Origin of the sequence: Novosphingobium sp. (genome assembly GCF_040079535.1) — a bacterium.
GTDB lineage: Bacteria > Pseudomonadota > Alphaproteobacteria > Sphingomonadales > Sphingomonadaceae > Novosphingobium.
On record NZ_JBEBKB010000003.1, the window covers coordinates 1 to 57525 of the forward strand.

The 57525-nt window shown below is 61.7% G+C and carries 50 protein-coding genes (1 of these 50 only partly in view); 20 read left to right on the plus strand and 30 right to left on the minus strand.

Annotated features, from left to right (window positions below; all coding sequences use genetic code 11):
* On the minus strand, positions 1-2327 hold a 2327-nt coding region (locus ABL914_RS01665; protein ID WP_391561410.1), incomplete at its 3' end, for an FAD-dependent oxidoreductase.
* Between the two features lie 5 nt (positions 2328-2332).
* Positions 2333-4750: an FAD-dependent oxidoreductase gene (locus ABL914_RS01670; protein ID WP_391561411.1), complete on the minus strand. Its 2418-nt coding sequence runs from the start codon at positions 4748-4750 to the stop codon at positions 2333-2335.
* Positions 4751-4972: 222 nt separating this feature from the next.
* On the opposite strand from ABL914_RS01670, the gene ABL914_RS01675 reads away from it, so the two are divergent.
* A complete protein-coding gene (locus tag ABL914_RS01675) occupies positions 4973-5926 on the plus strand; it encodes an NAD(P)-dependent oxidoreductase (RefSeq protein WP_391561412.1) in 954 nt (317 codons plus the stop codon).
* Between the two features lie 9 nt (positions 5927-5935).
* On the opposite strand, the gene ABL914_RS01680 is transcribed toward ABL914_RS01675, so the two are convergent.
* The 7 genes from ABL914_RS01680 to ABL914_RS01710 all read right to left on the minus strand — a co-directional run bounded on the left by ABL914_RS01680 (position 5936) and on the right by ABL914_RS01710 (position 17386).
* A complete protein-coding gene (locus tag ABL914_RS01680) occupies positions 5936-6841 on the minus strand; it encodes a LysR substrate-binding domain-containing protein (RefSeq protein ID WP_391561413.1) in 906 nt (301 codons plus the stop codon).
* Between the two features lie 75 nt (positions 6842-6916).
* Complete coding sequence (locus ABL914_RS01685; protein WP_391561414.1) at positions 6917-8533, minus strand: GMC family oxidoreductase; 1617 nt, start codon at positions 8531-8533, stop codon at positions 6917-6919.
* The gene (locus ABL914_RS01690) at positions 8533-9720 is read right to left on the minus strand and encodes a mandelate racemase/muconate lactonizing enzyme family protein (RefSeq protein ID WP_391561415.1); all 1188 of its coding nucleotides are present in this window, start codon (positions 9718-9720) and stop codon (positions 8533-8535) included. Before ABL914_RS01690 ends, ABL914_RS01685 begins: the two co-directional genes overlap by 1 nt.
* Entirely contained in the window at positions 9717-11153 is a 1437-nt protein-coding gene (locus ABL914_RS01695; RefSeq protein ID WP_391561416.1) for an aldehyde dehydrogenase family protein, read from the minus strand. Before ABL914_RS01695 ends, ABL914_RS01690 begins: the two co-directional genes overlap by 4 nt.
* A complete protein-coding gene (locus ABL914_RS01700; RefSeq protein WP_391561417.1) occupies positions 11146-12447 on the minus strand; it encodes a spinster family MFS transporter in 1302 nt (433 codons plus the stop codon). Before ABL914_RS01700 ends, ABL914_RS01695 begins: the two co-directional genes overlap by 8 nt.
* 11 nt (positions 12448-12458) lie before the next feature.
* Positions 12459-14507, minus strand: a complete 2049-nt coding sequence (locus ABL914_RS01705) for a sulfotransferase (RefSeq protein ID WP_391561418.1) — start codon at positions 14505-14507, stop codon at positions 12459-12461.
* A gap of 116 nt (positions 14508-14623) precedes the next feature.
* Complete coding sequence (locus ABL914_RS01710; RefSeq protein WP_391561419.1) at positions 14624-17386, minus strand: TonB-dependent receptor; 2763 nt, start codon at positions 17384-17386, stop codon at positions 14624-14626.
* Between the two features lie 416 nt (positions 17387-17802).
* Here ABL914_RS01710 and ABL914_RS01715 point away from each other — a divergent pair, with 416 nt between their 5' ends.
* The gene (locus tag ABL914_RS01715; RefSeq protein WP_391561420.1) at positions 17803-19182 is read left to right on the plus strand and encodes an L-serine ammonia-lyase; all 1380 of its coding nucleotides are present in this window, start codon (positions 17803-17805) and stop codon (positions 19180-19182) included.
* A gap of 176 nt (positions 19183-19358) precedes the next feature.
* Here the strand turns inward: ABL914_RS01715 and ABL914_RS01720 are convergent, their stop codons facing one another.
* From ABL914_RS01720 to ABL914_RS01735, 4 genes are all read right to left on the minus strand, one after another.
* Positions 19359-20171 (minus strand): crotonase/enoyl-CoA hydratase family protein, encoded by an 813-nt coding sequence (locus tag ABL914_RS01720; RefSeq protein WP_391561421.1) that lies wholly within the window; start codon positions 20169-20171, stop codon positions 19359-19361.
* A 23-nt stretch (positions 20172-20194) separates the two neighbouring features.
* Positions 20195-20905: a winged helix-turn-helix domain-containing protein gene (locus tag ABL914_RS01725; protein ID WP_391561422.1), complete on the minus strand. Its 711-nt coding sequence runs from the start codon at positions 20903-20905 to the stop codon at positions 20195-20197.
* Between the two features lie 114 nt (positions 20906-21019).
* On the minus strand, positions 21020-22219 hold the full coding sequence (locus tag ABL914_RS01730; protein ID WP_391561423.1) for an LL-diaminopimelate aminotransferase: 1200 nt from the start codon (positions 22217-22219) through the stop codon (positions 21020-21022).
* A gap of 45 nt (positions 22220-22264) precedes the next feature.
* The gene (locus ABL914_RS01735) at positions 22265-22921 is read right to left on the minus strand and encodes a DUF2306 domain-containing protein (protein WP_391561424.1); all 657 of its coding nucleotides are present in this window, start codon (positions 22919-22921) and stop codon (positions 22265-22267) included.
* Between ABL914_RS01735 and ABL914_RS01740 the strand changes: the two genes are divergently transcribed.
* From ABL914_RS01740 to clpS, 4 genes are all read left to right on the plus strand, one after another.
* The gene (locus ABL914_RS01740; protein WP_391561425.1) at positions 22920-23399 is read left to right on the plus strand and encodes a hypothetical protein; all 480 of its coding nucleotides are present in this window, start codon (positions 22920-22922) and stop codon (positions 23397-23399) included. The two genes, ABL914_RS01735 and ABL914_RS01740, sit on opposite strands and share 2 nt — an antisense overlap.
* Positions 23400-23411: 12 nt before the next feature.
* Complete coding sequence (locus tag ABL914_RS01745) at positions 23412-25337, plus strand: PHA/PHB synthase family protein (RefSeq protein ID WP_391561426.1); 1926 nt, start codon at positions 23412-23414, stop codon at positions 25335-25337.
* Positions 25338-25474: 137 nt separating this feature from the next.
* Positions 25475-26176 (plus strand): phasin family protein, encoded by a 702-nt coding sequence (locus tag ABL914_RS01750; protein ID WP_391561427.1) that lies wholly within the window; start codon positions 25475-25477, stop codon positions 26174-26176.
* Positions 26177-26307: 131 nt separating this feature from the next.
* Positions 26308-26694: an ATP-dependent Clp protease adapter ClpS gene (clpS, locus tag ABL914_RS01755; protein ID WP_391561428.1), complete on the plus strand. Its 387-nt coding sequence runs from the start codon at positions 26308-26310 to the stop codon at positions 26692-26694.
* Positions 26695-26729: 35 nt separating this feature from the next.
* On the opposite strand, the gene ABL914_RS01760 is transcribed toward clpS, so the two are convergent.
* On the minus strand, positions 26730-27437 hold the full coding sequence (locus ABL914_RS01760) for a VIT family protein (protein ID WP_391561429.1): 708 nt from the start codon (positions 27435-27437) through the stop codon (positions 26730-26732).
* Positions 27438-27584: 147 nt separating this feature from the next.
* On the opposite strand from ABL914_RS01760, the gene lptF reads away from it, so the two are divergent.
* Positions 27585-28796, plus strand: a complete 1212-nt coding sequence (gene lptF, locus ABL914_RS01765; protein WP_391561430.1) for an LPS export ABC transporter permease LptF — start codon at positions 27585-27587, stop codon at positions 28794-28796.
* A complete protein-coding gene (gene lptG / locus ABL914_RS01770; protein ID WP_391561431.1) occupies positions 28796-29893 on the plus strand; it encodes an LPS export ABC transporter permease LptG in 1098 nt (365 codons plus the stop codon). The genes lptF and lptG overlap by 1 nt, the downstream gene beginning before the upstream one ends.
* Before the next feature lie 71 nt (positions 29894-29964).
* On the opposite strand, the gene ABL914_RS01775 is transcribed toward lptG, so the two are convergent.
* Positions 29965-31023: a fatty acid desaturase family protein gene (locus tag ABL914_RS01775; protein WP_391561432.1), complete on the minus strand. Its 1059-nt coding sequence runs from the start codon at positions 31021-31023 to the stop codon at positions 29965-29967.
* Between the two features lie 81 nt (positions 31024-31104).
* Between ABL914_RS01775 and ABL914_RS01780 the strand changes: the two genes are divergently transcribed.
* Entirely contained in the window at positions 31105-32262 is a 1158-nt protein-coding gene (locus tag ABL914_RS01780; protein ID WP_391561433.1) for an N-acetyltransferase, read from the plus strand.
* Between the two features lie 117 nt (positions 32263-32379).
* Here the strand turns inward: ABL914_RS01780 and ABL914_RS01785 are convergent, their stop codons facing one another.
* On the minus strand, positions 32380-33627 hold the full coding sequence (locus ABL914_RS01785) for a dicarboxylate/amino acid:cation symporter (protein WP_391561434.1): 1248 nt from the start codon (positions 33625-33627) through the stop codon (positions 32380-32382).
* A 98-nt stretch (positions 33628-33725) separates the two neighbouring features.
* Here ABL914_RS01785 and glmM point away from each other — a divergent pair, with 98 nt between their 5' ends.
* Genes glmM through ruvA form a run of 4 tightly spaced genes read left to right on the plus strand, consistent with a single transcriptional unit; the run spans position 33726 to position 36680 of the window.
* Positions 33726-35069, plus strand: a complete 1344-nt coding sequence (gene glmM, locus ABL914_RS01790; protein WP_391561435.1) for a phosphoglucosamine mutase — start codon at positions 33726-33728, stop codon at positions 35067-35069.
* Positions 35062-35298 carry a DUF1272 domain-containing protein gene (locus ABL914_RS01795; protein WP_391561436.1) on the plus strand — a complete coding sequence of 79 codons (237 nt, stop codon included), beginning with the start codon at positions 35062-35064 and terminating at the stop codon, positions 35296-35298. Before glmM ends, ABL914_RS01795 begins: the two co-directional genes overlap by 8 nt.
* Positions 35298-36047 carry a bifunctional hydroxymethylpyrimidine kinase/phosphomethylpyrimidine kinase gene (thiD, locus tag ABL914_RS01800; protein WP_391561437.1) on the plus strand — a complete coding sequence of 250 codons (750 nt, stop codon included), beginning with the start codon at positions 35298-35300 and terminating at the stop codon, positions 36045-36047. Before ABL914_RS01795 ends, thiD begins: the two co-directional genes overlap by 1 nt.
* A gap of 33 nt (positions 36048-36080) precedes the next feature.
* Positions 36081-36680, plus strand: a complete 600-nt coding sequence (gene ruvA / locus ABL914_RS01805) for a Holliday junction branch migration protein RuvA (RefSeq protein WP_391561438.1) — start codon at positions 36081-36083, stop codon at positions 36678-36680.
* 44 nt (positions 36681-36724) lie between these two features.
* Here ruvA and ABL914_RS01810 read toward each other — a convergent pair whose 3' ends face one another.
* The gene (locus ABL914_RS01810; RefSeq protein ID WP_391561439.1) at positions 36725-37060 is read right to left on the minus strand and encodes a GIY-YIG nuclease family protein; all 336 of its coding nucleotides are present in this window, start codon (positions 37058-37060) and stop codon (positions 36725-36727) included.
* Between the two features lie 73 nt (positions 37061-37133).
* On the opposite strand from ABL914_RS01810, the gene ruvB reads away from it, so the two are divergent.
* Positions 37134-38174: a Holliday junction branch migration DNA helicase RuvB gene (gene ruvB / locus ABL914_RS01815; RefSeq protein ID WP_391561440.1), complete on the plus strand. Its 1041-nt coding sequence runs from the start codon at positions 37134-37136 to the stop codon at positions 38172-38174.
* Positions 38175-38401: 227 nt separating this feature from the next.
* Entirely contained in the window at positions 38402-39349 is a 948-nt protein-coding gene (locus ABL914_RS01820; RefSeq protein ID WP_391561441.1) for a PEP-CTERM sorting domain-containing protein, read from the plus strand.
* A 177-nt stretch (positions 39350-39526) separates the two neighbouring features.
* Here ABL914_RS01820 and acnA read toward each other — a convergent pair whose 3' ends face one another.
* From acnA to ABL914_RS01870, 10 genes are all read right to left on the minus strand, one after another.
* Positions 39527-42202, minus strand: coding sequence for an aconitate hydratase AcnA (gene acnA, locus ABL914_RS01825; protein ID WP_391561442.1), 2676 nt, complete (start codon positions 42200-42202; stop codon positions 39527-39529).
* Positions 42203-42351: 149 nt separating this feature from the next.
* Complete coding sequence (locus ABL914_RS01830) at positions 42352-43254, minus strand: DMT family transporter (protein WP_391561443.1); 903 nt, start codon at positions 43252-43254, stop codon at positions 42352-42354.
* A gap of 73 nt (positions 43255-43327) precedes the next feature.
* Complete coding sequence (gene mmsB / locus ABL914_RS01835) at positions 43328-44197, minus strand: 3-hydroxyisobutyrate dehydrogenase (RefSeq protein ID WP_391561444.1); 870 nt, start codon at positions 44195-44197, stop codon at positions 43328-43330.
* Between the two features lies 1 nt (position 44198).
* On the minus strand, positions 44199-44984 hold the full coding sequence (locus ABL914_RS01840) for an enoyl-CoA hydratase-related protein (RefSeq protein ID WP_391561445.1): 786 nt from the start codon (positions 44982-44984) through the stop codon (positions 44199-44201).
* A gap of 158 nt (positions 44985-45142) precedes the next feature.
* Positions 45143-46189, minus strand: a complete 1047-nt coding sequence (locus tag ABL914_RS01845) for an enoyl-CoA hydratase/isomerase family protein (protein ID WP_391561446.1) — start codon at positions 46187-46189, stop codon at positions 45143-45145.
* A complete protein-coding gene (locus ABL914_RS01850) occupies positions 46186-47346 on the minus strand; it encodes an acyl-CoA dehydrogenase family protein (protein WP_391561447.1) in 1161 nt (386 codons plus the stop codon). Before ABL914_RS01850 ends, ABL914_RS01845 begins: the two co-directional genes overlap by 4 nt.
* Positions 47343-48278, minus strand: a complete 936-nt coding sequence (locus ABL914_RS01855; RefSeq protein ID WP_391561448.1) for a polysaccharide deacetylase family protein — start codon at positions 48276-48278, stop codon at positions 47343-47345. The genes ABL914_RS01850 and ABL914_RS01855 overlap by 4 nt, the downstream gene beginning before the upstream one ends.
* Complete coding sequence (locus ABL914_RS01860; RefSeq protein ID WP_391561449.1) at positions 48275-48658, minus strand: RidA family protein; 384 nt, start codon at positions 48656-48658, stop codon at positions 48275-48277. The genes ABL914_RS01855 and ABL914_RS01860 overlap by 4 nt, the downstream gene beginning before the upstream one ends.
* Entirely contained in the window at positions 48655-49131 is a 477-nt protein-coding gene (locus ABL914_RS01865) for a hypothetical protein (RefSeq protein ID WP_391561450.1), read from the minus strand. The genes ABL914_RS01860 and ABL914_RS01865 overlap by 4 nt, the downstream gene beginning before the upstream one ends.
* Before the next feature lie 5 nt (positions 49132-49136).
* Entirely contained in the window at positions 49137-50636 is a 1500-nt protein-coding gene (locus tag ABL914_RS01870; RefSeq protein WP_391561451.1) for a CoA-acylating methylmalonate-semialdehyde dehydrogenase, read from the minus strand.
* 147 nt (positions 50637-50783) lie between these two features.
* Here ABL914_RS01870 and ABL914_RS01875 point away from each other — a divergent pair, with 147 nt between their 5' ends.
* Both ABL914_RS01875 and ABL914_RS01880 read left to right on the plus strand, forming a co-directional pair.
* Positions 50784-51542, plus strand: a complete 759-nt coding sequence (locus tag ABL914_RS01875) for a cytochrome b/b6 domain-containing protein (RefSeq protein WP_391561452.1) — start codon at positions 50784-50786, stop codon at positions 51540-51542.
* Positions 51539-52294 (plus strand): molybdopterin-dependent oxidoreductase, encoded by a 756-nt coding sequence (locus ABL914_RS01880; RefSeq protein WP_391561453.1) that lies wholly within the window; start codon positions 51539-51541, stop codon positions 52292-52294. Before ABL914_RS01875 ends, ABL914_RS01880 begins: the two co-directional genes overlap by 4 nt.
* Before the next feature lie 10 nt (positions 52295-52304).
* Here ABL914_RS01880 and ABL914_RS01885 read toward each other — a convergent pair whose 3' ends face one another.
* Genes ABL914_RS01885 through ABL914_RS01895 form a run of 3 tightly spaced genes read right to left on the minus strand, consistent with a single transcriptional unit; the run spans position 52305 to position 53606 of the window.
* The gene (locus ABL914_RS01885) at positions 52305-52607 is read right to left on the minus strand and encodes a putative quinol monooxygenase (RefSeq protein ID WP_391561454.1); all 303 of its coding nucleotides are present in this window, start codon (positions 52605-52607) and stop codon (positions 52305-52307) included.
* Positions 52608-52633: 26 nt separating this feature from the next.
* Positions 52634-53194, minus strand: a complete 561-nt coding sequence (locus tag ABL914_RS01890; protein WP_391561455.1) for a thermonuclease family protein — start codon at positions 53192-53194, stop codon at positions 52634-52636.
* Between the two features lie 10 nt (positions 53195-53204).
* Entirely contained in the window at positions 53205-53606 is a 402-nt protein-coding gene (locus ABL914_RS01895) for a thermonuclease family protein (RefSeq protein ID WP_391561456.1), read from the minus strand.
* A 200-nt stretch (positions 53607-53806) separates the two neighbouring features.
* Between ABL914_RS01895 and ABL914_RS01900 the strand changes: the two genes are divergently transcribed.
* The 3 genes from ABL914_RS01900 to ABL914_RS01910 all read left to right on the plus strand — a co-directional run.
* Positions 53807-54952, plus strand: coding sequence for an aminotransferase class I/II-fold pyridoxal phosphate-dependent enzyme (locus ABL914_RS01900; RefSeq protein WP_391561457.1), 1146 nt, complete (start codon positions 53807-53809; stop codon positions 54950-54952).
* Between the two features lie 45 nt (positions 54953-54997).
* On the plus strand, positions 54998-55957 hold the full coding sequence (locus ABL914_RS01905) for a carotenoid biosynthesis protein (protein WP_391561458.1): 960 nt from the start codon (positions 54998-55000) through the stop codon (positions 55955-55957).
* Positions 55958-56034: 77 nt separating this feature from the next.
* Positions 56035-57525, plus strand: partial view of an NAD(P)-binding protein gene (locus ABL914_RS01910; RefSeq protein WP_391561459.1) — the 5' end (the start) only. Its footprint extends 1548 nt past the window's final position; the window shows 1491 of its 3039 coding nt (coding positions 1-1491); the start codon lies at positions 56035-56037; the stop codon falls past the right edge of the window.

The following is a 57525-nucleotide window of genomic DNA, read 5'->3' on the forward strand; positions in this document are numbered from 1 at the left end:
CCGCCATCGGCGGCGGTAACATAGCCAAGCCCCCCGCAGGCCCCCAGCGTGTGGCAATACATGCCAGAGCGGATGTATCCGGCGATCCGGTCTCCCTGCCAGATCGGCTCGTTATGATAGAGCATCGGCGCGGGGTCCTTCAGCAGAAACTGCACCAGTTTCTGCTTCACCCCTTCGGCCTTTTGGCGGCGAAGCGCCTCTTGCCCGATGAATCCACCCGGCTTTTCGAGCTTTACCGCGAAGCCAAGGCCCGCCTCATAGGGCGTATCCTCATCGGTCACATCATGGCCCCAGTGGCGATAGGCCTTTTCCGTCCGCATTGAATTGAGCGCATGATAGCCGCAGTGCTTCAACCCGAATTGTGCCCCGGCAGCCGCGATCGTGTCATAGATCCCGGCCATGAATTCGCTTGGGATATAAAGCTCCCAGCCCAGTTCGCCGACAAAGGTGATCCGGTTGGCGCGGACCAGGCCGTATCCCAGCTCGATCTCGCGGCTGGTGGCGAAGGGGAAGCTTTCGTTCGATAGATCGGCAGGCGTCAGGCTTTGCAGCAGCGCGCGCGAATTTGGCCCCATGATCGAAAGCACGCCCATGCCCGATGTGACATCGGTCAGCACAGCATGGGCGTCTTGCGGGATGTGGCTCTTAAGCCAGGCAAAATCCTTGGTCTGGGTTTCAGCCCCGCCGACAATCAGATAGCAATCCAGATCAAGCCGGGTAACGGTCAGATCGGCCTCAATCCCGCCGTGATCGTTGAGCCATTGGGTATAGACCATCCGCCCGGCTGCAACATCAACATCGTTGGCGCAAACCCGGTTCAGCACGGCACAGGCATCGCGGCCTTCAAGCCGGAATTTGGCAAAGCTTGATTGGTCAAACAGACCGACAGCTTCGCGCACCGCCCTGCATTCGGCGGCGCTGTTTTCGAACCAGTTCTGCCGGCCATAGGAATATTCGTATTTCGGCGCAGAGCCTGGCTCCCCATACCAGTTGGCGCGTTCCCAGCCGAACGCTTCGCCGAAGCAGGCGCCTTGGGCAGCCAGCCGATCGTGGATCACGCTTTTGCGCACGCCGCGCGCAGTTTCATATTGCTTGAAGGGATAGTGCGTGGCGTAAAGCAGCCCCAGGCTTTCGCTGACCCGTTCGGCCAGATACTTGCGATTGATCTGGAACGGCATGTTGCGGCGAACATCTACAGTCCACAGGTCAGCTGGCGGTTTTCCATCCCGGATCCACTCAGCCATCACTTTGCCAACACCGCCAGCCGATTGCAGCCCGATCGAATTGAGCCCGGCGGCAACGAAGCAGCCCTTCAGTTCGGGCGCTTCGCCAATGTGATAGCGCACATCGGGGGTGAAGCTTTCTGGGCCGCAGAAGAATTTCTGGATCCCGGCCTGTTCCAGCGCCGGAACCCGCTTCATCGCATCCAGCAGCAGCGGTTCGAAGTGTTCGAAGCTGCCCGCGATCTCGTCAAAGCAGAAGTCTTCGGAAATTCCCTCCATCCCCCATGGCCGGGCATTGGGTTCAAATGCGCCGACCAGCAGCTTGCCGGCATCGTATTTGTAATAGCCGCAGTGATCGTAATCGCGCAGCACCGGCAGGCTGGGATCGATTCCGGCCACGCCTTCAAACATCACATAGTAATGCTCGCAAGCATGGAGCGGCACCGCAACCCCGATGCCGGCCCCAAGATCGCGGGTCCACATGCCGCCGGCCAGCACCACGTAATCGGCATCGATGCTGCCGTGTTCGGTATCAACCCCGGTGATCCGCGTCCCATCGTGGCGGATCCGCGTAACCTTGCAGTTTTCAACGATCCTGGCCCCGCCGGCCCGCGCGCCCTTGGCCAAGGCCTGGGTAATATCAACCGCATTGGCATAGCCATCGGAGGGAATATGAATTCCACCAACCAGATCGCCCACTTCGAGGATCGGGGCCATCGCCTTGATCTCGTCTGGGGTAACCACATGGACCGGCAGATCGAACACCTTGGCCATCGAGGCGCTGCGTTTCAGCTCCTCAAACCGTTCGTGATTGGTGGCCATCGAGATCGAGCCGCACTGGCGGTATCCGGTGGCCTGCCCGGTTTCAGCCTCAAGCGTTCGGTAAAGCTCGCCGGTGTATTTGGCCAGCTGGGTCATGTTGATTGACGGGCGCAGCTGGCCGACCAGCCCAGCGGCGTGCCAGGTGGTGCCGCAGGTCAGCTGCTTGCGCTCGCACAGCACCACGTCCTGCCAACCGATCTTGGTCAGGTGATAGGCAATCGACGTGCCAATGACGCCGCCGCCCACGATTACGACGCGCGCGCGGCTGGGAAGATCCACCATTGGATTCAGGCCTTCTGCTTGGCGTTGGAAGGATCATAGGCGGGCTCGGCCAGCACCGTTGCGGCGCGGCGTTCACCTTGAAGCACGATATCGAACCGGCTGCCAGGCTCTGCCTGGGCTTCGGGCACGCAAGCAAAGAACAGGCTTTTGCCGGTGCGGTGGCCAAAACCGCCGGATGTGACCAGGCCGATGCAGCTCTCGCCCAGCATGCAGGCCTCGGTCCCGCGCGGATCGACATCGGCAGCGTCCACCTCGCCGTAAACGATCCTGAAGCGCACCGCCGCATCCAGCGTGGCCTGCTTGCCGGTGAAATCGTCCTTCTTGAAATTGATGAAGCGCGGCAGATCGGCCTCGATCATGGTCAGCTCATTGGTCAATTCGCTGCCCCAGGCCTTATAGCCCTTTTCCATCCGCATCGCGTTTGCGGCGTAAAGCCCGTAATCGACAATCCCGTGCGCTTCGCCTGCGGACCAGATCGCATCATAGATCGCCGCAAGATCGCCCATCAGCGGATGCAGTTCCCAGCCCAGTTCCCCGGCATAGGATACCCGCAGCGCCCGCACCGGCCGCCCGGCGATGACAATTTCCTGCCCGCTCAGCCAGCGGAACGCTTCGTTCGAAAGATCGGCATCGGTTACGGCGCCCAGCACATCGCGGCTGCGCGGCCCGTTCATCACCAGGACCCCGCGGTCCATGGTGACGTTGCTCAGCGAAACTTGCTCGCCGGGCAGCTGGTGCTGGATCAGCCAGTCCCAATCGCGCTGTTCCGCAGCGGCAGCGGAAAGGCAATAGAACTGATCGTCGGCCAGCCGGGTCACGGTCATTTCGCCCTGGATCCGGCCGCTGTGCGAAAGGATATGGACCAGGCCGATCCCGCCCTGTTTGATCGGCATCCGATTGGCACACAGCCGGTTGAGATAGCTCTCGGCGTCGGGCCCGGTCACTTCATATTTGGCAAAGCCCGACAGATCGAGCACGCCCACGCCGCCCGCCACGGCCTGACATTCGGCTGCGACAACTTCGAACACATTGGTACGGTGATAGCCGCCCTGTTCATCGCGGCCATCCAGGCTGAACCACTTGGGCCGTTCCCAGCCATAAGTCGGGGCATAGACCGCGCCCTTGGCCTGCAATTTGTCATAGAGGCCGCTGGTCTTTTTGGGCCGGCCATCGGGTTCTTCCTCGCCCGGCAGGCGTGTGGTGAAGGTCATCCGGTAATCGAGGAATACCATCTCGCGGCTGTACTGTTCGTCCGCATAAGAGCCGTAACGGCGCGGATCGAATTCAACCATGTTGATCTCTGCATCGCCGTGGATCATCCACTGCGCCAGGTACTTGCCAGCACCGCCGCCCTGGGCAATGCCAAAGCTGGTGCCGCAGCAATGCCAGAAATTGGTAAGACCGGCCGCCGGGCCCAGCAACGGGCCGCCATCGGGCGTGTGCGGAATTGCGCCGTTGACCACGCGGCGAATGCCAACTTCGCCAAACACCGGAATGCGCTCTATCGCGCGCTCAAGCCATTTCGATATCCGATCAAGATCATCAGGGAACAGTTCGCTGGTCGAATGCCATTCGGGATGCCCGCCGCGCGGAGCCCAGGCCTCAGCCAGGGCGGTGTTCTCATAAACCCCGATCAGTCCGCTCTTCTGCTCCTGCCGCATATAGCCAGACATCCAGGAATCGCGCATCACCGGCATTTCGTCCGAACGGTCCTGGAAGGCGGGGATCGGATCGGTGACCAGGTAGTGGTGCTCCATATTGGTCACCGGGATATCGATCCCGGCCATCTGTGCAACCTGGCGGGCATAGCAGCCCGCCGCATTGACCACGATCCCGGCGCGGATCGAGCCTTGCTCTGTCTCAACGTCCCATTCGCCGCTGGGCAACTGGGTTAGCCCTGTGACGCGGTTCTGGCGGACGATCCTGGCGCCCATCTGCTTGGCCCCGATTGCCAGCGCATTGCAGATCCCCGAAGGATCGGCATGGCCATCATCGGTGGTCCAGGCCCCGGCCAGCACCCCTTCGGTCGTGGCAAACGGATTGATCTCGCGGATCTTGGCCGGATCGATCAGCTCCATATTGAAGCCGACCACCTTGGAAAATCCCTGAACGTATTTCAGCCAGGCTAGCTCGCGTTCATTGTTGGCCAACCGGATTCCGCCGGATTTGTGCCAGCTGACATATTGCCCGGTAAGCCCTTCAAGCTGCGGATAGAGCCAGTTTGAATAGGCATGCATCTTTGCCAGATTGAAGCTGCCGGTGATGTTCGGGCATTGCCCGGCGGCGTGCCAGGTGGAACCGCTGGTCAGCTCGTCCTTTTCAAGCAGCAGGCAGTCAGTCCAGCCTTCCTGGGCGAGGTGGTAGAGCAGGCTTGCCCCCATGATCCCGCCGCCAATGATCACCACCCGCGCCTGACTTTGCATTGAAATGCCTCTTCCCGATATTTCGGCCAGTCTAGGAGGGGCAGCCCCGCTAAGACAAATGTGCAATTCCGAACAATTGGTGCAAAAAACTTACGGGTCGGCAGGCAGCCGCTGGCGGCGCGGAGCCGGGCAATAATTTTGACCCTTCGTGGCAAATAATTCAGTTGTTCTGTGCCGGTTCAAGCGGCCTAGAATATGGGTCAAAGCGGGGAGTTTTGCAGCATGAAGATCGGTTTCATCGGCCTGGGTAACGTGGGTGGAAAGCTGGCTGGCAGCCTGCTGCGCAATGGCCATCACGTGGTTGTGCGCGATCTTGAGCCGGCGCTGGTGGCTGAATTCACCGGGCGCGGCGCGATCGCTGCGGCCAGCCCGCGTGAAATTGGTGAAACTTGCGATGTGATCATCACCTGCCTGCCATCACCCGCGGCCAGTGCCGCGGTGGCCGAAGGCGCGGACGGATTTCTGGCGGCAATGCACCCCGGACAAGTCTGGATGGAGATGAGCACCACCGATTACGAGGAGGTGATCCGGTTGGGCGCGCTGGTTTCGGCCCAGGGCGCGCTGTTCATGGAATGCCCGGTTTCGGGCGGGTGCCACCGGGCCGATACCGGCAACATTTCGATCTTCGCCGGCGGCCCGCGCGAAGGGTTTGATAAAGTGCTGCCGCTGCTTAAATCGATGGGCCGGCGGATCCTCCACACCGGCGATCTGGGTACCGCATCCAAGCTCAAGGTGATGACCAATTACCTGTGCACCGTGCATCTGGTCGCGCTGGCTGAGGCGCTGACCACCTGCAAGGCCGCCGGGCTTGATATGAACACCACGTATGAGGCGATCCGGATCTCATCAGGCAATTCTTTCGTCCACGAAACCGAAAGCCAGGTGATCCTGAACGGTAGCCGCGATATCAACTTCACCATGGATCTGGTATCCAAGGACATCGGCCTGTTCGATGAAATCGCCCAGGAAAACGGCGTTCCGGTTGAGCTTTCCCCGCTGATCGTGCGCCTGTTCGCCGAAGCGCGCAGCCAGTATGGTGACCGCGAATTTTCGCCCAACATCATCCGTCGCTTCGAAGAACCACTGGGCATAAAGGTGCTGGGCAGCGGGTTTCCAGCCGATATGGTCGATGATGAACCCGAAGAGCCGGGCTATGAAGTGGTGCCCCGGCGTTAGGTTCCTTCCCTAGGCAACGTGGGCGGCGATCCAGTCAATCAGGGTTCGGGCGCGCAGGTTGTCGCGCATGTCCTTGCGGCAAACCAGGCCCCACGATCCTGGGCAGATTTCGCGGTGCGGCACCGGAACTACCAGCTTGCCCTCGGCCAATTCGGGATCGGCGAACGGCCCGTTGATCAACGCCACGCCGCGTCCGGCAATCGCCATCTCCAGCGCCATCGCGCAGGTATCGACCATGATGCTGGGCATCTGCGGGGCAAATTCAAGCCCGGCAGAGGCGAACCAGCCCTGCCAGTTCTGCTCTTCCGTGGTGATCGTGATCAGCGGCTGGGCCATCAGTTCTGCGATGCTGAGCTGGCCGCCGCACTGCTTCAGAAATTCGGGGCTGCAAACCGTAAACAGCGCATAGTCAAACAGCGGCTGCCAATGATAACGGCCCGGATCGGGCAGCACCGGGCAATAGACCAGCCCAACATCGGCATGCTTGTCATCAAATTCCCATTCCACCGCGCAGGTCGAAAGGGTCAGCTTGACCTCTGGGTGATCCTCCATGAATTGCGGCACGCGTTTGGCCAGCCAGCGGATCGAGGCGGTGATATAGGTATGGACCCGCAGCGGCTTGTCCAGCGCGTGGCGCTGCGCTGCCTCAACCCCTTCGAGCAGCGATTCAAAGGCGCTGCGAACATAAGGATACAGCACCCGGCCTTCCTCGGTCGAAACGATGTGGCGGCCTTCCTGGACGAACAGCTGGATCCCCAGCGCTTCCTCGATCAACTGAACCTGATGGCTGACCGCCGGGTGGGTCAGGCACAATTCTTCGGCAGCATCGCGGATCGATTGGTGGCGCGTCGCCGCCTCAAACCCGCGCAGCGCTTTAAGCGGCGGAAGCTTCCGAAGTTCGATTTTGCCGGCCATTTTCGCCTCGCCCTGATTCGTCTATTTTTTTATCCAATAGCACAATTTGGGCGGATCGGTAAATTTTACTATGGGCTAGCGTGCATCCTCGATGATCATGGCTGCACCTTTTTCCGCTACCATCACGGTTGGCGCGTTGGTGTTTCCCGATGTGATCGCCGGAAAGATCGAGGCGTCGATAACCCGCAAGCCTTCGGTCCCATAAACCCGCAGCCGGGCATCGACCACGGCCTGCGCGCGATCAGGCCCCATCATGCAGGTGCTGGTCGGGTGATAGACCGTATCAGCGCGGGCGCGAAAATCTTCGAGTTGCGCGTCATCGCCGGCAATAGCGGGCCCGGGCACGATCTCTTCGGTGATGATATCTGCCAGCGGCGCGGTTTGCGCGATCTGGCGCAGCAGGCGGTTGCCGGCCAGCACATCGTCAATATCCTGCTGGGTCGAAAGATAGTTGGGGTGGATCAGCGGATGCACATCGGGATCGGCTGAGGCCAGTTCGATATGGCCGCGGCTGCTTGGCCGGCAGGGATTGTGCGATAGCAGGAAAGCCGAAAAAGGATCGGGGTTCAAAAGTTTGCGTTCGGACAGCGGCGATTTGGTATAGCTGACCGGGCTGAAATAGAGCTGCAGATTGGGATGCGACCGGGCCGGATCGCTGCGCACAAAGCCGCCGCCCTGATTGACGCTCATCGAAAGCGGGCCGCGGCGATCGAACATGTAGCGCAAGCCCGCAATCGCTTTGCCAATCGCAGGGTGCAGCACATCGTTGAGCGTGGGCGTGCGGGTCTTGTAGAAATACGAGACTGCCAGGTGATCCTGCAGATTGCGGCCAACGCCGGGCAATGCGATCAGCGGCGCGATCCCGCGATCCTTCAGGTGCTGCGGATCGCCGATGCCCGATAGCATCAGAAGCTGCGGAGAATTGATCGCGCCGCCGCTGAGGATCACTTCGCGCCGGGCGCGGACCTGCTGCACCGCGCCGCGCCGGGCATATTCCACCCCATCGGCGCGTTTGCCATCGAACAGGATCCGCCGCGCCAGCGCCTTGGTCCGCAGTGTCAGGTTTGGGCGCTTCAACGCCGGGTGGAGAAAGGCATTGGCCGTAGAAGCCCGCCACCCGCCGCGGGTGTTGATCTGATAAATCCCAACCCCTTCGGGATGCCCGCCGTTGAAATCGCTGGTCGGCGGATAGCCCAGCGCCTCAGCCGCTTCGATAAAGCTGTGGCAGATCGGGTGCACATTGGGGGTAATATCGGTCACATGCTGGGGGCCGCCCCGGCCATGGTGGACACTGTGCCAGTCAAAATCCTCGCTCTTCTTGAACCACGGCAGCACATCGTCCCAGCCCCAGCCGGGATTGCCCGCCGCCTGCCAATCATCGAAATCGCGGGGTTGCCCCCGAACATAGACCATCGCGTTGATAGAGCCCGATCCGCCCACCACCTTGCCGCGCGGCCAATAGCTGCGCCGCCCGCCCAATCCGGGGACGGGCTGGGTATCGTACATCCAGTTGATCCGCGAATTGAAGAAAGTCCGGCCATAGCCGATCGGCATCTGGATCCAGATCGAAAGATCGCTGCCGCCGGCTTCCAGCAACAGCACCGTGGTTTTGCCGTCCGCGCTAAGCCGGTTGGCCAGAACGCAGCCAGCCGTGCCCGCACCCACGATCACATAGTCAAATTCCTCGGTCATCAGCGCGCCGGATGCTGCGCCATGTCGAGGTGGAGCATGGTGCCGGTATAGGGATTGGCGCGGGCCACGTCCTCGTTCAGTTCAATTCCCAGCCCCGGTGCGGTGGGCGGGATCACCTGGCCTTGTTCAAATTTCATCGGAACTTTCAGAATCTCGCTGTGGAAACCACCCCAGTCCTCGATGCTTTCCAGGATCAGGAAATTGGGCGAACAGGTGGCCAGCTGAACATTGGCCGCGCCCACCACCGGCCCGCAATAAAGGTGCGGGGCGATCTGGACATGGCGCACTTCGGCCATTCCGGCGATCTTCTTGGCTTCCAGCAATCCGCCCACCCGACCCAGGTTCATCTGCAGGATCGCCGCCGCGCCGTGATCGAGCAGACGGGCGAAATCATACTTGGTCGCCAGCCGCTCGCCGGTCGCAATCGGGATCGAGGTAGCACGGGCCACCTTGGCCATTTCCTCTGGCGCATCGGGCGGGACCGGCTCTTCCAGCCATAGCGGATCGTACTTCTCAAGCCGCCTGGCCAGCCGGATCGCGCCGGCTGCGGTCATTTGCCCGTGTGTGCCAAACAACAGATCGGCCTTGGTCCCCACGGCTTCGCGCAGGGCCTTGCAGAACCGTTCGGACAGATCGAGCGCTTCAAGGCTCAACTGCCGTCCATCGAAAGCTGAATAAGGCCCCGCCGGATCAAACTTCAGCGCGGTGAAGCCCATATCGAGGTAAAGCTGCGCGCGCTCGGCCGCCAGATCGGGATCGTGATAGACGTCGCTCTTGTCGCCGGGGCGTGGGTAGATGTAGGTGTAGGAGCGCAGGCTCTCGTGCACTTGCCCGCCAAGCAGCTTGTAAACCGGCTGGTTCGCTTCCTTGCCGATAATATCCCAGCAGGCCATTTCCAGCGCGGAAAGCACGCCCATCACCGTCAGATCGGGATGCTGGGTAAACCCGGCCGAATAGACCCGCCGCCACATGTTTTCGATATCGTGCGGATCGCAGCCTTCCAGATACCGCGCGAACATATCTTCGCACAGCTTGGCCACCAGATGCGGCGAAAACGGCACGCAATAGGCCTCACCAAGCCCGGTCGAGCCGTTATCCGTGGTGAGCTTTACGAACACGAAATAGCGCCCGCCAAAATGCGGCGGGGGATTGCCGACCACGAAGGTCTCGATCCCGGTCAGCTTCATGGCGTGCGGAACCCGCTGATCGATTTGATTTCAAGGAAATCGTGGAGCCCGAACTTGCCGTATTCGCGGCCGTTGCCCGATTGCTTGTAACCGCCAAACGGAGCCATATAATCCTGACTGGTGCCATTGATGCTGACCCCGCCGGCCCGCATCAGCCGCGAAACGCGCCGGGCCCGGTCCAGATCGCCGGTCTGGACGTAAGCATAGAGGCCATAGGGGCTGTCGTTGGCAATCGCGATCGCCTCAGCCTCGTCGGCGAAGGGGATCAGGACCAGCACCGGGCCAAACACTTCTTCCTGCGCGATGGTCATCTTGTTGTGGACGCCGGCGAACACTGTCGGCTTGACGTAGTAGCCCACATCAAACCCGTCTGCGCGGCCGGTTCCGCCCGCGATCACTTGCGCACCCTCGTCGATCCCGGCCTGGATCAGGCGCTGGATCTTGTCAAAATGGGCCTTGCTGATCACCGGGCCCAGATGATTGCCCCTGGCCTCCGGATCACCCAGCTTGGTTTCCTGGGCGACGCGGGCCGCAATAGCCACCGCTTCATCATAGACCGATTGTTCGATCAGCATCCGGGTTGGTGCGTTGCAGCTTTGCCCGGTATTGCCGAAACATTGCTGAACCCCGCGGGTGACCGCCGCTTCCAGCCCGGCATCGGCGAACACGATATTGGCCGATTTCCCGCCCAGTTCCTGCGCCACGCGCTTCACCGTATCGGCCGCCGATTTGGCGATCTGGATCCCGGCGCGGGTCGATCCGGTAAAGGAAATCATGTCCACTTGCGGGTGGCCAGTCAGCGTTTCACCAATTGCGGCGCCGGTGCCGTGGATCATGTTGAACACGCCATCGGGAAAGCCCGCCTCGTCCACCATTTCCGCAAAAAGCTGGGCGGAAAGCGGCGCGATCTCACTGGGTTTGAGCACCATGGTGCAGCCCGCGACCAAGGCCGGACCAACCTTGCAGGCGATCTGGTTGATCGGCCAGTTCCACGGGGTGATCAGCACACAAACCCCGATCGGCTCGTGCGTGACGATCCCGTCTTCGCCAACATCATAGTCCCACGCCATCTCACGCGCCGCGCGCACCGTAGCCCGGATATGGCCCGGCCCGCTTTCCGCCTGGGCATCGTGCGAAAGGTCATAAGGCGCGCCCATTTCGGTGCTGATCGCCACGACCATCTCGTCATAGCGCGCCTCGAACACCGCGATCAGCTTTTCGGTCAAGGCCAGCCGCTGCTCCAGCGGGGTAGCGGCCCAGCCATCGAACGCGGCCCGCGCGGCCGCAATGGCTGCATTGGCTTCGGCTGGTGTGCACAGGGCAACGTGCGCGCAGACGTCCTCGGTTGCGGGATTGATCGCGAGGTGAACGCCGCCGGCCGGATCGGGCGTGATCCATTGGCCGGCGATATAGGATTTAAGCAATTCAGGCACCTCCGCTTACCCGGGCTTGGTCGGCCTGCGCATAGCGCTCGGCCCGCCAATAATGAAACGCTGCCCAGAACCCGGTCGGGGCAAGCACCAGCAATGCCATCCGCAGCGAATCCGCCGAAGGCTCACCCCCGCCTGCGAAATAATCGCTCATCCAGCCCACCGCTTGCGGGGCAACGATCAGGTTGAAGACATTGGCGATCAACAGCGAGATCGCGATGAACATCGCCCGCATCTTGGCCGGGGCAAAATTCTGCGCCAGCGCAAATGTCGGGCCAATGTAGAAGTAGATCGCCGGGATGAAGATCCACCACATCCACGTCGCCTGATCCAGCGAGCGGGTGTAATAGGCCAGGAACGAAGGCACAGTTGCCAGCGCCGTAACCACTGCCAGCACGCGCAGGATCTTGCTTGGATCGCGGTACGCCGGTTTGGCAAACAGCCAGGCTGTAAGCAGCGAGGCTCCGATCCCGCCGATCAGGTGGATCGGGGCCAGAACCCCGCCGCCTGCACCAACTTCAAGCCCATAGGCGCGCTCGATATAGGCCGGGGTGAACCACATCAGCCCCCAACCCCAAAACGCTGAAAGCCCGCCGCCCATCATCGCGTGAACCGCAGCCTTCTGTGACCACAGAAACCGCATCGTTTCCATGAACGGCGGCGCGGACCCTTCAACCTTTACATCATAGCGTCCGCGTGGCGGCTCCTTGATCGTGGCCATGATCAGCACAGCCAGCAGCACACCGGGAACACCCAACACAAAGAAGGCCGAACGCCAGCCATAATCATGCGCAACCATCCCGGCCAGATCAGCTCCCAGCCAAGCCCCGATTGGTGCGCCCAGCGCGAAAATTGTCATCGCCATGGCGCGGCGATCAGGCGGGAAGTAATCGGCCACAATGGTGTTGCACGGCGGAGTTCCGCCAGCTTCACCAATCCCGACCCCGATCCGGGCTGCCAGCAGCGACCAATAGCCAGCGGCCATTCCGCACAGGGTAGTCATCACTGACCACACCGCGATTGAAAACGACAGCAGGTTGCGCCGATTGTACCGATCTGCCACCCACGAAAGCGGCAACCCCATGGTAACATAGAACAGTGCCAGCGATACGCCGGTCAGGAAAGCCACGCCGCCATCGGACAGGCCAAGCTCAAGCCGGATCGGCTCAAGCACGGTGGACATCACATAACGGTCGGCGATGTTGATGGTGTAAACCAGCATCATTACGATCAGCACATACCAGCGTTGCCCCAGACTGGGGCTGCTGTCTTGCGCCGAAGGTGCGATCGTAGCCATTGGTGTTCCTTTCAGGTTTGCGACAGTTCAGGGCCCAGAACGCCGCGCAGCGGGTCGAGGTAATCCGAGAACTTCTCCCATTGATCGACGCCGCTTCTGAAGATCGGCTGGCGAACTTGTTCTGAACTTGCGGTTCGCACCGCGCGTTCGGTTTCGTGAAAATTGAGACAGGCTGCTTCGAACGGCAGCTCAAGAAAATCGAGCATCCGGCGGGTCTGGCCTTCGAGATCGTCCACCACCGCTTCATACTGCATCCGCAAGACCTTGCCCGGCAGCACCGCGTCCCAGTGGTCCATCAGCCCCACATAGTCGCTGTAGTAATGGCCCACTTCCTCAAGCCCGTAAGTGAACTCCTGCCCTTCGGCGAACAGCTGCTTGAAGCCGGAAAAGCAGCAGCCCATTGCGCCGCGCCGGGCATCGATGATCCGGGCATTGGGCAGGATCAGCTGGATCAGGCCAATGTGCCGGAAATTGTTGGGCATCTTGTCAATGAAAAAGGGCGTGCCGGCCTTGCGGTGGATCCGGGTGTCCGTGAGGAACGCTTCGCCAAATTCGGCTAATTTGGTGCCGTCAAGATCGATCAGATTTCCGGGGTAATTGGCATCTTCACCGATCCGGCGCAGGCCATCGATCCGGTGGGCCAGGGCCAGGATGTTGGGCAGTTCCAGCGTGCCTTCAACCTGGCTGTGCGATGAGAGGATCTGTTCGAGCAGGGTAGAGCCCGCCCGCGGCAGGCCCAGGATGAAGATCGGATCGGCGGCGGGGCTGCCGCTGCCCTTGAACCGTTCGAACAGTTCTGGCCCGCAATGTTCCTGCTGAAGCGCGATTTCCTGCGTGATGCGCCGCCAGTCATAACCAACCTCGTCCCGCTTCAGCTGGTTGCCGCGCTCATAATAGGCGAACGATGCGGCGTAATCGCCGCGATCCTCCAGCGCCTTGCCCAGCGCAAAGCACAGGTGATAGCGATCAACCAGCTGGGTGTTTGGCTGATCCTCAATCTCGCGCATCTGGGCCACTTCGCTTTCCTCAAACCGATAGGTTTTAAGGTTCGCGAGGCTCCAGTAGGCATCGCCAAATTCGGGCCGGACCCGGTAGGCATCGCGGTAGGCACCGATCGCCTCGTCCTGTTTGCCCACCGTTTTAAGCGCATGGCCGACCGACAGGTGCAGGGTGGGGTTTTCAGGGGTCTGTTCGATCTGGCGGCGATAGATCGTCAGCGCCTCGTCAAAATGCCCCACGGCCAGTGCCTGATTGGCATAGAGCAGATCAAACTGGGGCTTGTCCGGAGCCTTGCGGCACAGCGCCGTGGCCTGTTCCAGCGCCTGTCCAAATTTCTGCCGTTTGTGCAGCAGGTTGACGTAATCGAAGTGCGCATTGGTATTGTCCGGTTCCAGCACCAGGCAGCTTTCCAGCAGGAATTCGGCTTCGTCATAGGAATTGTACCTGGCCCCGATATCGGCCAGCAGCCGCATGCCTTCGGTATGGTGGCCGCGGGCTTGGAGAAACGCCCGGACCTGGGTTTCGGCCTTGCCCAGCCGGTGTTCGTGGATCAGGCTGATCACCGCTTGCAATTCTGGCGGCAGGCTTTCCAGATAGGCGCACTGGCCGCGGGCGAACCCGGCCGCTTCGGCGCGGCCGGCCGCGCCATGCATCTGGGCCAGCATCTTCCAGCTGGCCAGCAGCCCCAGATTAAACGCGACCGCGTTCTGATAGGCCCCCAGCGCCTCGTCCATCCGGTCCAGCGCGCGCAGGCAATGCCCGCGCTCCTGATAGGCCCGGCCATAACCGGGATCGAGCGCGATCAATTTGGCGATTGTGGCCAGCCCATCAAGCGGGCGGCCGGCATAGCGCTGGATCGCGGCCAGCGTGTAAATGGCGTCGCGGTGCTGCGGGCTGGCGGCCAGGGCTTGGCTGCACAGCTGCTCGGCCTCGTCCAATTGCCCGCGTTGCAGCGCGGCTTTGGCCTGATCGACCAAGCTGCCCGCTTGCTGGTGCGCAGAAGATGGAATCTGGTCGGTAGTGGTATCCATTTCCATCCGGTCAATCTGGCTGGTTTCCAAGGATTGTCCAACCCCAATCTGGCCCGCTTGCAAGAAGGGGCAGCGCCGGTGGACGCTGCCCCTCCCGGACCCGAAGGTAGCGCCCCAATCCCAAAGGACCGGGGCGCGCCTTCATGTTACATCTTGTACGATACCCGCATCCCGATGGTGCGCGGCCGCGATGTGGTAACGCGTGTTTCACCGTCGTTGGCGCTGGTGAACAGCTGCGGGCGTTCATCACCCAGATTGTCGCCATAGATCGTCAGCGACCAGTTATCCTTGCTGAACCCGAACGAGGCTTCGAACGTGTTGTAGCCAGGCTGGGCGAACGATTGCGGCTGCAGCTGGATCGCGCTGCCCGGTGCTACCGTCACCCCGTTGATCACCGAAGTCAGTCCGCAAACCGCGTAGGGCGAGTTGCAGCCGGTGTAGAGGATGTTGGTGTTCGCAAGGTCAGACGAGATCGTGCTGCCAACGTGGTGGAAGCCCATCTGGAAGAAAGGCTTCAGCCCCATGCTGGTTTCCCATTCATAGCGCAACATGATGTTGCCCTGGAATTTGGGGCTCAGCGCCAGCGGGCTGCCTGCCGGTACAACCACGCCCTGGCTGCAAAGCAGTTGGGCGATTGCGTTGGCAGTGCAGCCGGTCAGCTCGGTATCGTTGTACGAGAACCCGGTGCTGATCGTCAGCCCGCGGCTGGGACGCGCCGTGATATCGCCTTCGATGCCCTTGATCTTGCCGTTGGCAAGGTTGCTGACAAAGGTCTGGTTGGAGATATTCTGGTTGAACGCCGCGATCTGGATTTCTTTCCAGTCGATCGCATAAGCGGCCAGATTGATCTGCAACCGGCGATCCATCAGGCCCAGCTTGGCGCCGATTTCAAAGTTGGTCACATTATCCGGTGCGTAGGCGCGGTTGGCGGCGCAAGCTGCGGTATAGGTCGGGTTGGATGCAACCCCGCCATTGCAGCCCTTGCGGTTGAAACCGCCCGGACGGAAGCCTTCCGAATAGGTGAAGTACAGCAGCGAATCTGGGGTCACCTTATATGTCAGGTTGCCCTTGAAGATCACGCCCGAATAGCTGGCCGGGTTGATCCCCGCCAGGTTGGTTGTGAGGTTCGCACTGGCTGCCAGAGTGGTTGGTGCGACCAGCAGCGGAACATAATTGCACGATGTCAGGCCGGTGGCCGGATCCGTGCTGACCGTCGCGCAATTGGCCCGCAACGAGTTGTTGAAGCTGGTGCTGGAGCCGCCGTACATCCCGGCGCTTTCGCTGTAATAGCGCGCACCACCGGTTGCGATCAGCTTGTCCGGCACGATATCAAACGACACTTCGCCGTAAACCGCAAACTGACGGTCGCGGCGCAGGATCGTGTTGACGAAGCCAGCCCCCGGCAACGCGCCGACGCCCAGCACATTGACCGCCGGATTGGGCGCCAGGTTATAGATGAACCCGGCCGCAGGCAGCGTGTAGTTCCACTGGGTTACGTCATAGATCCGGTTGACATCGTAATAGAGGCCAAGCGTTCCGCGAACGCGGTTTTCAGCCGGAGTGGTGATCCGCAGTTCCTGCGTCCAGCGGCGGTTGCGATCGTTTACCTTGTAGCTGTTGTTCGGCGAATAGCAGGTTTGGCCCTGCGAAGCCGAGCTGCCGTAGCCGGCATAATAGACACCGCGATCGCAGTTGTAGAACGGCATGTAGAGGCCGATGCTGGCATATTTCGCATAGTCAGCCTGCTGGACCGAGTGGTGATCCTGGTACGACGAGCTGAAGATCACGTCGAGCATGCCAAGCCGGCCCTTGAGGGTCAGTGACGACAGGCTGATCGTGTCCTGCAGCGTATTGGGACCATACTGCTGAACCTTGAGATCGCCCACTGACGGGGTGTAATCGAACACGCCGTCGGTTTCGAGTTCCTGGTAAAGCGTCATGAATTCAAGCGACCAGTCATCACTGATCTGATAGGCCAGCGTGGCACGGCCGCCGTTGTAGTTGGCGTCGTTGTAATTATCCTGGATGAAATTGTTGTTGTTGATCGACTGGCGCGCCGGGACCACGAAGCCGCCGGTGGTGCCGGTTGCAGTGGCCACGCAGCCAACCACGCCAACGCAGCTTTCGATTGCCTGGGCAACCAGCAGCGGGTTGCCGGTGGGCAGCACGCCTGGGCCGCCCGGATTCCACGGCATGCGATAGGTGCCGGCCACGTTATCGATGTAGCCGCCCTGATGATCGCTGTAGAACGCCAGGCGCAGGCCCAGCTTGTCCTTGACGATCGGCAGGTTGAGGTAGCCTTCCACGCCAAAGCTGGCAGCGCCGCCCTTGGTGGTGGCGGCATTGGCGCTGAAACCGGCGTGAACTTCATCAAGTTCAGGCTTGTTGGTGATGTAACGGATTGCCCCGCCCATCGCGTTCGCGCCAAACAGCGTTCCTTGCGGACCGGCCAGCACTTCGATGCGGTTAAGGTCAGTGGCGTGGATATCAAGATTGCGGCCCGGGGTAGAGGCCGGGGCATCGTTGACATAAAGCGCGACGTTGGGCTGGACGCCCGCCACACCCAGAATCTGCGAACCGGCCGTATCGGTGGAAAGGCCGCGAATATAAACCGATGAAATACCCGGGCCGCGCGATGCAGTGCGCACGTTAGGCAGGTATTCAACCAGCTTTTCAAAATTGGTGACATTCAGCTGGCTCAGCTCTGCCCCGCCAATTGCCTGAATCGCGACCGGAATGCGGTTGGCTGATTCAGAACGGCGGGTGGCCGTCACCACGATATCAGGAACCCCGGTCTGGGGGCTATCAGCATCGGCATCGCCCGGTGCGCCTTGCGCAAAAGCCGGAGCAGCGCTGGACAGGATAGCGATGGCGATCGCCGCGGACGACAATTTCAAAGTTGATTTCATTTTTTATCCCTCCCCCTTGGTTTGGCCTGTCAGATAGCAGACCCACGCCGGGTATTGTAAGGTATGGCCAAATGGCCGGGCGTCGCGAAATCTCATTTTTGCATGGGGTCATGCAGGATGCCCCAGAACCTGCGTCCGCCACCCTCATGGCAAGTGGACGCGAACAATCAATCGAAGTTTGCACAAAAGAGACTGGCAGACCCCTGCGCGCTAACAAATGAGGGTTTTTTGGAATCCGGTAAACTTTGTTTGCTCTGCATCAGCAGGAATAAGGTCCGGCATTAGCAGCTGTAAAGCGGGTCACTGCGGGTTTGGCAGGGCGGCGGCTTGCGCCTATGGCCGCAGACCATCACGGCCAGCGCCTGCAATCGGCACTGCCCAGCGGGGGAGCTAGAATTTGCCATGAGTTTTGGATCATGAGCTTTGGCACTTTTGATTTGTTCAAGATCGGAATTGGCCCGTCCAGTTCGCACACGGTCGGGCCGATGGTGGCCGCACGGCGCTTTTTGGTTTGGCTTGAAGCGCGCGGGCAGTTTGATGCGGCCGCGCGGGTGCTGGTCCAGCTTTATGGTTCGCTGGCGCTGACCGGCAAGGGCCACGCCACCGATACGGCAATTATCCTGGGTCTGTGCGGCGAAGTGCCGGCCACAGTCGATACCGATGCGGTTGGCGCCTTGCTGGAACGGGTTGCCACCGCCAGAACGGTTCACCTGCTGGGCCGCCATCCGGTAGCGTTCGATCCTGCGGCCGATATCCAGTTCCTCCAGCGTGAGCGCCAGGCGTTCCATTCGAACGCGATGGCGCTGACCGCATTTGATGGCGATGGAACCGAACTTGCGCGGCGCATGTACTATTCGATCGGCGGCGGGTTTGTTGTCGATGAGGATGAGGCGGGCTCAAACAGCGGCGCCGATGCCCAGGATCTGGCACTGCCGTTTGATTTCAGCTCGGGCGAGGAGCTGCTGGAACTGGGCCAGGCCAGCGGGCAAAGCTTTGCCGAACTGATGTTTGCCAACGAATGCTCGCGCGCGCCGGCGCAGCAGGTTGAGGCCGGACTTGACCGGATCGCGCAGGCCATGTCCGATTCAATCGATCGGGGCTGCCGCAATGAAGGGACCCTGCCAGGCGGGCTCAAGGTAAGGCGCCGGGCCCCGGCATTGGCGCGGGATCTGGCCGAAAAGCAGGGCATGAACCTGGGCGATCCGCTGGCCGTGCTGGACTGGATCAACCTGTGGGCAATGGCGGTTAACGAGGAAAATGCGGCCTGCGGGCAAGTTGTAACCGCGCCAACCAATGGTGCCGCGGGGATCATTCCGGCAGTGCTGCGGTTTCACGATCGCTGCTATGGCGGCACATCTGCCACGCGCCGCGCCTTTTTGCTGACGGCAGCGGCAATCGGCGTTCTCTACAAGAAAAACGCGTCAATCTCGGGCGCCGAAGTGGGCTGCCAGGGTGAGGTAGGGGTGGCCTGCTCGATGGCGGCGGCCGGGCTGACGGCGGCAATGGGCGGCACCAACGCACAGATCGAAAACGCCGCTGAAATCGGGATGGAGCACAATCTGGGACTAACCTGCGATCCGGTTGGCGGGCTGGTCCAGATCCCGTGCATCGAACGCAACGCGATGGGCGCAGTGAAGGCAATCGACGCCTCGCGCCTTGCCCTGTTGGGCGATGGCACCCACCACGTCAGCCTTGACAAGGTGATCGAAACGATGCGGCAGACCGGGCTCGACATGCGCGACAAGTACAAGGAAACGTCGCTTGGCGGGCTGGCGGTGAACGTGGTGGAGTGTTGAGTTTTTGTTCGGCAGGCTGATCGCCTCTGCGATCAATTTGGCCTGGCCGGCCCGCTCCCCCGGCCCGACCACCCACAGGGTACCTTAAACGGGTGGTCGGGCCGGGGGAGCGGGCCGGCCAGGCAAGGAAAGCCCGAAGAGGCTTTCCGCACAAACACAAACCACTCTAAAACCAATCAGACATCCGCAAAATTGCCCTTGCGTTTCTGCATCTGGCTCATCACCGCTTCGATCTGGTTCTTCGTCCCGATCAGCGCTTGTTGCTCAACGCTTTCGGCCATCAGGATCTCAGCCTCGCTGGCATGCAGCCAATCGCCAAACAGCCGCTTGGCGCCGCGCTGGGCATGGGGGTTGCGATTGGCGATTTCGGCGGCGATGGCATTGGCCCGGGCGACCGGATTGGGATCGACGATCGTGGCAAAACCCAGTTCGTGCGCTTCGGCCCCGCTGAATTCGCGGTTGGTATAGGTCAGTTCGCGCAGCACATCATCGCGCACGGTTCCGCGCCACAGGGCATAGCCGGCCATATCGGGCACCAGCCCCCATTTCATCTCCATCACCGCCAGCCGTGCGGTGGGATCAACCACCCGGAAATCGGCTCCGCTGGCGATCTGCAGCCCGCCGCCAAAGCAAACCCCGTGCACCGCTGCGATCACCGGAACCGGCAACTTGCGCCACTGCAGCGCCACCTGCTGGGGCATGTTGGCCTGGCCATAGATTCTTGTCGTCAGGGGTGTCCGGTCATGGCGGTCGGTATTGGCCATGCTGGTCAGATCAAGCCCGGCACAAAAGCTGCGCCCTTCGCCCGAGAGCACCACGCAGCGCAGCCCTTTGAGACCATGAAGCACCCGGGCTGCGTCAATCAGCGCGGCAAACATGTCTGGATCAAGCGCATTCATCTTGTCAGGCCGGGACAGGCGGACCTGGGCGACACCGTCTGCATCCATCGTGATGGCGATGCGGCCGGCGGGATTTACGGTAAGGTCCATGCTTGGCTAGTTCCCCGGTTCGATCAAAAGGCTGCGGTTATTTCGCCGATCCGCAAGTGGCCGTCCAGCCCCCAATCCCGAACCAGCCCGATCGTGCTGTGTTCAGCCAGCCGATAACCGCCAAGTTCGGTGGTTTCGACCATGCCGTCAATCCCGGCGATCCGCAGTTTGGCGCGCAGCCTGCTGATATGAACCGCCAGGCTGTTGGTTTCGGGCCGGAAGGAAAGCCGCCAGACATCGTGCAACAGCTCGCTTGCGCTGACGTCTTCTTCGGGCGTTTCGGTAAGCCGCCAGATCAGCGAAAACTCACGCGGATGCAGGCCCAACGCGCGGCCTGCCACAAACCCGTCGCGGGCCAGCAGATCCAGCCTGAGCGGCCCGGCCTGGCGGTATCGCGGCAGCGATTGCGCCAGTTCGGCCAGCCGCATCGCGCGCAGTTCAAGCTCGTCCAGGGTCAGTTGGCGATCAAGCGCATCGCCAAAGCCCAACCGCAGCATCCGCGCGCGCTCAAGTGATTCCTCAACCTCAAGCATCATCATCCATTTGCGCTGGACCAGGCTGGCGCCGCTAAGGCCAAGCCATTGGTTGAGCGGAACCTGGCGCGGGCAGCCCAGCACGACATGCGCAGCCGCTCTCCCAGACGAACGCGAATCGGCCAGCAGCTGCCAGCCAAGCTGGCGCAAATCATATGCAGCAGGGACTGGCCCCGCCGAAAACCAGCGAAAAAGGCGCATGGTGCCCTCACAAGCCCTATGCGATTGGAATGCCCCGGAAGCTCCATGGCTGCACAATTCGCTTGCCCCGCGCAATAGGGGGAGGCCGCAGCGCCCAAGGATGTTGTGGGCGAATCACGCCGCTGAGGAATTGATCCCCATGCTTTGCAAATAGCGGCGAACGTTCCGTGCGGCCTGGCGCAATCTTTGTTCGTTTTCGACCAGAGCAATCCGCACGAAGCCTTCGCCTTCCTCGCCATACCCAACGCCCGGCGCAACCGCGACTTCGGCATGGGTCAAAAGCTGCTTGGAAAATTCAAGGCTGCCCATGTCTTTCAGCGCCGGGGGCAGCGGGGCCCAGGCGAACATCGATGCTTTGGGGCTGGGAATATGCCACCCGGCGCGGCCAAAGCTTTCGGTCAGCACGTCGCGGCGCTTTTGATAAAGGGTCCGGTTAGCCTCAACAATATCTTGCGGGCCGTTAAGCGCGGCGCAGGCCGCCGCCTGGATCGGGGTAAACGCCCCATAATCAAGGTAGCTTTTCACCCGCTTCAGCGCCGCGATCAGCCGCTGGTTGCCCACCGCAAAGCCAACCCGCCAGCCGGCCATCGAAAAGGTTTTCGACATTGAGGTGAACTCTACCGCAATATCCTTTGCGCCGGGAACCTGCAGGATCGAAACCGTTGGATTGCCATCGTAATAGAGTTCGGAATAGGCCAGGTCAGACAGGATCCAGACCTTGTTTTCCTTGGCCCAGGCCACCAGCCGCTCGTAAAATGCCAGATCGACCGTTTCGGCTGTGGGGTTGGACGGATAGTTGACGATCAGGATCGATGGGCGCGGCACGGTGAAGGCCATTGCCCGTTCCAGCGCGCGCCAATAATTCTCATCCGGCGTGGTCGGTACAGACCGGATCGTTGCCCCGGCGATGATGAAACCAAAGGTGTGGATCGGATAGCTGGGGTTAGGCGCCAGCACCACATCGCCCGGCCCGGTGATCGCGGTGGCCAGGCTGGCCAGACCTTCCTTTGAACCCATGGTCATGACCACTTCGGTCTCTGGATCCAGATCAACCCCGAAACGCCGGCCATAATAATTGGCCTGGGCCTTGCGCACACCGGGAATACCAGACGATGCGGAATAGCCATGCGCGTCAGGTTTCTGGGCCACTTCGCACAGCTTTTCGATCACATGCGGCGGCGGGGGCAGATCGGGATTGCCCATTCCCAGGTCGATAATGTCCTTGCCCGCGGCGCGCGCTTCGGCCCGCATGCCGTTGACTTCGGCGATGACATAGGGCGGCAGTCGCTTGATGCGGTAGAATTCTTCGGACATTGGACCTTTCCAGAGTTTACGGCGCAGGATGCAGCGGCCGGGGCCTTATCGGGGATCGCGCGGCATTGCGCCAGTGCGTTTTAGCCACAACGCCATGGCCGCCAACGGCACAGTCCAGGCAAGCCACGCATCGGTTGCGTAGAACAGCGCATAATGGCGGTAACTGCCCCCAATCGCGAACAGCGCCAGATAGACCCGGAAAAACACTGCACCGGTGGTGGTAGCCGCCATCAGCAGCATGCATGCGCGGTGGGCGGCGATCTGGCGGCGGCGGATATTCCAGATGCCCAGAACCAGCAGCACCAGCCAGACCGCGCCTTGCGCCGCGAAGCCCCAGCCCGAAACCGGGGTCACCGGCTCGATCAGCGCAACCGGAAAGGCCGTCAGCCCGGCCACCATCACATCGGCCGCCGCGATCCGTCCGGCCCAGCGATGCCAGCGCGGGTGGCGGCGCAGCAGCAGTGCGATCGGGACCAGCAACAACGCTGCACCCCCACTGACCATATGCACCGCGAAGGTGATCGGCATCAGTTCCATCTTGATCGCCAGCGCATCGGGAAAATCATCAACCTGCCACGGCGAATAAACCGCCTTGCCCGCAGTATAGATTACAAACGCCGTCAATCCTGCTAGAAGCACCAGACGCACCGCCTGACGCGCCGGGCTGGATGGTATCGCTTTTGAAAAGCTGGAGAGGTCCATGAAGTTCTTATCCCATCCGATTGCCGGTCTGTCGATTGGCCTTGCCCTGTCCATCAGCGTGATGGCCAGCGCGGTGCCGCCCGCGCCCAAGCTCAGCCCCTATTTCGGGCGCTGGACCATATCCGATGCCAATGAGCGTTTTTCGGCCAAGGGCCGGCCCTACAAGACGATCGACATCGCGCCTTGTGGCAAGGATTTCTGCGGGGTCAGCGTGGGTGACAAGGGCCAGTGCGGGCCTGTGCTGTTCCGCTTCCTGACCAAGAACGCCTTTGCCAGCATGCTTCAGGGCCACGGCAAATGGGGATCGGGCAAGAAAAACATCCAGATCGAAAACTGGGAAAACCCCGAAGCCCCCGGAGGCCGTGAGATGGAGCTGTATCTTGGCGATGGCCATGATTTTGGCGGTCGTTCAGAATCGATGCCCAAGTTCCACGGGCAATATAACCGGGCCGGTGCGGTTCGCTGCAAGGCCCGCTAGGAGACACTGCGGATGAGCGATCAGACGGCCAAGGGCCTGCCCGGCAGTGAAATGCTGGCCGCGATGTTTGAAGCCCCGCAAAAGCTGTTTGCCCAGTTCACCGGCCAGCCGGGTTCCGGGGATCCCGGCGGCGATATGGCGCAGTGGACCGCGGTTGCCCAGCAATTGCAGGCCCAGTGGCTGACATTCCAGCGCGAACAGGCGCAAGCCGCTGGCGGTGCGGCCGACGCGTTTGCCAAGGCGCCCGATATTCTGGGCGGCCTGGGCCAATTCGTGCCGGTGATGCAGGATTGGCTCAAGGCCCTGCCGCTGGGCGAACCGGCGCGCCAAAAGCAGTTCTGGGAAGAAAGCCTGTCGCTGTGGCAGGGTGTCCTGGGGCAATACGGAATAGGCCCCCAGGCGGGCGAGGCCGCGCAAGATGGCCCTGCGCTGCCGCGCAAGGATCGCCGGTTTGCCGATCCGAAATGGCGCGAACAGCCGTTTCATGCGCTGGTCCACCAGACCTATCTGATGCTGGCCGAACAAGTGCAGGCTCTGGCCGAAAGTGCTGGGGCCGAAAGCGCCGGGACCGATAGCGCTGGCGGCGGCGATCAAGCCCGCAGTGAGCAGCTGAAATTCGCGGCCCGCACGCTAACCGAAATGCTCAGCCCGGCTCATTTCCCGCTGACCAACCCCGTGGTGCTGGAAAAAACCATCGCCAGCAAAGGCGAAAACCTGATCAAGGGGATGCAGCACCTGCTGTCCGATCTGAAGCGCGGCCAGCTGACCCATGTTGATCCGGCGGCCTTCAAAGTGGGCGAGAATATCGCGGCCACCCCCGGCAAAGTCGTCCACGAAACATCGCTCTATCAATTGATCCAGTACAGCCCGACCACACCGAACGCGCTGGAAGTGCCGCTGCTGATCTTTCCGCCTTGGATCAACCGGTTCTACATTCTCGACCTTAGCCCCGAAAAAAGCTTCATCCGCTGGGCCGTGGAACAAGGGCTGAGCGTATTCGTCGTTTCGTGGAAATCGGCCGATGAAAGCATGCGCGATCTGGTCTGGGACGATTACATCCGGGCCCAGATCGATGCGATCGACCATGTTCGCAGCCGGCTGGATGTGAACAGCGTCCACACCATTGGCTATTGTGTGGCCGGAACCACGCTGGCCGCCACGCTGGCGCTGCTGGCCCGGCGCGGAGAGGCCGGCAAGGTAAAGAGCGCGACTTTCTTTACCGCCCAGGTCGATTTCGAACTTTCGGGCGAGCTCAAGGTGTTCATCGACGATCAGCAGCTGGCCGCGCTGGAAAAGCTTTCAGCCAAGCAGGGCTATCTTGATGGCCGCTATATGGCCTTCACCTTCAACATGCTGCGCGGCAACGATCTGATCTGGAATTATGTCATCAAGAACTACCTCTTGGGCGAAGACTATCCGGCATTCGATCTGCTGCACTGGAACGGCGATGTCACCAATCTGCCGGCCAAGTGGCATATGGCCTACCTTAAGGACCTGTACCGCGACAACAAGCTGGTGGTTCCCGATTGCCTCAGCGCGGATGGCACCCCGATTGATCTGACCCGGATCGAAGTGCCGACCTATATCCAGGCCGGGCGCGAAGACCACATTGCCCCGGCTGCCAGCGTCTGGAAGCTGATGGATCATTTGCGCGGGGACAAAACCTTTCTGTTGGCCGGATCGGGCCATATCGCGGGCGTGGTCAACCCGCCCAGCGCCAGGAAGTATCAGTACTGGACCAATCCCGGCGCAGCCGAAAGCCTCGATCAATTTGTAGCCGGTGCGATCGAAACACCGGGCAGCTGGTGGCCGCACTGGATCGAATGGATCCGCAGCCAGGATGCCGCCGAAGTACCGGTAAACGGCAAGCGGGTGCCCGGGGCAAAGGGTGATTCGGTGATTGAGGATGCCCCCGGGCGCTATGTGAAATCCAATTAAATCATTCAGATTTAGTGGTTAATGCGGTTTATGCTGCACTGCACAAAAACTCCTTGACTTCGCAGGTGCAATAACTACTTTGTGCACTGCAACATGAGGCCGGATTTTTCCGGTCCCGGTTAGAAGGATTTGTGACAATGGCTACTGCCCCCGAAGCAAAGATTGACGCCGCCAAGGCCGAAGCTGCTGCCGAAAAGGCCTATGCCGCTGCGGCCGCGCAGATTGAAGCCGGCAGCGCAGTGAAGGCTGAAGCAGCCGCTCCTGCCGCGCAGGTTCTGGCCAAGAAGGTTCCGGCCAAGAAGGCCGCCACACCCAAGAAGATTGCCAAGCAGGCTGCCGCCAACAAGGCGCCAGCCAAGATTGCCCCCATCTCGACTTTGAAGGATACCATCATGACCAAGACCAAGACCGCCACCGAAGATTTCTCCGCCAAGGTTCAGGACGTTGTTGCCGATGCCCAGGAACGCGCCAAGACCGCGTTTGAAAAGACCCAGGCCTATGCCGGCGAAGGCGTTGAATTCACCAAGGGCAACGTTGAAGCCCTGGTTGCTTCGGGCAAGGTTCTGGCCGCTGGCCTGCAAACCCTGGGCCAGGACGTGGTTGCCGAAGGCAAGACTGCGCTTGAAACCATGACCGCCGACGTCAAGGAACTCGCCGCCGTCAAGTCGCCGGCTGATTTCTTCAAGCTGCAGGGTGAAATCCTGCGCCGCAACTTTGACGCTGCGGTTGCTACCGGTTCGAAGCGCTCGGAAACCATGGTGAAGCTCGCCACCGAAGCTTTCGCTCCGATCCAGACCCGCGTCAGCCTCGCGGTCGAAAAGGTCAAGCAGGCCGCCTAAAGGCAGCCGTTCCTCGCGGTTTGGTGATCCCCTCTCCCCACCTCGCCGCGAGCCCAATCAGGGCCGGACAGCCACGCGCTGTCCGGCCCGTTTGGTTTTTGAGCGATGGGCACTTGTTCTTTACCCATTGAATGCGATATTTTGATCCGATGATGCACAACCCTGCCCTTGCCGAACAGACCATCCGCGCTGCCGATGACAGCGACGGCGAGGATGGCGGCCGGCACCAGATCGGCCTGGCCACCAAGACCCGCGCCAAATCCAAAAAACCCAGCCAGTTCAAGGTTCTGCTGCTCAACGATGATTACACCCCGATGGAATTCGTGGTGATAGTGTTAAAGCGGTTTTTCCAGATGGACCTTGATGCTGCAACCCGGGTGATGCTGCACGTCCACCAAAAGGGCGTCGGGGTTTGCGGGGTTTTCACCTATGAAATCGCCGAAACCAAGGTCAACCAGGTGATGGACTTCGCCAAACAGAACCAGCACCCGCTGCAATGCACGCTGGAGAAGGCGTAGGGCCAAGTGCAGGAAGGCCAATGGTTATCGCGCAGTCACCCCACAGTCGTACCCAGTAAACTGCCGATCGCATATGTAGCGGCCATTGCGAGCACGCCCCAGAACGTAACCCGCAGCACGCTTTTGCCCATTGGTGCGCCGCCAGCCTTGGCGCCCAGCGCGCCCAGCGCCATCAGGAACACCAGCGCCGCGATTGATACGCCCACGGCCAGAGTGGCCATTGGCAGCAATACTGCCGTTACCAGTGGCAGCGCCGCACCCAGCGCAAAGGTTGCGGCCGAAGCCACCGCCGCCTGCAAGGGCCGCGCGCGGTGCATTTCGGCCAGGCCCAGTTCGTCACGGGCATGGCTGGCCAACGCATCGTGCGCGGTCAGCGCTTCAGCAACTTGCCTGGCGAGCGGTTCGCCCAGCCCGCGCTGGCGATAGATATTGGTCAGTTCCTGAAGCTCGAACTCAGGCTGCTCAGCCAGTTCGCGCCTTTCGCGTTCCAGATCGGCGCGTTCGGTATCAGCCTGGCTTGAGACCGAGACATATTCCCCCGCTGCCATGGAGAATGCTCCAGCGACCAGCCCCGCTGCCCCGGCAACCAGCACTTCAGGCTTGCCGGCGGCGGCGGCGGCCACGCCCACGATCAGACTGGCGGTGGAAACGATCCCGTCATTGGCGCCCAGCACAGCCGCGCGCAGCCAACCAATCCGCTCAACGGCATGCGTTTCGGGTGGCTTTCCCGGGATTGCTTCCATGCCTGTTGCTCCTATTGCCGTAAATTCAGCAGCACCCTAACCTGCGATTGTGCCGCGCGCCATGATCTGGCGCAATACCATTAGCGCTTTCGCAGCGCAGCCTGCCCGGTTATGGGCAATCGTGCCCTCTCTTCCGCCAGGACCTGCGTGAAATTCATTCCTGCCATTGATCGTTACATATTCCGGCTGGTCTTGATGCCGATGTTGGCGGTGTTTTTGATCGCAGCATCGCTGATGGTGCTCGATAAAATGCTGAAATTGTTCGAATTTGTCGGCAATGAAGGCGGACCGATCAAGATCGTGTTCCAGATGCTGCTCAATCTGATGCCAGAATATGCCAGCCTGGCGATTCCGCTGGGCCTGATGCTGGGGATCCTGTTCGCCTTTCGCAAGCTGGCCACCACCAGCGAACTTGATGTGATGCGCGCGGTGGGGCTCAGCTATACCCGGCTGCTGCGGGTTCCGTTTGTGATTACATTGGTGCTGGCCGCGCTCAATTTCGGGATTGTCGGCTACCTCCAGCCGCAGGCGCGATATTGGTACGAACGGCTGGACTTCGAACTGCGTTCGGGCGCGCTGGGGGCTTCGATCAAGGTTGGCGAATTTACTACGCTGCAAGACCGGATGGCGCTGCGGATTGATCAGAGCCGCGACAATGGGCGGCATCTGATCGGTATTTTTGCACGCTTTTCCTCACCCAAGGGCCAGGTTGTTACAATCTCTGCGCGCGAGGGCACCTTCCTTGCGCTGAAGGGCAGCCCCGATACGATCATCCTGCGTCTGACCCAGGGCCAGCTGGTGCAGGACGAACCCGGGCAAAGCCCGCGGGTGCTTTCATTCGCGCGCCACGATCTGCCGATCGATTTGCCCGCGATCGAGAAATTTCGCGAGCGCGGCGGCAAGGAGCGGGAATATATCCTGCCTGAACTGCTGCGGATCGGCTGGAGCAACGCCGTTACCGAGCAGACCCGCAATTCATCGCGGGCCAGCCTGAACTACCGGATGGTAGAGGTGATGATGATGCTGTTGCTGCCGCTTCTGGCAGTGGCCCTGGCTGTGCCGCCCAAACGCTCGTCATCGTCGCTGGGGGTGTTCCTTTCGATCCTGATGGTGGTGGCCTATCACAAGATCAACGAATACGGCCAGGCCGCCGCAGCGCAGGGCCGGTTCCCGCCCGAACTGATCCTGTGGGGGCCATTTGTGCTGTTTGCGCTGCTGATCGTCTGGCTGTTCTGGCGGATCGCCTATGTTCCGGGCGGGCAACCGATCGGCGCGCTGGAAAAGGCCGCGGCCAATCTGGGCAAACGGGTACGCAAGCTGTTCGATCGTGACCGCCGGATCAAGCCGGAGCAGACCTGATGTTTGGCGATCTGTTCCCCTCGCGCACGATCACGCTTTATCTGGCGCGGCTGTTCATCTCCCGGATCGTCGGGGTTTTGTTCCTGCTGGTGCTGGTGCTGCAAATGCTCCAGCTTTTGTCTGAAAGCGGCGATATCCTGGCGGTTCCCGGCAATGGTGAGGCTGAGCTGTGGTACTATGTTTCGCTCAACGTGCCGCAGCTGATCGCGCGGTTCCTGCCCTATTCGGTGCTGCTGGCCACGTTGTTCACCTTCTGGCCGCTCAATCAGAACAGCGAAGTGATCGCGATGCGCGCGGCCGGCCTTTCGGCACATCAGATCCTGGCACCGATGCTGCTGACTGCTGCGGCAATCTCGCTGATCAGTTTCACCTTCAACGAAACCGTTGTGGCCCCGCGCACCGGGGTGCTCAAACAGTGGAACAAGGCGCGTTACAAGCCGCTGCCCAAAGACACCGGGGTGCGCACGAACGTCTATGTGCCTGATGGGCCCAATATCCTGACCGCGCAGACCGTTTCGGGCCAAGGCGCGGCAACCCGGCTGGAAGGGGTAACCTGGTATCGGCGCGATGCGGCCGGGATGGTGGTGGAACAGCTGCGCAGCCCGCACGCCAGCTATGCTGCGCCTGGTTGGCGGCTGGACAATCCGGTCCGCTTCGATGTGGCCACAACCGCGCAGACCAGCCAGCCCAGCCAGATCATTGCGCCCGGTGTCAGCCCCGTGCAATTGGCGCTGGGCCGGGTCGATCCCGAAGGGCAGAACGTGTTTTCGCTGGCCGGCTCGATCAAGGCGATGAAGGCATCGGGCCGCCGCACTTCGGAACTTGAAGCGAAATGGTGGCACAAATTTGCCGGACCGCTTTCGGCGCTGCTGATGCCGCTGCTCGGCTCAGTCGCGGCGTTTGGCCTGGCCCGATCGGGGACACTGCTGATCCGCGCGGTTTTGGGGATGGCGCTGGGATTCACCTATTTCGTGGTCGATAATGCCGTGCTGGCAATGGGCAATTTTGGCGGATACCCACCGTTGATCGCGGCCTGGGCGCCGTTCCTGCTGTTCCTGCTGGTGGGCGAAACGGTGTTGGTCAAAACCGAGGAGTAGGGGAGCGGGGCTGGCCAGGCCAAGAGAGCCCCGGATGGGCTTTCCGCACCGGCGTCAGCGGGTCAACATCCCTAACGCCGGATCATCGTGCTGCGCGCGATCCGGCCAACCAGCGGCCATAGGCCCGGATAGCTGGCCCGCTCATATGTCGAACCAGACCCAAGGTGCCCCGCCAGCCGCCGGTGCGCCTCACCCAGCGAATGATATGGCAGGCTGGGTAGCAGGTGGTGCAGCGCGTGATAGCGCAGACCCACCGGGGCCCACAGCGGGGCGAACAGTTCGGGCGGGGGAACGTTGACCGAATCGAGGTATTGCGCGGTGACGGTCATCGCCGCACCATCGTTCTGCCACAGGTGCGCCACCAGGGTGCGGATCTGATTGAACACCGCGGTTGCCGATACCACGCAAAGCGCGATCACCAGCCACCGCCAGCCCAGCCACTGGGTGCTGGCCAGCAAGGCCCAGGCCCACACCGCTGCTCCCAGTTCTTGCCAGAACACCATCCGCGCAAAGTCTCCTTCAGGCGGGCGGCGGCGAAAATCGGGATTGATTGAAAGCGATGATGCGCGTTCCCACACCAGCTTTCGCAAAGGCGGAATTACCGCACCCAGTGGGACCAGCACCGCACAGCGGATCAGCAGGCCGATGGGTAGCAACGCTGCGATCAGGATGAACGCCGGCAGCGACCACGGCTTCATCAAGGCCAGCGGCAGATATTCCGGATCCTCGATCGTGCCGTATTTGGTCCGGGCGTGGTGCAGCGTGTGCACCCCTTCATACATGAACGACGGGGTCAGCATCGGAATACCGGCCACAAGGTTCCAGACGAACCGGAAGCCCGGCAGCGCGGTGCGGTGGATATGGGTCAATTCATGGATAAACAGCAGCGCGCGATACAGAAACAGCACGGCAATCCCGGCGCTGGCCCAGGCCTGCCAGCCATGCAGCAGGATCGCGCCGGCGATCCCGGCATAGCCAATCGCGGCCGAACCCAGCATGTCTGGCCAATAGATGCTGGCCTTGGCCGCAGAAATATCGCGGGTCAGATCCACCGCCGCGCGCAGCATCGCCATATCATCGGGGATCGGCGCAGTGGGCAGCGGGGCATTGATCTTTTCCTGAACGGTCATCAAATCATTCCATTGCAGCCCGGCTTGGCGTAGTGGCGGGCAAGATTACGGGTCTCATTGACCTTGAACAAAGGCAGCATCGTGGCACAGGCAGAAATAACCGTAACCCCGGTTGGCAACAAGGCAGAGCTGGGCGAATTTGTCGATCTGGCTTATCGGCTGGGCCGATCAGACCCAAATTGGGTGGCGCCGCTGCGGATCGAAGCCGAAGAGCTGGTCAACCCGGCCAAGAACCCGTTCTTCGAACATGCCGATGTGCAATTCTTTCTGGCCCACCGCGCCGGCCAGCCGGTTGGGCGGATTTCTGCGCATATTGATCACCTGGCCACCGCGATGGACCCGGCGCAAGGGATGGGCCCGGGCACCGGCAACTGGGGCTTGCTTGAGGCTGAGGATGAGGCGGTTGCCAAGGCGCTGATTTGCCGGGCCGAAGATTGGCTGCGCGACAAGGGCATGACCCGCGTGCTGGCCCCGCTATCGATGTCGGTCTGGGAAGAGCCGGGCCAATTGACCAAGGGCTTTGATCATCCCCCCACCGTGATGATGGGGCATCAACCCGAACGGTATCAGCATTACATCGAAGCCATGGCCTATACCCCGGCCAAGGTGCTGCGGACCTACGATCTGGACGTTACCAAGGATTTTCCGCCGCTGATCCAGCGGATCGTCCAATCGGGCCAGCGCAATGCCAAGATCCGGATCCGCAATGTCGATCGCTCAAAATTCGATACCGAAGCGGGCATCATCCTGCACATCCTGAACGATGCCTGGTCAGACAACTGGGGCTTCGTGCCGTTCACCGATCGCGAAATCGCCTATGCCGGCAAGAAGTTCAAACCGATCGTGCGCGAAGATCTGATCATGATCGCCGAATATGAGGGCGAGCCGGTAGCTTTCATGATGACCTTGCCGAACCTCAACGAAGTGTTGCAGCCGCTGGGCGGAAACCTGTTTCCGTTTGGCTGGGCCAAGTTGCTGTGGTGGCTGCGCAAGCCCCGCACCAAGACCATGCGCGTGCCCTTGATGGGCGTGCTCAAAAAGCACCAGTCAAGCCGGCTGGCCAGCCAGCTGGCCTTCATGATGATCGAGACGATCCGCCAGAATGCGCTGGCCAACTATGGCGCCAAGCGCGGAGAGATCGGCTGGGTGCTGGATGACAATCAGGGCATGAACGCGATCGCCGGTGCGATCGAAAGCACGGTCAACAAGGAATACACGATTTACGAAAAGGGATTGTAGCTCTCTGGCTGGTATTAGTGCGAGCAAGGCATCGGCCTTGGCCTGGCCGGGCCGGGGGAGTGGGCCGGATAGGCCAAGCTTTTCACGGACGTGAATAGCGCACCGATCAAAAATCCCTTACTCCCGCCCCTTGTCCACCGCAGCCGTCACCGCAACGTCCATCGTCACGTTGCCGAGTGTGCGCATCAGATCGGGCAAGATTTCCACCGCCACCAGCAGCGCCAGCGGCGCGATCGGGACGCCCATCGCATTGGCGATCGGCCCAACCGAAATGATGAAGCTGAGCGTGCCGGGCAGCGATACCGAGCTGAGCGAGACAAGGAATGCCACGCCTACGCCCACCGCCAGCACAAACGGCGATAGCGGCGTGCCGGTTAGGTAAGCGGCATAGATCGCCACCCCCATATTCATCGCCGGACTGGTCCCGCGGAAAATCGCGACGGCCAGCGGCAGAACGAAATCGGCGGTCGCCTCGCGCACACCCAGCTTGCGGGTCGCGGCCAGCATCGCAGGCAGGCAAGCCAGCGAACTTTGGGTGGAAAGCGCAACCGCCTGAACCGGCAGCATCGCCCGCGCAAAATCCCCCAGCGGCTGGCGCGCGATCAGCACAGCGATGGCATAGCCACCCAGCGTTACCACCAGCCCGGCCGCGCTGACGATCAGGATATAGTGCGCCAGGGCGCTGATCGCATCGGTTCCGCTGTTCGCGGCCACCGCCGCAGCCAGTCCAAACACCCCGATCGGCGCCAGAGCCAGCACCCAGCCGATCACCACCATCATCGCGGCAGCCAGCCCTTCGAACACGGCGGCTAGCTGACGGCGCGCGGCATCGGCAATCCGGGTCGCGGCAACTGCAAACACCGCGACGAACAGCACAATCGGCAGCATCGCCCCCGATGCAGCCGCGGCAAAGATATTTTCCGGCATCATCGCCAGCAGGATCTGCGAAAAACCGGGGACAGTACCGGCATCGCTTGCCGCTCCGCCCAAAGCGGCCACCGCGCGCGGCGGGATCGGAGAAAATTCCAGCAGCATCGGCACCACAATGGCCGACATCGCGCCCGCTGCCAGCAGCACCGCAAAAAACAGCGCAACCGCGCGCCGGGCCAGCTTGCCCCCGCCCGCTGCCGCCAGGGTTTGCGAAATGCCGGTATAGACCAGCCCGATCACCAGCGGCAGGATCGTTATTTGCAGCGCCCGCAGCCACAGCTGGCCGGCCGGTTCTGCAAAGACCATGATCTGCGCCAGCACCGGGGTGCCCTGCAGCAAAATTCCCACGGCAAAGCCCAGCACCAGCCCGGTAAAGGTCAGCCCGGCCGGAACCTTGATTTCCGGGAATTTGGCCGCTTCGGCTGGTGCTTGCATGCAATCGCTCCCTTGCGCTTATCATCTTGTGGGCGTGACTTTAGCGGCGGTGTGCGACATAGCAATTCCTGAACACTTTTAAGTCTATAGGCGGGGCTATGGGACGTAACTATTTCGGCACCGATGGAATCCGGGGCAAGACCAACGCCGGGGTGATGACCGCTGCCACCGCGATGAAAGTCGGCCAGGCGGCGGGCACCCGGTTTCTGCGCGGAAGCCACAAGCACCGCGTGGTGATCGGCAAGGATACCCGCCTGTCTGGCTACATGCTGGAAAACGCGCTGGTTGCTGGCTTCACCAGCGTGGGCATGGACGTGGTGCTTACCGGGCCCTTGCCAACGCCTGCCGTGGCGCTGCTGACCCGCGAATTGCGCGCCGATGTGGGCGTGATGATCTCTGCCAGCCACAACGCCTATGAAGACAACGGGATCAAGCTGTTCGGCCCCGATGGCTTCAAATTGTCGGATGCTGATGAACTGGCGATCGAGACGATGCTGGGTGAGGATCTGGCGCTGGCCGCCTCGGCCCAGATCGGCCGGGCGCGGCGGATCGACGATGCCCGCGGGCGCTATATCCACGCGGTCAAAAGCGCGCTGCCCGATGATGTCCGGCTTGATGGGCTCAAGATCGTGGTCGATTGCGCCAATGGCGCGGCCTATCAGGTGGCACCCAGCGCGATCTGGGAACTGGGCGCCGAAGTAGTGGCCATCGGCGTGCAGCCCAACGGCATCAACATCAACGACAAGTGCGGATCGACCCACCTGGCTCTGGTCAAGGAAACCGTGGTTGCCAGCGGCGCGCATATCGGGATTGCGCTGGACGGCGATGCTGACCGGCTGATCGTGGTCGATGAAAAAGGCCAGACGGTTGATGGCGATCAGCTGATGGCCTTGATCGGCACCCAGCTGGCCGATCGCGGCGAACTGAAGGGCGGCGGCGTGGTTGCCACGGTCATGTCCAACCTGGGCCTCGAACGCTTTCTTGGCGGACGCGGGCTGAAGCTGGAACGGACCAAGGTGGGCGATCGCCACGTGCTTGAGAAAATGAGGGCCGATGGCTTCAATCTGGGCGGAGAGCAATCGGGCCACATGATCCTGCTCGATCATGCCACCACCGGGGATGGCACCGTGGCGGCACTGCAAGTGCTGGCCGCGCTGGTCAAATCGGGCAAACAGGCCAGCGAACTGCTGCACCTGTTCGATCCGGTTCCGCAACTTTTGAAGAACGTGCGCTTTGCGGGGGGCAAACCCTTGGATGACGCCCGCGTAAAAGCCGTGATTGCCGATGCCGAGGCGCAGCTGAGCGGCAAAGGCCGGCTGGTGATCCGCCCATCGGGGACTGAACCGGTGATCCGGGTGATGGCCGAAGGCGATGATGCCGCCCAGGTGGAACAGGTGGTCGATGCGATCTGCGATGCGGTAAAGGAAGCGGCCGATGCTTGAGATGCGCCCCGATTGCGAACGCTGCGGTGCCGATCTTCCCGCGCAGCAGCCCGGCGCGTTCATCTGCAGCTTTGAATGCACATTTTGCAGTCCTTGCGCCGATGCGCTGGATGAACGCTGCCCCAATTGCGGCGGCGAGCTGATGGACCGGCCGAGCCGCGCAGAGAAACACCACGCCAAGCATCCACCCGGCACCCTGCGCAAATATCTGGCGGCCAAGGGGGGCTGATGCCCCCGCCCCGCATCCTGACCATCGCCGGGTCTGACAGTTCTGGCGGCGCTGGCATTCAGGCCGATATCAAGACCATCACCGTGCTGGGCGGCTATGCGATGAGCGCGATCACCGCGATCACCGCGCAAAATACGCTGGGCGTGACCAGGGTCGAAGTGTTGTCGCCGGAACTGATCGCGACCCAGATCGATGCCTGTGTTTCGGATATCGGGGTCGATGCGGTAAAAATCGGCATGCTCGGCTCACCCGAAATTGCCGGCGTGGTGGCGGATCGGCTGGCGGCGCTGGGTGTGCCGGTGGTGTTTGATCCGGTTATGGTGGCCACCAGCGGCGCGGCTTTGGCCGACGCCGCGACCATCGCAGCCTTTGAACGCCTGATGCAGCTGGCCACGCTGACCACGCCAAATGTCGCGGAATTGGCGGCGCTGGGCGGGCACGAAGCGATGCAGGCGCGCGGCGTAACCTACCTTGCCAAAGGCGGCGATGCGCAGGGAGAGCGCGTGGACGATGTGCTGATGGTGCCAGGTAGCGCGCCACACGTGATGTCGGGCAGCCGGATCCACACCCGCCACACCCACGGCACCGGCTGCACGCTTTCCAGCGCGATCGCGACTTATCTGGGCAAAGGCTTGGAACTGGCCGAAGCGGTGGACCGGGCCCGGCTGTTCGTTCGCTCTGCCTTGCGCGCCGCGCCGGGTTTTGGGGCAGGCAGCGGGCCGCTGGGGCACGGCGAAGCGCGGGGCTAGACCGGCTGTGCCCGCTGTGCCATAGAACAAACCATGATCGCACGGCTAACCGGAACGCTTGATGACTTCGGACCCGATTGGGCCGTGATCGATGTTTCGGGCGTGGGTTATCTGGTCCACTGCAGCGCCAAGACGCTTGACGCGCTGGGCGTGCGGGGGGACCGGGTGACCGTCCATACCGAACTGCAAGTCTCCGAAAACGACATGCGCCTGATCGGCTTTGCCAGCGGCGCCGAACGCGAATGGTTCCGCTTGCTCACCGGCGTGCAGGGCGTGGGCAGCAAGATGGCGCTGGCGGTGCTCTCGGCGCTCTCCACCGATGAACTGGCCCGCGCCTGCGGGGCCGGCGACGCCGCAATGGTTGCCCGCGCACAAGGCGTGGGGCCCAAGCTGGCCAGCCGGATCGTCAATGAATTGAAGGATAAAGCCGGGGCGATGCCCGCCGCGGCAGGCGGGATGATCGCCGCAGCGCCCGCCGGATCGGCCAGTTCCGATGCAGTTTCGGCGCTCCAGAATCTGGGCTTCAAGCCGCAAGTGGCAACGATGGCCGTGGCGCGGGCGATCGAGGAACTGGGTGAGGATGCGGGATTGGATGCGCTGATCCGGGTCGGGCTGAAAAGGGCGGCTGGGTGACTCCTCACATGCACCTCTCCCAAATCCGTCACCCTGAACTTGTTTCAGGGTCCATCGGGCCGTTCACCCGACCCAAGCGGCGGCATACCCAGCCCCACGGCCAAATCGCCCCACTGCGGATTGCCCTCGTTGATCAGGTTGATCTTCCACGCCCGGTGCCAACGCTTGAGCTGCTTTTCGCGAAGGATCGCTGGCTCTATCTCGCCGAACAGTTCGTAATGAACCAGCCGGTGGATCTTATGCCGCGACGTAAATCCCGGCAGCGCATCATTCCGGTGTTGCCACAGCCGCGCAATCAGATCGGACGTAACCCCGATGTAAAGCGTGCCGTAGTGCCCGCTCGCCAGAATATAAACGCAAGGAAGCCGCTCTTGCCGCATAGGGCAGGGTGTGGGGCGAAATGGACCCTGAAACAAGTTCAGGGTGACGAAGCTGGGTTGGTTTTGGATTGCAATGACCGATAACCCCCTCCTCTCAACCCAGCGCCAGCCGGAAGACGCAGACGCGGCTCTCCGCCCCAAGACGCTGGCCGAATTCGTCGGGCAGGCGGCGGCGAAGGACAACCTTTCGGTGTTCATCGAAAGCGCCAAGTCGCGCGGGGAGGCGATGGACCATGTGTTGTTCTATGGCCCACCGGGGCTGGGCAAGACCACTTTGGCGCAGATTGTCGCGCGCGAGCTGGGGGTGGGGTTCCGCGCCACCAGCGGGCCTGTTATTGCCAAGACCGGCGATCTCGCCGCGTTGCTGACCAACCTTGAGCACGGCGACGTGCTGTTTATCGACGAGATTCACCGGCTCAATCCGATTGTCGAAGAAGTGCTCTATCCGGCGATGGAAGACCGCGCGCTCGATCTGATCATCGGCGAGGGGCCATCGGCGCGCTCGGTGCGGATTGATCTGCCAGCCTTTACACTTGTCGGCGCGACCACGCGGCAGGGATTGTTGACCACGCCGTTGCGCGACCGCTTCGGGATTCCGGTGCGGCTGAATTTTTATACTGTTGATGAACTCGAATGCGTCGTCACGCGCGGCGCGGGCTTGCTTGGCATCGGGATTGAAAGCGGCGGCGCGCGCGAGATTGCCCGGCGCGCCCGCGGCACGCCGCGGGTCGCCGGGCGGCTGCTGCGGCGGGTGCGCGATTTTGCGCATGTCGCGGGGGATGGCACGATCACGCAGGCCATCGCCGATGCCTCGCTGACCCGGCTAGAGGTTGATGCACTGGGCCTTGATACGATGGACCGGCGTTACCTGAACATGATCGCCGATATCTACAAGGGCGGTCCGGTGGGGGTGGAAACGCTGGCGGCGGGCCTGTCTGAACCACGCGATACGGTGGAAGAGGTGATTGAGCCGTATTTGATCCAGCTGGGCCTGATCGCCCGCACCGCGCGCGGGCGCTGCCTGAACGATCGGGCCTGGGCGCACCTGGGAATCACCCCGCCAACCGGGCCCCAGGCCGGACTGTTCGATCCCGGCGATTCGGGCGCAGCATAGCTATCAGCGGGTTTGGCGTTCGCATTTCCGCCCGGTTCGGTTCCAGAATGGGACAGGTCGGTGCGGCGCTGCACACAAAATGCACTTTTCCCGGATCGGGCCAGCAAAAACACGGTTAATGCGATTGTCGGCTTAACAGAACTGATGCCTTTTATGTCTACAGGGGCGAATTGGCAGCACAGGGCTGCCGGCAATCAACGCCCCAACAGGCAAAGAAGGCAAAAGCTATGTCGGTACGGATGGCACTTGTGAAACTCGCGGCGTTTGCCGCTGGCGGTGCAGTAGTCGGGGGCGGTGCAGTCCACGTTGCTGAGGCCCCGGCTGCGCAGGTGACCTACGTGAAGCATGCTCCCAAGCGTGGCCCGGCACCCAAGGTGAAGCGCAAGCGCACGCACCGGATTGCCGTAGCCCCCCAGTACAAGCGCCAGCGCAAGATCCGCCGTGTGGTAACCCGCAGCGTTTCGTGCGCTCCGCAGCAGCCGCAAATGGCGATGGTGCCGATGATGCCGCAGCTTCCCCCCCAGCCGATGCCTGAAAGCAGCAGCGGCGGCGGCCAGACGGTGATCGTTGGCGGCAGCGGCGGCGGCGGCTTTGGCGGCGGCTTCTTTGGCGGCTTCTTCGGCGGCAGCTCGGGCGGCGGCGGCAGCGTCGTGGTCACCTCGACCACTACCGGCGGCATCACCAGCTCCAGCTCGGGCGGTTCCACCTCAACTTCGGGCGGCTCCACCTCATCGTCGACCGGCGGGCTGACCAGCACCACCACCACCGGCGGGATCACCTCCAGCTCGACCACTTCGACCGGCGGTGTCTCAACTTCAACCGGCGGCGTATCGACCTCAACCGGGGGCGTATCGACTTCGACCGGCGGCGTAACCAGCACGACCAGCTCGGGCAATGTTTCGACCAGTTCGGGGAACTATTCGTCTACCTCGTCCAGCTCGTCGGGCAATGTTTCGTCATCCAGCTCAACCAGCTCATCCACTTCGGGCAACGTCAGCTCTTCCAGCTCGACCAGCTCGTCGACCTCGTCGTCCACTTCGACCAGCTCGGGCAACACCACCACCACCACGTCGAACGGCGGCACCGATGTGCCGGCCCCGCCGATGATGCTGCTGTTCGGTGCGGCCGCAGCCGGCATTTTCAGCCGCCGCCGTCTGGCCAAAAAGGCCGACTGAACCGGCATAATCCTATTCGATTAGGGGTAAGGGCGGCCTTTGCGGGCCGCCCTTTTCGTATGTGCGCTTCGGACGCCGCGCCGCAGCCTTTGCCGCCGGCTCAATCTATGGAACCGATGTCTGGATCAAGGATCGTGGGCGGACCATCTAAAGTCCGCCCATCACAACGCCTTCGCTTCAAGAAGCCAGCTTGCGCAGCACGTAGTGCAGGATCCCGCCGTGCATGAAGTATTCTACCTCGTTGGCGGTATCGATCCGGCACAGCGCGGTGAAACTGAACTGGCTGCCATCGCCGCGGGTAACCGCCACCGTCACATCCTGACGCGGGGTCAGGCTGGCAACGCCGGTGATGGTGTAGGTGCAGAGGCCATCAAGCCCCAGTGAAGTGCGGCTATCACCATCCTTGAACTGCAACGGCAGCACGCCCATCCCAACCAGATTGCTGCGGTGGATCCGTTCAAAGCTTTCGACGATCACCGCGCGCACGCCCAGCAGGCTGGTGCCCTTGGCCGCCCAATCGCGGCTTGATCCGGTGCCGTATTCCTTGCCCGCCACAACCACCATCGGCGTGCCATCGGCCTTGTGGCGCATTGCGGCATCGTACACCGGCATAACCTCACCGTTGTACTTGCTCATCCCGCCTTCGATCCCGGGAACCATTTCGTTCTTGATCCGGATGTTGGCAAAGGTCCCGCGCATCATCACATCATGATGGCCGCGCCGCGCGCCATAGCTGTTGAAATCGGCCTTGTTGACCTGATGCTCCATCAGCCACTGGCCGGCCGGGCTATCGGCCTTGATATTGCCGGCTGGGCTGATGTGATCGGTGGTGATCGAATCGCCCAATACCAGCAGCGGCTTGGCATCGATGATATCGTTCACCGGGGCCGGCTGCATGGTCATGCCATCGAAATAGGGCGGATTGGCAACATAGGTGCTGCCCGCGCGCCACTGATAGGTTTCGCTGCCAGTGACATTGATCGCCTGCCAATGGGCATCACCCTTGTAGACATCGGCATAGCGGGCCTGGAACATGTCGCGGGTTACGCAGGCCGCCATGGTTTCGGCGACTTCCAGATTGCTGGGCCAGATGTCCTTCAGGAACACGTCCTGACCGCCCGAGCCCTGGCCGATCGGGGTGGTGACGAAATCATCGATCACGGTTCCCTTCAAGGCATAGGCCACCACCAGCGGCGGGCTGGCAAGGAAGTTGGCGCGCACATCGGGCGAAACGCGGCCTTCGAAGTTGCGGTTGCCCGAGATGACGGCGGCGGCAACCAGGCCATTGTCGTTAATCGCCTTGCTGATCGGTTCGGCCAGCGGGCCGGAATTGCCGATGCAGGTGGTGCAGCCATAGCCAACCAGATTGAAGCCGATATTGTCGAGATGGCTTTGCAGCCCGGCCTTGACCAGATAATCGGTGACGACCTGCGATCCCGGCGCAAGACTGGTCTTGACCCAAGGCTTGGGCTTCAGCCCCAGCTCATCGGCCTTTTTGGCAACCAGTCCGGCCGCGACCAGCACGCCGGGATTGCTGGTGTTGGTGCAGCTGGTGATTGCCGCGATCATCACGTCGCCGTCGCCGATATCGAAGTCCTTGCCTTCGACCGGCACCCTGATGGTGGCGCGCTTGTAGGTTTCGGCCATGTCGCGTGCGAAGACATCGTCGACGTCGGGCAGCGAGACCCGGTCCTGCGGGCGCTTCGGCCCGGCGAGCGAGGGCACGACACTGCCCATGTCGAGTTCAAGCGCGCTGGAGAAGATCGGATCGGGCGCGGCGGCGTCGATCCAGAAGCCTTGCTCCTTGGCATAGGCTTCAACCAGCGCAATCTGGCTTTCCTCGCGCCCGGTCAGCCGCAGATAGTCAATCGTCTTGTCGTCGATCCCGAAGAAGCCGCAGGTTGCGCCGTATTCAGGCGCCATGTTGGCCAGCGTGGCCCGGTCAGCCAGGCTCAATGATGCAAGGCCGGGGCCGTAATATTCAACAAACCGGCCCACCACGCCGTGCGCGCGCAGCAGGTTGGTGGCGGTCAGCACCAGATCGGTTGCGGTCACGCCTTCGCGCAAGCTCCCGGTCAGCTTGAAGCCAACCACTTCGGGGATCAGCATCGAAACCGGCTGGCCCAGCATCGCGGCCTCAGCCTCAATCCCGCCAACGCCCCAGCCCAGCACGCCCAAGCCGTTGATCATGGTGGTGTGGCTATCGGTGCCAACGCAGGTATCCGGATAGGCGACCATTACGCCCGATTGATCCTTCGATGTCCAGACCGTCTGCGCGATGTTTTCCAGATTGACCTGATGGCAGATCCCGGTTCCCGGCGGCACGGCATAAAAATTGTTGAGCGACTTGGAACCCCACTTGAGGAAGTCGTAACGCTCCATGTTGCGGTGGTATTCGATCTCAACGTTTTCTTCGAAAGCTTTGGGATGACCGAATTCGTCAACCATCACCGAATGGTCGATCACCAGATTGACCGGAACCAGCGGATTGATCCGGCTGGTATCGCCGCCCAATTTGGCAATTGCATCGCGCATTGCCGCCAGATCGACCACGCACGGCACCCCGGTGAAATCCTGCAGCAGCACGCGGGCTGGGCGATACTGAATCTCCTCGGCCGATTCCGTGGGGTTCTTTTGCCAATCGATCACCGCCTTCACATGGTCGGTTGATACGGTAAAGCCGCCGTCTTCAAAGCGCAGCAGGTTTTCAAGCAGGACCTTCATGCTGAACGGCAGGCGGCTGATATCGCCCAGCTTGGCCGCAGCCTTGTTCAGTGAATAATAGGCAAATTCCGTGCCGCCGACATTGAGCGTGGAGCGTGTGCCGAGTGAGTCCTGTCCGACCTGGGTCATGCGATATGCCTCCTGAATGGTGGAGGCCTTGACTGTTCAGCGGAGCGCCTGGGCGCGCCCCTTTCGCGGATGCAGCAAGGCCGTCTGTCGGCGCCGCCGATGCGCGCGAATCTGCGCTAGGTCAAGGGGCGCAAGCCGCCAAAACCGAACTAAAGTGCAGTCTGTTCGGTATGAACGGGCTGCCGCTTCGCCGCGATCCAGCAGCCGATCACGATCAGCACCGCACCGGTTACGCTGGGCAGGCTCAACCCTTCATCAAACATCAGCCAGCCCATGATCGCGGCCCAGATGAAGGCGCTGTATTCCAGCGGCAGCAGCACCTGGGTTTCCTCGCGGGCATAGCCCCACGAAATCAGCATCAGCGAAATCGCTGCCAGCACCGCCGATCCGCTGACAAGGCCCACAACTTCCTGCGATGGCTGAACCGCCAGCCACGGTGCCAGCAGGCCCAGAAACAGGCTGCTGAACAGCGCCTGGAAGGTCGCCACCTCGGTCGGTGCGGCCAGTTGGGCTTGCTGGCGCTGAAGGATCAGGTTCCAGGCATAGAGCACCGCTGAGCCCAGGATCGCGGCGATCCCCCAGGCGGCCTGGCTGCTATAGCCGCCCTGCCCCAGCCGGGCCCCGGCGATTACCACCACCCCGGCCAGCCCCAGCACCGAGGCGAAGATTGCTCGATTGCCGATCTTTTCACCCAGCAGCACGGCGGCCAGATAGAGCGCGATCAGCGGGGCGATAAAACTGATTGCCATGGCTTCGGCCAAAGGCAGGAATTTGAGGCCATAGAAAAACGTTGTGGCCATGATCGCACCGTTCAGACCGCGCAGCGCATGAAGCCGCAGCGCATCGCGCCGGGGCCACCGGCCGCCCAGAAATTTCCACAGGGGAACCATCACTGCGGCCCCCAGCAACGATCGCCACAGCATCGCGTTATAGGCCCCAACCTCAAGGCTGGCCCCCTTCATCAGCGCGTCCATCACACTGAATGAAGCGATCCCGGTTGCCACCGCGATGAACGGCATCAGATGATGGTGATGGCTTTGCGGCTGAGTCACCCAGACCCACTAACCGTCTGGCCACAGCTTGTCGAAGGGCCGCCCAGACTTGCCCCCGGCTCGAACACTGCGCTCAAAGCGTCTTGATGATGCCTGAAAAGTCCACACCGCCGTTGCCCGCTGCGCTGAACGCTTCGTAGAGTTCTTCGGCCCGCGCACCCATTGGCACCTTTGCCCCGGCGCTTGCCGCAGCCTCCATTGCCAGCTTGAGATCCTTTAGCATCAGCGCGGCCGCGAACCCGCCCTGATAGCCATTATCGGCCGGGCTGGCGGGACCGACACCGGGGGCCGGGCAATACGCAGTCATCGACCACGATTGGCCCGATGCCTTGCTGGAAATGTCATAGAAGGTCTGCAAGTCCAGCCCCAGCTTTTCGGCCAGGGCAAAAGCCTCACACGTCGCGATCATCGTCGCGCCCAGGATCATGTTGTTGCAGATCTTGGCCGCTTGGCCCGCGCCACTGGCCCCGGCGTGGATCACCGCTTTGCCCATCGCAGCCAGGATCGGTTCGGCCCGGACAAAGCCTTCGGCCGTGCCGCCGACCATGAAGGTCAAGGTGCCGCCAGCCGCTGCGGCGATCCCGCCCGATACCGGGGCATCGACCATGTCATGGCCCGCTGCCGCAGCCGCCGCGCCAACCCGGCGAGCGGTATCGACATCGATGGTCGAGCAATCGAGCAGCAATGCTGAGCTGGGGGCATGGCCAATCACATCCGAAGTGTAGACGCTCTCGACGATCTTGCCGTTGGGCAGCATCGAGACGACCGCTTCGGCACCTTGCACCGCTTCGCGCACCGAGGTGTAGGTGGAACAGCCGCTGTCCTTCGCGCGGGCGAGGGCCTGTTCGCTGAGGTCAAAGGCATGAACGTCATGCCCTGCCTTGACCAGATTCGCGGCCATCCCGCCGCCCATGTTGCCAAGGCCGATGAAGGCGATTTTCATGTCACTTACCCTTCCAAACCCCAGGCCGCTTTTCGATGAATGCAGCCATGCCTTCGGCCTTGTCCTCGGTCGCGGTCAGGACCTGGAAGATCCGGCGTTCGATCAGGATCCCTTGATCAAGCCCGGTTTCAAACGCAGCGCCTACCATCTCCTTGTTGGCAATGGCAGCGAGCGGCGGCATTGCCGCGATCTCTGTGGCGGTTTTCAGCGCTTCCTCAACTAGTGAGGCAAGCGGCACTACGCGCGCGACGAGGCCTGAACGTTCGGCCTCTTCGGCGCCCATCATCCGCCCGGTCAGGCACATTTCCATCGCCTTTGCCTTGCCCACCGCGCGCGTAAGCCGCTGGCTGCCGCCCATGCCGGGGGCTACGCCCAGCTTGATTTCGGGCTGGCCGAACCGGGCGTTTTCGCTCGCGATGATGAAGTCCGCCATCATCGCCAGTTCGCACCCGCCGCCCAGCGCAAACCCGTTCACCGCCGCGATCCACGGCTTGCGGGTGGTCTTGACCAGATGGCTGGTCCAGCGACTGAAGAAATCCTGAGCATAGAAATCGGCAGCCGGTTTGTCGGCCATTTCCTTGATGTCGGCACCTGCAGCAAAGGCCTTTTCGCCTGCACCAGTCAGCACGGCGCAGCGCTGGCCGGGATCGGCTTCATATGCGGCAAAGGCAGTGATCAGTTCTTCCAGAACGGCCGAATTGAGTGCGTTCAATGCCTGCGGGCGGTTGAGCGTAATCAGCGTTACGGCGCCGCGCTGTTCGGTGAGGATGTGTTCGTAAGCGGACATTCAAACCAACTCCAAATTCGTCACCCTGAACGTGTTTCAAGGTCCATTTCTCGTCCGGCCCTGAAGCCTTGCGTGACCAAACCGAATCCATCGGTTTTTGCGCATGCGCCGACCTTGCGGCACGATGGACCCTGAAACAAGTTCAGGGTGAAGAGGGCCTATGGCAAGGGCTGCCATTCTTCGTCCGCAGGCAGCGGGGCAAAGATGCTCTCGATCAGTTCGTCTGACACTTGTTCAGGCGTGGCTGGATCCCACTTTGCATCCATGGTCTTGTCAACGATCACCGCGCGCACCCCTTCGGCAAAATCGGGCCGCGTGAGGACGCGCGATGCGATGCGATATTCCATCACCATGTTGGCGGCAAAATCGGGGCACAGCGCGCTGTCATGCAATTGCCGCAGCGCGACCTTGCAGGTCTGCGGGCTCTTGGTGCGCAATGTGGCAAGTTCCTTGGCCGCCCAATCGCTGTCGTCACCTTCCAGGCTGGCGAGGATATCCTCATAGCGATCCGAAGCGAAATGCCTGGCGATCAACGCGGCATTGCCCTCAATCCGCGCGGGCGGCGGGGTGATTGCCAGCGCGGCGAGGACCTGCGCCGGATCATGCCCGTGCACCAGCCGCTCCTTGGCCTCGGTCAGCGCATCATGCGGGAGGTAATGCGTGGCAAGCCCGGTCCAGAGACATTCCGCACCATCCAGCCGCGCCCCGGTCAGCGCCAGAAACTGCCCCATCCGGCCAGAGAGCCGCGAAAGGTGCCAGCCCCCGCCGACATCGGGAAACAAGCCGATCCCGGTTTCGGGCATGGCGAAGCGGGTGTTTTCGGTCGCGACGCGGAACCTTGCTGGCTGCGAAATCCCCACGCCGCCGCCCATGGTGATCCCGTCAATGAAGGCCACAACCGGCTTGGGGTAGGTCATCAGCAAGTGGTTGAGCTGGTATTCCTCATAGAAGAATTTGCGGCCCGATGCGCCGCCATCGTTCAGCGCCGAATTGCGCAGAAAGGCGATATCGCCGCCCGCGCAAAAGCCGCGGCCTTCGCTGTGATCGATAATCACTACCTGGACAGCGGGATCATCGCGCCAGTTCAGCAGTGCTGCGGTCATGGCGTGATCCATGCCTTGGGTCAGCGCATGGAGTGCCCCGGGCCGGTTGAGCGAAAGGAAAGCGGCGGCGCCTTCGCGGCGGATGATCATTTCATCGGTCATTGGCGCAGCAAATCCCGGCCAACTATCATCCGCATCACCTGGTTGGTTCCTTCCAGGATCGAATGCACGCGCAGATCGCGCCAAAAGCGTTCGATCGGATAGTCTTTCAGATAGCCATAGCCGCCAAACAATTGCAGCGCATCGTTGACAATCTTCGATCCGTTATCAGTCGCCAGCCGCTTGGCCATCGCCGAAAAGCGGCTCTTGTCAGGGGCATTGGCGCTGACCTTTGCGGCCGCCATGTAAAGCAGCGCGCGGGCTGCCTCCAGATCGGTCGCCATGTCGGCCAGCATGAACTGGGTGTTCTGGAATTCGGCTACGGCCACGCCGAACTGCTGGCGTTCCTTGGTATAGTTCACTGCCTCATCCAGGCAGCGCTGCGCCCCGCCAAGCGAACAGGCGCCGATGTTGATCCGCCCGCCATCGAGGCCCGCCATCGCAAAGCGAAAGCCTTCACCCTCTGCACCAACCCGGTTGGCCACCGGCACCCGGCAGTCCTCGAAAATGACCTGCGCCGTCGGGCTGGCGTTCCAGCCGAGCTTCTTCTCGGGCGCGCCGAATGACAGGCCTGGCGTGCCTTTCTCAACCACCAGACAGGTGATACCCCCCGATTTGCCTTTGGCGGCCTTGTCGTCCGATGTACGGACCATGCAGACATACACATCGTTGTAGCCCGCGCCCGAAATGAACTGCTTTGTACCGTTCAGCACATAGTGATCACCATCCAGCCTTGCGCTGGCCTTGAGCGCCGCCGCATCGGATCCGCTGCCAGGTTCAGTCAGGCAATAGCTGGCGATCTGTTCCATCGAAACCAGCCCCGGCAAAAACCGCGCCTTCAGCTCGGCCGAACCATAGGTATCGATCATCCACGTCGCCATATTGTGGATCGAGATATAGGCGCTGGTCGCCGGACAGCCATAGGCCATCGCCTCCATGATCAGCGCCGCTTCCAGCCGCCCAAGCCCGATCCCGCCGTTCTCCTCAGACACATAGATCGCGCCGAAACCCAGTTCTCCGGCGGCCTTCCAGACATCAACCGGATAGTGTGATTGTGCGTCCCATTCGGCCGCGAAGGGCGTGATCCGGTCCGCAGTGAACTTGCGCGCCATATCCTGGATCGCAAGCTGGTCTTCGGTCAGGGCAAATTGGTCGGTCATTTGGCTTCGGTCTCTCCAAGCACGTCGCGATTGAAGGCTTCGCGGGCAAGCTTCATGTCGTTGTAGCGATACCAGCGCGGGTTTGGCAGGCCTTTTTGCCAGGCCAGCGCTTCGGTCAAGGTGCCATTTGCAAAGGGCGTATCGGGCATTTCGGCGCGCAGCGGATCGGCATAGGCTTCGTCGGCCGAAATAACCGTCCAGCCATCCTTGCGCAGCGCGCGGATCAAATCGGAAAGATAGAGCGCGGCGAGATCGGTTTCGTGGAGCAGCATCACTTGCGCCGGTTGGCGGCCGGTCGTTTTGCGGAGCAGCCCAGCGGCAAAGTCTGCCGCTTCGACATGCCAGCTGACATAGAGCCGCCCCAGCGCCGTCATGTCCATCGGCTTGCCCGCTGCGCGTGCTTCTGCGGCCATGGATTCAAGGTGCCAGTCCGAACTTTCGGCGGTGACATAGCCATTGGACAGGCCCCGCGCGGCGAGGCCCGCGCGCACAACATCGCGGCGGGCTTTATCGGCGCCGCCTTCGTCAAGGAAAGGAAAGCGGAACCATGGGCGGAAGCCGGGGCGATGGCGCAGCCAGGCATCTGCCTTGTCGATATCGTCAAGGAACGCCAGCGCGCCAATTTCGCTCAGATGTTTGTGGCTGAACGAATGGTTGGCGATGACATTGCCGGCCCGGACATAGGCCGCGATCCTGCGGTCACCGCCAATCCCGTCATCGTGGCCAATCTGGCCCGGAACCACGAAGAACACCGCTTGCGGAGCACGGGTAGCGCGCAGCGCCGCGATGATCCGCCGGGTTCTTTGATCGGGCGTAAAGAACCCGCCGCGGCTGCGCGGGGCATCATCAAACGACAGCGCAATGCGTTTGTCTGCCAAGGCCGGGCTGGACCCAAGAAGCAGGGCCAGGATCAACAGCAGCCGGGCAATCACGGCTCCATCACTTCCGCTTCGATTTCCACTTTCCATTCCGGGCGGACAAAGCCTGATACGATCAGGGTGGTACAGGCTGGGCGCGCCGTGCCAAACCATTTGCCGTGAACCCGCGCGACGCTATCGAAATCGGCCCGGTCGGTCAGGTAGATCACGGTCCGCACCACATCGTCGATGTGGCCATCCAGATCGGCAATCGCCTTGGCTACCACCGCGCAGCACCGCTCCATTTGCGCAGCAGCATCGCCAGGTGTGCTCGATCCATCGGGCTCGATCGGCGCAGTGCCCGCAACCATGATCTGCTTGCCGGTGCGCACAGCGCGGCTGAAGCCAAGGATTGGTTCAAGCGGTGATCCGCTGGAGACGCGGCGCTTGGTCATTGGGCCTCATCATTTGTCAATGTAGGATCGCGTCTGGAATACGCATGGGCCACCGAAAAGAGCGGCATCGCAAAGACGCAAGCGAACCACGAATAATATCCCCAGAAGTGGGCGTTTATTATGTAGTACCTTGCTCCACCCTCATCGGCCGGCCAGGAATTCCATCCCAGAGCACTAGCCACGAAAAGCAAATGAAAGATAGATAGCACAGCAGTCCGTTCCACTCTTGCCGAGTAGAATGATGTGAGCAAAAGCAAACCGAACGTAATGTTTGCGAACCAGCCGAATTCACCAACCAGAATGCCAAACGGCCCCATCAGCAAGATGTCATGACCCATGAACACTTCGCTCACGGAGGGTTCAGTAGAGGCGCGGGCCACCGGTGCCGTCAACGAGGCAATCCATAGTAAAATCAGGCCAAAAAGGGCGAATTTGAGCGTAATCTCCGCGCGCCATGAAGCCATAAATTTCACGACATTCACCCCATCGTCGGGATGATAAACGCGTTTGATCCATCGCCGCCGCCATCGGGCCAGCGGGCGGTGATTTTCTTGACCTTGGTCCAGAATTTCAGGCCTTCCATGCCGTACTGATCGGTATCGCCAAAGCCAGAACGCTTCCAGCCGCCAAACGAGTGATAGGCCACCGGCACCGGGATTGGCACGTTGATGCCGACCATGCCGACATTGACGCGGGCAGCAAATTCACGCGCCGCATGCCCATTGCGGGTAAAGATCGCCACGCCGTTTCCATACTGGTGCTTGCTGGGAAGAGTCAGCGCGTGTTCGAAATCGGTGGCGCGGACGATTTGCAGGACAGGGCCGAAAATCTCATTGTGATAGCTGGTCATGTCAGCCGTGACATGATCGAGCAGCGTCGGCCCCAGGAAATAGCCTTCCTCATGCCCTTGCATGGTGAAGCCGCGGCCATCGATCACCAGTTCGCTGCCTTCGTCCACCGCGGTCTGGATCCAGCGTTCGATATTGGCCTTGTGCATCGCAGTGACGACCGGGCCATACTGGGCATCGGGATCGGTCGAAATGCCGACCTTGAGCGCTTCGATCGCCGGAATCAGCTTGGCCTTCAATCGCTCGGCCGTGTCTTCGCCCACTGGCACTACAACCGGCAGCGCCATGCAGCGTTCGCCCGCAGAACCAAACGCTGCGCCGCACAGATCACCGACCACCTGATCCAGATCGGCATCGGGCATCACAATCCCGTGGTTCTTGGCCCCGCCCATCGCCTGCACGCGTTTGCCCGCAGCAACCCCGCGCGAATAGACATACTGTGCTATATCGCTTGAGCCAACGAAGCTGACCGCCGAAATCGCCGGGTGATCAAGGATCAGATCGACCATTTCCTTATCGCCGTGAACAACCTGGAAGATCCCGTCGGGCAGGCCGGCTTCGAGCCACATCTCCGCAATCCGCACCGGCACCGAAGGATCGCGCTCGCTGGGCTTGAGGATAAAGGCGTTGCCCGCTGCAATCGCCATCGCGCCCATCCACAGCGGGATCATCGCCGGGAAGTTGAACGGGGTGATGCCGGCACCAATCCCCAGCGGTTGGCGCATTGAAGTGACGTCAATCCCGGGACCGGCGCCGTGCGTGATCTCACCCTTCAGGACATGCGGCAGCCCGCAGCAAAATTCGACCACTTCCAGCCCGCGCTGGATATCGCCCTTGCTATCTGCCACCACTTTGCCGTGTTCGCTGGAAAGCAGCTCGGCCAGGGCCTGCATGTCGCGTTCGATCAGCGCCTTGAAATTGAACATCACCCGCGCCCGGCGCTGAGGGTTCATCGCGGCCCAGCCGGGCTGCGCTGCCGAAGCCGCTGCCACTGCGCGTTCCAGCGCATCAGCCCCGCCCAACACGACTTCTGCCTGCTGGCCGCCGTTGTTGGGATCCATCACCGCGCCCTTGCGGGTGCTGACCAAACCAGCGGTGCCGCCGTGGATGAAATGATCGATCTGCCGCATGAAACTTTCCTCCGGATTTTATACTCAAGTCCCTGCACATAGCAGCGAGTTGTGACAAGCGCCGATGTGATAGTTTTCGCTGTCCGGTAAAATGTGTGTAACCGTTGCGGCACATCCAGCGAAACAATCCCCGGGAGGGCATCAGCAATGCAGGCAACTGATCCAAAGGGCGGTGATCTGGTGCGGCGGCATCATCTGTTTACGCGGGCCTGGCACTGGATCAATCTGGTTGCGGTAACCGTGATGCTGATGAGCGGGCTGATGATCTTCAACGCCCACCCCCGGCTGTACTGGGGCCACTATGGCGCCAATGCCAAAGGCCATCCCGATCAGGCCTGGCTTGATCTTGGCCATCTGAACGGCGGCGTGCCATTTCCGCCGTGGATCACGATCCCATCGCATTACAGCCTGGCCGATGCCCGGTTGTGGCATTTCGCCTTTGCCTGGGTGCTGGGCACGGCACTGGTACTTTATCTTGGCTGGGGCCTGGTTCGCGGCCACCTGCGGCGCGATCTGGCCCCCCGGCTGGCAGAGCTGGCCCCGGCCCATCTGTGGCATGATATCAAGCAGCACGCCCGGTTGCGCTTTCCCACCGGGGCGGCAGCGCTGCGCTATAATATCCTGCAAAAGCTGGCCTATGGATCGGTCTTGATCGTGATGCTGCCGGTGACGGTGCTGACCGGGCTAACGATGTCGCCCGGGCTTGATGCAGCGTTTCCATGGTTGATCGATCTGTTCGGCGGCCGGCAATCGGCGCGTTCGATCCATTTTCTGTGCACAGCCGGGCTGGCCGGCTTTTTCCTGGTCCACATTGCCATGGTGATCCTGGCCGGGCCAATCAATGAACTGCGCTCTATGCTGACTGGCTGGTACCGCCTGCCGCAAGACCGGGAGGATCAGGCATGATTGTTTCACGGCGTAAATTGTTCGGGCTGGGTGCGGCCGGGGCCGGCGGTCTGTTGCTGGGCGGGTGCGATCAGCTGAATGACAGCCAGGCTTTCAAGGGCGTGTTAAAAGGTGCAACCGGGCTCAACCTGCGGACCCACCGCCTGCTGATGGGCAATAGCCTGGCCCGCGAGTTTTCTGAGGCAGAGATGTCGCCGGTGTTCAAGGCCAATGGCAGCATATCGGTGGCTGATCCAGCCTATCGCCAGCAGCTGGCCCAGCAATTCGGCGGCTGGGCGCTAAGGGTTGATGGCCTGGTCAGGCAGCCGTTGATACTGCCACTTACCGCGCTCAAATCAATGCCGCAGCGCAGCCAGATCACCCGGCACGATTGCGTTGAAGGGTGGAGCGCGATCGGCAAATGGCAGGGCCCGCAACTGGGCAAGGTGCTGGAAACCGCCGGCCTGCTGCCAGCGGCGCGCTATGCCGTGTTTCACTGCGCCGATATTCTTGAAGGCGCACCTTATTACGAATCGATCGATCTGGTCGATGCGTTCCATCCGCAGACGATCCTGGCCTGGCGGATGAACGACCAGCCGCTGGACGAAGCCCACGGCGCTCCGATCCGGCTCAGGGTGGAGCGCCAGCTTGGCTACAAGCAAGCCAAATACGTGATGCGGATCGAACTTACCGATAGCCTGGCCGGGTTCTATCGCGGCGGCGGCGGGCACTGGGAAGATGCCCGCGGCTATCAGTGGTACGCCGGAATCTAGGGTCAGGACCCTAGATCAGTTTGCGCACGGCCTCGGCGCTATAAAGCCACAGGTCTGCGCCTTCGCGCTGAACACTGCCCATCGCCTTGTTGAACGTGGCCATATGCGCGCTGGCGCCGTGCGCGGCGAGCGCTTCCTGGCTTTCCCAGCGTTCGGAAATGCGGATCAGATCGGGATCAGAGATGTCTTGCGCAAAGGCATAGTGCAGACAGCCTTGCTCTTCATTGGTGGCTGCAACCATCGCGATCGCCTGTTCGCGAACCTTCTCGAATTCGCCGCTTGCCAGTTTGATCCAACCTTCAATCTGCAACATTATCCCGCTCCCTGAGCAACCGCGAATCAGCACCATGGCCCGCGTGAGCCGTGAAGATAGGGCCGGGAAAGGCCGCTGGCCACCATATCATCAGCAAGCGACTGGACAGTGCCGTCCGCGCGCGCGCGCAGCAGGTGGCGAAGTTCACGGCCATATTCATCGCGCACCGCCGGGGTTGGGCCGGCCAAAGTTACCGGGCCCTGATTGAGCAGTGCCAGCAGATACATCGATGCCGCCTCACCCTTTTGGGCTTCATCGGCGCAGCGCGGCGATCGCACTTCGGGCGCGTCGATCCCGATCACGCGGATCATGCGCTGGCCGATCATGATCGTATCGCCATCGATCACGCAGCCCATGCTGCGGCCCTTGCCGCAACGCGTGAACGGGCCCTTGATCACTTCGCTGGGTCCGGCGGGGATTGCATCGGGCCCGATCCGCTGCTGGCCAAGAAAATACCACATAGCGCCAACCAGCAGCGCTGCACCCAGCCACCAGCGCAGTGCATTCCAGAACCGGCGCAGGCGGCTTTCGCCGCTCCAGCGGTGGGCGGGCAGGACCGGGCGCGGGGCAGGACGGCGATGCAGCATCGCCGCTGGGCTAGCCGGGCAGGCGGCCCTGGGCAAGCGCGCCGCACCAATCGCTGCGCCGCCCGCGCCACGGTTCGGCCAGACCTTCGCTGACCAATTGTGCGCCCAGCGATCGATCGCCGCGTTTGATCACGCGCAGCGCGCGGCCATAACGGTCTGTGCTGCGCCCCTTTACTGCCAGCTCGAATGGCCCCGCGTTAAGCAACTGCGCCAGCCGAAGCGTCGCCCGTTTGCCCAGTTCGCGCTCTGCCAGGCAGCCGGCCTGGTGGGTTTCAGGCGCATTGATATCCGCGATCCTGACCTTCTCCCCGCCCAGCCAGAAAGTATCGCCATCAACCACGCAATTTATCCGCGGCGCATCGCTGCAAAGCGTGAATGTGGCGGCGGCGAGCAGGGCAAGGGGTAGCGGCATAGCCGGCAAAATGCCCGGCCCAGGCCACCCGGCGCTATCCGGGAATGACCTTGGTTTGGCTCCGATGCGGAGGTTTAGGGTTTGATTTGAACCGCGCGCATGCGCAGATTTCGCCCTGGAGCAGCGATCATTCAAGCCAGCGCCCTAGATCATGAACGCATAACCTAGCCACCCCGCAGCACTGCGGCTAAAGCGGGGTCATGGCCAGCAACGCGCCCAAGACCACTGTATTCGAAACCATGTCCGCTTTGGCGCGAGAGCTGGGGGCGATCAATCTTGGGCAAGGTTTTCCGGAAATGGAAGAGCCACCTGAACTGATCGCCGCGGCCCAGCGGGCGCTGGCTGAACGGTCCAATCAATACCCGCCGATGCGCGGATTGCCCGAATTGCGCGGGGCGATCCGCGATTACTATGCCCGAACACAAGGGTTGGAGATCGCCGATGATGGCGTGATCGTGACCTCAGGCGGGACCGAAGCGCTGGCCGCCAGCTTGCTTGCGCTGGTCCGCCCGGGGGACGAGGTGATCCTGGTCCAGCCGCTTTACGATGCCTATCTGCCGCTGATCGAATGGGCCGGGGGCCGGGCCAAATTCATCAGCCTGACCCCGCCCGATTGGGCGTTCCCGCTGGCGGCGTTGGCGGCGGCAATTGGCCCTGAAACGCGCGGGATCGTGCTCAACACGCCCAACAATCCGGTCGGCACGATGTTGGGGCGCAGTATGCTCGAAGCGATCGGCACCTTGGCTCAGGCCCACGATCTGTGGGTGCTGTGCGACGAGGTGTGGGAAGGGATGGTGTTCGATGGAACTGCGCATGTCTCGCCGCTGGCGATCCCGGCGTTGGCCGAACGCGCGATCAAGATCGGATCGGCTGGCAAAATCTTTTCAATGACCGGATGGAAAGTCGGCTGGGCCGTGGCCGCTCCGGCACTGGCTGCGCAGATCGCGGCACGGCATCAGTTCCTGACCTTTACCACCGCCACCCCGCTGCAATGGGCGGTGGCAGACGCCTTTGCCTTGCCGCAGCACTGGCACAGCGCGCACCTGGCCCGGTACCAAGCCGCCAAAGCGCGGCTGGTAGATGGATTGACCGCAGCAGGCTTTGCCGTGTTGCCCGCCAGCGGCACCTGGTTCATCACCATAGACCTGGCCGGATCGGGGCTGCCGGCCGATGACGCAGCGGTTGCGGAACGGCTGCTGCGCCAGGCCGGTGTAGCTTCGATCCCCGTCTCAGCCTTCTATGCCGAAAAGGCAGAGCACGGATTTTTGCGGCTGTGCTTTACCAAGCAGCCCGAAGTTATCGATCAAGCGATTGAACGACTGGCACAATTTCGCCGAACGGGTTGAGCGCTTGCATTTGCGGCTGCGGGGCAGGATGATCGCAGGCGGGCAATGCAGCAAAAAAGCTGGCCGATGGGGGATGTTATGACGAGCGGCAATGGTGCGGGGATCGCACGCATCCCCAATTCGGTGTGGATTCTGGCATTGGCCCTGATCGGCTGGATATTCTACGCCGGGATTGCGACCGGCGGGTTCGATTTCCCGATTGAGCGGATGCCCTGGTCGATCCTGGTACCAGGTTTTGCCGGGTTCTGTTTCGTCCATTCGGTGGTCATGCTGGGGCACCGGCGGGCGGTGCTGCTGCTGATCCTGTGCACCACATTTGCTTTTGCCAGCGAATATATCGGCGAAGCCACCGGGATCATATTTGGGCCCTATTACTACACCGATGTGTTGGGCCCCAAGATCCTGGGGCTGATCCCGCTGCTGATCCCGTTCGCCTGGTACATGATGTTTTATCCCAGCTATGTCGTCACCAATCTGCTGGCCGAAGGGCACCCGGTTTCGCAAGGGACCGGAACGGCGTGGATTTTGTGGATCTGCGCACTGAGCGCACTGGTGATGACCGCCTGGGATCTGACGATGGACCCGATCATGAGCTTTCACACCTGCCAGACCGGAACGATCGATTGCCTGCCGGCGGTGCTAGATGAAAAAGTGGTGGGACACCCGGCCTGGGTCTGGACCGATGGGGGGTCATATTTTGGCGTACCGCTCAGCAATTATCGCGGCTGGTTGCTGACCGCATTCGTGGTGTTTCTAGCCTATCGCCTGCTGGAACGGCGGCTGGTTCATGAACCCTGGCCGGGCGGGGTGTCCAAGGTTGTCGCGGTATTGCCAGTGCTGGGCTATGGTTCGATGGCCTTTATCGATGCCTGGCTGGGCAATCCCAAGGTTGAGGATGTCCACCTGATTTCACCCTTTGCGATGGGCATTCCGTTCCTGTTTGCCGCCTTTACGCTGTTTGCGCGCAACCCGGACATGCCGATCTGGCCGCATCACACGGCTTAGGAGTAGACTCCGGCGCAAAAATGCCGTTTCGTGCGGCTGTGGGGTCGTATCCATCAGGCGCGCAAGGGAGAATCGGCGTGGCCAAGACCAAGGTTGCAATACTTGGTGGCGGGCTTTCTGGACTGGTTACGGCGTTCAATCTGACCGCCCCCGAACAGCAAGACAGCTATGATGTAACGATCTACCAGCTGGGCTGGCGGCTGGGCGGCAAATGCGCCACCGGGCGCAATCCCGATTATCACCAGCGCATTCAGGAACACGGGCTGCACGTGTTCATGGGGCAATACGATAACGCCTTCACCATGGTGCAATCGCTCTATGCCGAGGCTGCAAAACCGCCGTTTGCGGATTGGCGCAAGGGCTTTACCCAGGTTCCGGCGATGAGCCTGATGGAAGAGGTGGACGGCCAGTGGATCCCCTGGGTGATCGATCTGCCGGTATTCCCCGGCACACCAGGAATAGACGAGCCGCCTTCGATCTTTGGCCGGATGGTCCAGTTCATCGAATGGATCCTGGGCCAGCTTGAAGGCGATCACGCCGCACATTTTCCTGCTGGCCCGGCCGCTGGCGCATCGTGGTGGGAAAAGGCGATCGCCTGGCTGCTGGGCCTGATCGGGCGCGGGATTGAACATGCCGCGCTGGCCCTGCTGCGCGATGTGATGGCACTGATAAACGCGCTTGATCCCGATCCGATTACCCATAGCCCGGCCCAGCACAGTGCAATTGCCGATCTTCTGCACGAACTGAGAGTGATGGTGGGCCGCACGATTGGCCATCTGGTCCAAGGCAGCACACCGCTTCGGCGGCTGTGGATCATGATCGATTTTGGCATGTCCAGCCTGATTGGCGGCCTGCGTGATGGCTTGCTGCTTGATCCGGACAAGAACCTGGCAGCGGTCAACAAGCTTGATTACAAGCAGTGGCTGGCCGCGCACGGGGCCGATCCACTAACCACCAATTCAGCACCGGTGCGCGCGCTGTACGATCTGATCTTTGCCTATCCCGGCGGCGATTGGCAGGGCCCGGGCAATTGCGAAGCGGGCACGATGTTCCTCAGCCTGATGAACACCGCAACCTATCAGGGCTCGATAATCTGGAAGTTCAACACCGCCACCGGCGATCTGGTGGCAGAGCCGCTTTATCAGGTGCTGAAGGCGCGCGGGGTCTCGTTCGAATTCTTCCACCGGGTTGATGCGCTGGTTCCCGATGCCAGCGGCACCAGCATCGGCTCGGTCGTAATCGGCCGCCAGGTTGCGTTGAAGGACGCAAGCTACAATCCGCTCTATCCGCTTGCCAGTGGACAGATGGTCTGGCCTGATCGCCCACTTTACGATCAGATCAAGAATGGCGCCGCATTGAAGGCCAGCGGGGCCGATCTGGAATCGAAGTGGACCAGCTGGGCCGATGCATTGCCGCCCCGCACGATTACCGCCGGGACCGATTATGATCTGCTGGTTCTGGCTATTCCGCCCGGCGCGCACCGCGATATCTGCGCCGGACTGATTGCGCAAAAGCCAGCCTGGCAGACCTACATCGATGCGGTCCAGACCGTTGCAACGCAAAGCCTG

What these genes read in the sequence shown, in the direction of transcription:
- ABL914_RS01670 (WP_391561411.1), bottom strand. Translation starts at nt 4,750, where the DNA reads ATGCAAAGTCAGGCGCGGGTGGTGATCATTGGCGGCGGGATCATGGGG.
- ABL914_RS01675 (WP_391561412.1), top strand. Translation starts at nt 4,973, where the DNA reads ATGAAGATCGGTTTCATCGGCCTGGGTAACGTGGGTGGAAAGCTGGCT.
- ABL914_RS01680 (WP_391561413.1), bottom strand. Translation starts at nt 6,841, where the DNA reads ATGGCCGGCAAAATCGAACTTCGGAAGCTTCCGCCGCTTAAAGCGCTG.
- ABL914_RS01685 (WP_391561414.1), bottom strand. Translation starts at nt 8,533, where the DNA reads ATGACCGAGGAATTTGACTATGTGATCGTGGGTGCGGGCACGGCTGGC.
- ABL914_RS01690 (WP_391561415.1), bottom strand. Translation starts at nt 9,720, where the DNA reads ATGAAGCTGACCGGGATCGAGACCTTCGTGGTCGGCAATCCCCCGCCG.
- ABL914_RS01700 (WP_391561417.1), bottom strand. Translation starts at nt 12,447, where the DNA reads ATGGCTACGATCGCACCTTCGGCGCAAGACAGCAGCCCCAGTCTGGGG.
- ABL914_RS01710 (WP_391561419.1), bottom strand. Translation starts at nt 17,386, where the DNA reads ATGAAATCAACTTTGAAATTGTCGTCCGCGGCGATCGCCATCGCTATC.
- ABL914_RS01715 (WP_391561420.1), top strand. Translation starts at nt 17,803, where the DNA reads ATGAGCTTTGGCACTTTTGATTTGTTCAAGATCGGAATTGGCCCGTCC.
- ABL914_RS01720 (WP_391561421.1), bottom strand. Translation starts at nt 20,171, where the DNA reads ATGGACCTTACCGTAAATCCCGCCGGCCGCATCGCCATCACGATGGAT.
- ABL914_RS01725 (WP_391561422.1), bottom strand. Translation starts at nt 20,905, where the DNA reads ATGCGCCTTTTTCGCTGGTTTTCGGCGGGGCCAGTCCCTGCTGCATAT.
- ABL914_RS01730 (WP_391561423.1), bottom strand. Translation starts at nt 22,219, where the DNA reads ATGTCCGAAGAATTCTACCGCATCAAGCGACTGCCGCCCTATGTCATC.
- ABL914_RS01740 (WP_391561425.1), top strand. Translation starts at nt 22,920, where the DNA reads ATGAAGTTCTTATCCCATCCGATTGCCGGTCTGTCGATTGGCCTTGCC.
- ABL914_RS01735 (WP_391561424.1), bottom strand. Translation starts at nt 22,921, where the DNA reads ATGGACCTCTCCAGCTTTTCAAAAGCGATACCATCCAGCCCGGCGCGT.
- ABL914_RS01745 (WP_391561426.1), top strand. Translation starts at nt 23,412, where the DNA reads ATGAGCGATCAGACGGCCAAGGGCCTGCCCGGCAGTGAAATGCTGGCC.
- ABL914_RS01750 (WP_391561427.1), top strand. Translation starts at nt 25,475, where the DNA reads ATGGCTACTGCCCCCGAAGCAAAGATTGACGCCGCCAAGGCCGAAGCT.
- clpS (WP_391561428.1), top strand. Translation starts at nt 26,308, where the DNA reads ATGCGATATTTTGATCCGATGATGCACAACCCTGCCCTTGCCGAACAG.
- ABL914_RS01760 (WP_391561429.1), bottom strand. Translation starts at nt 27,437, where the DNA reads ATGGAAGCAATCCCGGGAAAGCCACCCGAAACGCATGCCGTTGAGCGG.
- lptG (WP_391561431.1), top strand. Translation starts at nt 28,796, where the DNA reads ATGTTTGGCGATCTGTTCCCCTCGCGCACGATCACGCTTTATCTGGCG.
- ABL914_RS01775 (WP_391561432.1), bottom strand. Translation starts at nt 31,023, where the DNA reads ATGACCGTTCAGGAAAAGATCAATGCCCCGCTGCCCACTGCGCCGATC.
- ABL914_RS01785 (WP_391561434.1), bottom strand. Translation starts at nt 33,627, where the DNA reads ATGCAAGCACCAGCCGAAGCGGCCAAATTCCCGGAAATCAAGGTTCCG.
- glmM (WP_391561435.1), top strand. Translation starts at nt 33,726, where the DNA reads ATGGGACGTAACTATTTCGGCACCGATGGAATCCGGGGCAAGACCAAC.
- ABL914_RS01795 (WP_391561436.1), top strand. Translation starts at nt 35,062, where the DNA reads ATGCTTGAGATGCGCCCCGATTGCGAACGCTGCGGTGCCGATCTTCCC.
- thiD (WP_391561437.1), top strand. Translation starts at nt 35,298, where the DNA reads ATGCCCCCGCCCCGCATCCTGACCATCGCCGGGTCTGACAGTTCTGGC.
- ruvA (WP_391561438.1), top strand. Translation starts at nt 36,081, where the DNA reads ATGATCGCACGGCTAACCGGAACGCTTGATGACTTCGGACCCGATTGG.
- ABL914_RS01810 (WP_391561439.1), bottom strand. Translation starts at nt 37,060, where the DNA reads ATGCGGCAAGAGCGGCTTCCTTGCGTTTATATTCTGGCGAGCGGGCAC.
- ruvB (WP_391561440.1), top strand. Translation starts at nt 37,134, where the DNA reads ATGACCGATAACCCCCTCCTCTCAACCCAGCGCCAGCCGGAAGACGCA.
- ABL914_RS01820 (WP_391561441.1), top strand. Translation starts at nt 38,402, where the DNA reads ATGTCGGTACGGATGGCACTTGTGAAACTCGCGGCGTTTGCCGCTGGC.
- acnA (WP_391561442.1), bottom strand. Translation starts at nt 42,202, where the DNA reads ATGACCCAGGTCGGACAGGACTCACTCGGCACACGCTCCACGCTCAAT.
- mmsB (WP_391561444.1), bottom strand. Translation starts at nt 44,197, where the DNA reads ATGAAAATCGCCTTCATCGGCCTTGGCAACATGGGCGGCGGGATGGCC.
- ABL914_RS01840 (WP_391561445.1), bottom strand. Translation starts at nt 44,984, where the DNA reads ATGTCCGCTTACGAACACATCCTCACCGAACAGCGCGGCGCCGTAACG.
- ABL914_RS01845 (WP_391561446.1), bottom strand. Translation starts at nt 46,189, where the DNA reads ATGACCGATGAAATGATCATCCGCCGCGAAGGCGCCGCCGCTTTCCTT.
- ABL914_RS01850 (WP_391561447.1), bottom strand. Translation starts at nt 47,346, where the DNA reads ATGACCGACCAATTTGCCCTGACCGAAGACCAGCTTGCGATCCAGGAT.
- ABL914_RS01860 (WP_391561449.1), bottom strand. Translation starts at nt 48,658, where the DNA reads ATGACCAAGCGCCGCGTCTCCAGCGGATCACCGCTTGAACCAATCCTT.
- ABL914_RS01870 (WP_391561451.1), bottom strand. Translation starts at nt 50,636, where the DNA reads ATGCGGCAGATCGATCATTTCATCCACGGCGGCACCGCTGGTTTGGTC.
- ABL914_RS01875 (WP_391561452.1), top strand. Translation starts at nt 50,784, where the DNA reads ATGCAGGCAACTGATCCAAAGGGCGGTGATCTGGTGCGGCGGCATCAT.
- ABL914_RS01880 (WP_391561453.1), top strand. Translation starts at nt 51,539, where the DNA reads ATGATTGTTTCACGGCGTAAATTGTTCGGGCTGGGTGCGGCCGGGGCC.
- ABL914_RS01885 (WP_391561454.1), bottom strand. Translation starts at nt 52,607, where the DNA reads ATGTTGCAGATTGAAGGTTGGATCAAACTGGCAAGCGGCGAATTCGAG.
- ABL914_RS01890 (WP_391561455.1), bottom strand. Translation starts at nt 53,194, where the DNA reads ATGCTGCATCGCCGTCCTGCCCCGCGCCCGGTCCTGCCCGCCCACCGC.
- ABL914_RS01895 (WP_391561456.1), bottom strand. Translation starts at nt 53,606, where the DNA reads ATGCCGCTACCCCTTGCCCTGCTCGCCGCCGCCACATTCACGCTTTGC.
- ABL914_RS01900 (WP_391561457.1), top strand. Translation starts at nt 53,807, where the DNA reads ATGGCCAGCAACGCGCCCAAGACCACTGTATTCGAAACCATGTCCGCT.
- ABL914_RS01905 (WP_391561458.1), top strand. Translation starts at nt 54,998, where the DNA reads ATGCAGCAAAAAAGCTGGCCGATGGGGGATGTTATGACGAGCGGCAAT.